This is a genomic window from Actinokineospora alba, assembly GCF_004362515.1.
In the GTDB taxonomy this organism is placed as follows: domain Bacteria; phylum Actinomycetota; class Actinomycetes; order Mycobacteriales; family Pseudonocardiaceae; genus Actinokineospora; species Actinokineospora alba.
Window position 1 is genome coordinate 862949 of record NZ_SNXU01000001.1, and the last position, 54571, is coordinate 917519.

The window sequence follows — 54571 nt, forward strand, 5'->3', positions numbered from 1 at the left end:
GGGCGGCAGCTTCTCCATCCCCGTGCCGGGCGACTGGGTGAAGTTCGTCGAGCAGCGCACGGAGAAGACGCTGACCAACAGCACGCGGGTGCACTGGGTGGCGCCGGATGGGACGTCGGAGTTGGTGGTGGAGCGGTTTCCGAACTTCTATCCCGACCACGTGATCGACCAGTACCTCCGCGTGTTGGCGACGCGTGCGCCCGGATACCGGCTGGTGGGCACGTCTGAGCTGGCGGCGGGTGAGCCTGAGCCGTCGCTGCAGCTGACTTATCGGACGGTGGATGTTGCCGACGACGCGCCTGGGCCGGTGACGGTTGATCTCAACCGGGCGACGTTCGCGAATCTGGTGCCGTCGGGGTCTGATCTTTGGGTGGTGAGTTTGACGGTGCCTATTGAGCAGGAGGACAGCGGGAAGCGGGGGCTGTTCACTCGCACTGTCTCGGAGTTTCGCGCTACTGGTTGATCCGTCGGGGGTACACCGAGGTGGCCCCTCTGGCGGTGACCGCGTCCGGGGGGATCACTCGGGCGGCGGGTCGTCCTGGCGGTAGCGGCTGTGGGATTCGGAGGTTTGGGCCAACTTCCGCAACGCGGCCAAGGCTGAGTCGCCGAGGACGGTGCCGACTACGACGCTTTCCAGGACGCGGTCGATGCCGGTGAAGTTCTCCACGTAGTCCAAGTCGGCCCGCGCGATCTGTACGGACGCCTCCGCGTACTGGCGCATGGCGGCGATGAGTTGTGGGTGGTCGATCTCGCGGGCCGCTGTGTAGACCATCGCGAGCGAGCGGGCCGCCGGGTGTTCTCGGGTGCAGGTCCAGCCCATCTCCTCGATGAGAGCGATGACCTCGTCCAACGCCCCCTCGTCGACCTCCTCGGGTGCCTGCGTCAGCCCCTTCGACACCGTGCCCATCAGCGCGTCGAGGTCGTCGGTTGGGGAGTCGACGGTGGCGAGGATGTCGCGGACCGCCGCGACGGACAGGCCGCCTAGCTCGACCATGGCCCGCACGAGCCGCAGCCTGCGGACGTGGTCGTCGTCGTACTGGGCCTGGTTGGGGCGGGTGCGCTCACCCGGCGGCAGCATGCCTTCGCGCAGGTAGAACTTGATTGTCGGCACGGCCACGCCGCTGCGCCTGCTCAGTTCCGCGATCCGCACCGCATCTCCTTCCGAGATTGTCCTTGCCATCGAGCCAGATAGATAGTGTACTTATCGATAGTAGGAAGTACCGCTATCCATTCAGGGGGATCCCGTGCGCAGCAGACTCGCCCAGGCCATCGACTGGCATCGACCGCTCATGCTCTTCTCCGTCGCCATGGTCGGTGTGGCGGCTCTCTCCCTCGTCGGGGTCATCGTGGACGATCGCATGATCGTCGGAGCGCCCAACTGGCTCAAGTCGTTCAAATTCGCCGTGTCGTTCATCGCCTACAGCGTGACCTGGGCCTGGCTGATGTCGCTACACCCACGCCGCCCGCGCTGGCTGCACAACACCGGCACCCTGCTGGTCGTCGCCGGGACCATCGAGATGGTGGCCATCACCGGCCAGGCGTTTCGCGGCAGGCGCAGCCACTTCAACGCCGAGACACCCTTCGACGCCACCCTGTGGGTCGTCATGGGCGTCACGGTGGCGATCATCTGGACCGCGACCCTGGTCGTCTCGGTCTCGGTCGCCCGGAACGTGACCCTGCCCCGGCCGTTGCGGCTGGCGGTGGTCATCGGCATGGCGACGTCGCTGGCCGGGATGCTCATCGGGCCGCTGATGTCGCAGCGCGACACCGGGGTCAAGGAGATCGCGGGAATGCACTCCATCGGGGTGGTCGACGGCGGGCCGCACATGCCGATCACCGGGTGGAACCTGGTCGGCGGCGACCTGCGGGTCGGGCACTTCATCGGCATCCACGCGCTGCAGGTGCTTCCGCTGGTCGCGATCGTGCTCGCGGCCCTGGTCACCCGGTACGCGATCCTGGCCCACGAAGAGGTGCGCACCCGGCTGGTGTGGACCGCGAGTGGTGTCTACATCGGACTGTTCGGCCTGGTCACCTGGCAGGCGTTCCGCGGGCAGGCCCTGGTCGAGCCGGACGCGGTCACGCTGCTCGCGTTCGCCGGGATCGTCGCGGCGGGCGCTGCCGGGGTCGCGTGGGCGAAGGCCGCGGCGCGGACGTTGGTGTCCGCGTGAACGCCCTGCTGTTCGACCTCGCCTTCTTCGTCACCGTCCCGTTCTGGGCACTGATGATCTTCGCGCCGACCTGGTCGTGGACCCACCGGATCATCTCGTCGCCGTGGATCGTGCTGCCGCCGCTGGGCGTCTGGGCGGTCCTGGGCATACCGCGGCTGCCCGAGCTGTGGGCGCTGTTCACCACGCCGACGGTGGAGAAGCTCACCGAGTTCGCCGCCGACGGCGCGGGGATCACGCTGATCTGGGCGCAGGTGATCGCGTGGGACCTGTTCATCGGGCGGTGGATGTACCTCGAGTCGCGCAGGCTCGGGATCCACCCGCTGATCATGGGACCCCTGCTGGTGCTCGCCATCTTGCTCTCTCCCATCGGATTGCCGGTGTTCCTCGTGCTTCGGGCGCGCACGCGCGCGTAGGCTCACGGGAGTGACCGCAATCGACATCGAGACAGACCCGACGGCCTTCGCGGAGCAGGCGGCGAAAGCGCTTGCCGAACGGACCGGGGTCGACCAGCACGACATGGCCTTCGTCCTCGGCTCCGGCTGGCGACCCGCCGCCGACGAACTCGGCGAGCCGATCGCCGAGGTGCCGATGGACGAGCTGCCCGGCTTCCTCGCGCCGACCGTCCAGGGACACGGCGGCACGATCCGGTCGGTCGACGTCGACGGCAAGAAGGTGCTCGTCGTGCTCGGCCGCACCCACCTCTACGAGGGCCACCCGGTCGCCCGTGTGGTCCACGGAGTTCGCACGGCGGCGGCCGCCGGTGTGCGCGCCGTGGTGCTGACCAACGCGGCGGGCTGCCTGATGGAGGGCGTGCAGGTCGGCCAGCCAGTGCTGATCAGCGACCACCTGAACCTGACCGCGCGCTCCCCGCTGGTGGGCGCCGACTTCGTCGACCTGACCGACCTGTACTCGTCGCGGCTGCGCGCGGTCGCCCGGAGCATCGACCCGACGCTGGTCGACGGCGTCTACGCGGGCCTGCCCGGGCCGCACTTCGAGACCCCGGCGGAGATCCACATGCTGCGGGTCATGGGCGCGGGCCTGGTCGGCATGTCCACGGTCCTCGAAGCCATCGCGGCCCGCGCGGCCGGTGTCGAGGTGCTGGGGCTGTCGCTGGTGACGAACCTGGCGGCGGGCATCACCGGCGAGCCGCTCGACCACCTGGAAGTGCTGGAAGCCGGTCGGGTCGCGGCGAGTTCGATGGGCACGCTGCTGCGCGGGCTGGCCCTGCGCTCGTGACCCGGCTGACCTCGGACCTGCGTGACCGCGCGTTCCGATGGATCGCCGACGACCCCGACCCGGACACCAAGCTGGAGCTGCAGAAGGTCGTCGCGGCCGCCATGGGCGGCGACCCGGCGGCGGTCGACGAGGTGGCCGACCGGATGGCGGGCACGCTGGAGTTCGGCACCGCCGGGCTGCGCGGGCCGGTCCGCGCGGGCTCCAACGGGATGAACCGCGCGGTGGTCATCCGCACGACCGCCGGTCTCGCGCAGTGGCTCAAGGCGCAGGGCCGCGGTTCGGGCATCGTGATCGTCGGCCGGGACGCGCGGCGCGGGTCGGAGGCGTTCTACGCGGACGCCGCCGGAGTGCTCGCCGCGGCCGGGTTCGACGTGCGGGTGCTTCCCCGTCCGCTGCCGACCCCGGTGCTGGCGTTCGCCGTGCGCAAGTTCGGCGCGGTGGCGGGAATCCAGATCACCGCGTCGCACAACCCGCCCGCGGACAACGGGTACAAGCTCTACCTCGACTCGGGTGCGCAGATCGTGCCGCCCGCGGACCGGGAGATCGAGGCCGCCGTCACGGTGAGCCCGCCGGCGGTGTCGGTGCCGCGCTCGGACAGCTGGACCACCCTGGGCGAAGACGTCCTGCAGGCATACCTGGACCGGGTGTCGTCACTGCCGCATGGCACTGCCCGGGAACTGCGGGTGGTGGCGACGGCCCTGCACGGCGTGGGCGCGGGGACTCTGGCGCTGGCGTTGAACCAGGCCGGGTTCGTCGATGTGCGGATGGTCTCGGAGCAGGCCCAGCCGGACCCGGACTTCCCGACCGTGCCGTTTCCGAACCCGGAGGAGCCGGGCGCCACGGATCTGTTGCTGGCCAAGGCAGCCGAGGTCGAGGCGGATGTCGCGATCGCACTGGACCCGGACGCCGACCGGTGCGCCGTGGGCGTCCGCGGCGCTGACGGCGCTTGGCGGATGCTGCTGGGCGACGAGACCGGCGCACTGCTCGGGGTGCACATTCTGTCCACTTTGGACCGGGTGATGCACCCGGACGCGTTGGTGGCCAACACCATCGTGTCGTCTTCACTACTCAAGTCGATCGCCTCGGCTGCGAACGTCCGGTACGACGCCACCCTGACCGGTTTCAAGTGGCTGATGCGGGCGGGCGACGGGAACGGCACCGGACTCGTCTACGCCTATGAGGAAGCCCTCGGCCACTGCGTCGACCCGGACTCGGTGCGGGACAAGGACGGCATCTCGGCTGCCGTGCTGGTGTGCGACCTGGCGGCGACGCTGCGGGCCGCGGGCCGGACCCTGCTGGACGCCTTGGACGACCTCGCCGTCACGCACGGGCTGCACCTGACCCGGCAGGTTTCCTTGCGCGTCACGGATTTGGCGCGGATCGGGAAGCTCATGTCGGACCTTCGGGTAGATCCGCCCGCCGAGCTGGCGGGGGTACCGGTGACCAGCGAGGACCTGCTGCCCGCGGCGGATGTGCTGCGGTTCAGTGGGGAGGGTGTGCGGGTGATCGTGCGTCCATCCGGGACAGAGCCGAAGATCAAGGCATATCTGGAGATCGTGGAACCGGTGGCGAACCGTTCGACGCTGGCCGACGTCCGGGCTCGGGCAACGGGATCGCTGGACGCGTTGGCCGATGAGGTGGCCGGGCTCCTGCGGTAGCTCTTGCGGTACAGCGCTGGGGTGCCTGTTTGGGTGGTTCGCCACTCCCGTTTGTGGCTGGGCTGTCTTTGCTCCGCCAAGAGAACGGCCCGCGAACCAGCCCGCCACCAAGTTCAGCCGCGTTGGCCACACCACAGCCACTACGTTGAAACTGTTGGAAGACATCGACTTCACCGTGTCCCGACCGAGCATGGGACAGGACGTGACGATCTTCGCCGCGGCCAAGGCGGCCGCGGCGAAGATGACCGAGGACGGCCGGATCATCTCGATCGGCACCCTGGTCAACGATCGGGTCGCGTTTCCGAACTACACGCACTACGCCACCACCAAGACCGCGCTGATCGGGCTCACCAAGGGACTGGGGCGCGAACTCGGCCCGCGGGGAATCACGGTGAACCTGGTCAACCCGGGCCCGACCGACACGGAGTTGAACCCGGCGAACGGGCCGTACGCCGACACGATCCGCGGGTTCACCGCGCTCGGCCGATTCGCCGAGCCCTCGGAGGTCGCCGGGGCGGTGGCGTTCCTGGCGGGGCCCGACGGGCGATACGTGACCGGCGCGACGCTCACCATCGACGGCGGGTTCACCAGCTGATCTGGCAGACTCGGGGGCCGTGCCCAGACTTCTGATCGTCCACCACACCCCGTCGCCCGCGTTGCAGGCGATGTTCGAGGCCGTGGTGTCCGGGGCCGGTGATCCCGAGTTGGCCGAGGTCGAAGTCGTCCGCGAGCCCGCCCTCTCGGCGACCGCCGCCGACGTCCTGGCCGCCGACGCCATCGTGCTCGGCACGCCGGCCAACATCGGGTACATGTCGGGTGCGTTGAAGCACTTCTTCGACACCGTCTACTACCCGTGCCTGGACGCCGGGAAGGGCACGCCCTTCGGCTTCTACGTCCACGGCAACCAGGGCACCGAGGGCGCCGTCACCAGCGTCCAGTCCATCGCCAAGGGCATGGGCTGGACGCCGGTGGCCGAGCCCGTGGTCATCCTCGGCCAACCCGAGAAGCCCGACCTCCAGCGCTGCTGGGACCTGGGCGCCACCGTCGCCGCCCACCTCCTCTGACCCGCGAGTCCAACGTTCCCGACAACGAGTCCAACGTTCAGGACTGCCTGAACGTTGGACTCGTTGTTCTGGGGGTTGGACTCGCGGTCAGCGGTTGGTGGTGCTGAGGGACTCGGGGAAGTAGCGGGCGCCCGCGGGGGTGGGGACGGCTGCTTCCAGGGCCTTGAGGTCCTCGGGCGTGAGGGCCAGGTCAGCGGCGGCCAGGTTCTCCGCCAGGTAGGTGCGGCGCTTGGTCCCCGGAATCGGGACGACGTCCTCGCCGCGGCTGTGCACCCACGCCAAGGCGAGCTGGCCCGCCGTGACACCGCGTTCGGCGGCCATGGCGCGCAGGCGTTCGGCGATGGCCACGTTCTCCTCGAAGTTGCCCTCGGCGAAGCGCGGCTGGAACTTGTCGCGCATGTCGCCTTCGGGGAGGTCGGCGCGGGACGTGAAACGGCCGGTGAGGAAACCGCGGCCGAGTGGGGAGTACGCCACGATGCCGATCCCCAACTCCCGCGCGACTGGCAGGACCTCGTCCTCCAGGTCGCGGGTCCACAGTGACCACTCGGTCTGCAGCGCCGTGATCGGGTGGACGGCGTTCGCCCGGCGGATCGTTTCCGCGCCCGCCTCCGACAGGCCGAGGTGGCGGACCTTGCCCGCGGAAACCAGCTCGGCCATCGCGCCGACGGTCTCCTCGATCGGGGTGTCCGGGTCGACCCGGTGCTGGTAGTAGAGGTCGATGTGGTCGACGCCGAGCCGCTTCAGCGACGCTTCGCACGCGGCGCGGATGTAGTCGGCGTCGCCGCGGACGCCGCGGGCCATCGGGTTGGCCGGGTCGCGGACGATGCCGAACTTGGTGGCCAGCACGACCTGGTCGCGGCGGTCGGCGATGGCCTTGCCGACCAGCACCTCGTTGGTGTGCGGGCCGTACATGTCCGCGGTGTCGAGCAGCGTGACGCCGCCGTCGAGGGCGGCGTGGATGGTGGCGACGGACTCCGTGTCGTCGGTCTTGCCGTAGAACTCGCTCATGCCCATGCAGCCGAGGCCCTGGGCGCCGACTCGCAGGTCGCGCAACAAGCGGGTCTTCATGCGGAAGCCTCCTGGGACCGCGCGAGGCGGTCATAGTTGTCGATCTTGTAGTCGAGGACGTCGAGACAGGCCAGCAGCTGCTGGATGCGCGCGGCGACGTCGTCGCGGTGCCGTTCCAGGATTTCCTTGCGCGGGGCCGCGGTGACCGCGCCCTCGCGGCACAGCGCGGCGTACTCGCGCATCAGCTGGATGGGCATGCCGGTGGTGCGCAGCTTGGTCAGGAACTCCAGCCACGCGAGGTCGTCGTCGGAGTAGGCGCGTCTGCCCGCGGAATCACGTGCCGGGGGCGAGATCAGCTCGATGCGCTCGTAGTACCGGAGGGTGTCGATCGACAGCCCACTGCGGTGGGCCGCCTCGGCGATCGCGTATGTCACGCCTCCGACCGTATGACCTGGAGTGCGCTCCAGGTCAACTACAAATCGCTTTCCTTCGGCAAAGCCCACGCTTCCAGGTGTTCGGCGAGCTTCGGGACCTCCAGCGCGCCCCGGCCGACTTCGCGGACCAGGTCGAGGGCGTCGTCGGTCTCGGCGTCGATCCACCAGCCGTTGAGGTCGCAGAAGGTCACCACCGCGACCCAGCCCAGGCGCCAGTTCCCCTCGGCCAGCGGGCGGCTGCGCACGATGGAGTCGAGCAGGGCGGCGGCCTTGAGCCACAGGTTGTCGTAGGCCTCGACACCGAGCACGGTCGCGCGCGGACGGTGCGCGGCGGAGTCGAGCAGGCCAAGATCGCGGACTACCAAGTCGCCCCCGGTCACGGCGGCGGCCAGGACGAGCAGGTCGCTGGCGTCGAGATAAGTCGTCACACCGTGCCGATGCGGTCGAGCAGGCCACGGTAGCGGGGCAGGACGCGGCCGAGGACCTCGCCGAGCTGCTCCTCGCGGTGCAGCCGGGCCCAGCGGTCGGCCAGCGCCAACCGCAGGATCTCCTGCTTGGAGCGCCCTTCCGCGGCCGCGAGTTCGTCGAGGTGGGCGTTCTCCTCGTCGGTCAAGCGCAGTGTCATCGCCATGGGGCCATGGTATCACCACGGTACCAAAAACACTGTTACCAAATTAGCCCGCGCTAGGCTGGGCCGCGTGCCCAGACCGAAGACCCATGACGACGCGCTGCGGGTCCGACTGCTCGACCGGGCCGGTGAGCTGGTCTCCGCCCAGGGCGCGTCCGCGTTGAGCCTGCGCAAACTCGCCTCCGACGTCGACACCTCGACCACGGCGGTCTATTCCCTCTTCGGCGGCAAGCCCGCGTTGGTGCGTGAGCTGTACGTCGAGGCGTTCGACCGGCTCGGCCGCAGGCTGCGCACGGTGACGCCGTCCGACGACCCGAAAGAGGACCTGGTCCGCCTGGGCCTGGCCTACCGGGAGGCCGCCCTGGCCGACCCGCACCTCTACGGCGTGATGTTCGGCGACGTCATCCCCGGGTTCGAGCCCGACGAGGACGCGCACGCCGAGGCCCTGGCCGCGCTGGCGCCGCTGCGGGACCTCATCCACGCGGGCGTCGACGCGGGCGTGTTCGCCGGGCCCACCCAGGACCTGGCGGTGGCCTGCTGGGGCATCGTGCACGGGCTGGTGTCGCTGGAGCTGTCCGGCAACCTGCCACCGGACCTCGACGTCGAGCGCACCTACGAGCGCGCGCTGCGCAACCAGCTCGTCGGCTGGCTGCTCTAGACCGCGCCGTACTGCCGGTCGCCCGCGTCGCCGAGGCCGGGGACGATGAAGCCCGAGTCGTTGAGCCGCTCATCGATGCTGGCGGTGACGAGCCGGACGGGCAGACCGGACTGGCGCAGATGCTCGACGCCTTCCGGTGCGGCCAGCGCGCAGATCGCGGTGACGTCGGTGGCGCCGCGGTCGACCAGCAGCTTGATCGTGTAGACCATCGAGCCGCCGGTGGCGAGCATCGGGTCGAGCACGAACACCGCCCGGTCGGACAGGTCGGCGGGCAGCGACTCCATGTACGGCGTCGGCTGCAGGGTCTCCTCGTCGCGGGCCAGTCCGACGAAGCCCATCTGCGCGTCGGGGATCAGCTTGTGCGCCTGGTCGGCCATGCCCAGCCCGGCCCGCAGGACCGGCACGAGCAGCGGCGGGTTCGCCAGCCAGTGCCCGTCGGTGCGCGCGACCGGGGTGTGGATCCGCTCGACCCGCAGCGGTGCGGCGCGCATCGCCTCGTAGGTGAGCATCACCGTCAGCTCGTGCAGCGCCGCCCGGAAATTCGCGCTGTCGGTGCGCGCGTCGCGCATGACCGTGAGACGGGCTTTGGCGAGCGGGTGATCCACGGTCAAGACGTCCATGGACGCACACGGTAGCGGTTGGGCGACCACTGTGGCTTGGGTGACAAGTTCGGCGTACCGCCGATCGTCGTCGCCCGATAGGGTGACGCGGTCCGCCGAGCTGGAGTGAGCGATGCCCGACTTATCCACCGCCGCCCCGGTGTTCGTCGACCCGACCGGCAAGCGCCGCAAGCACGTGCGCACCACCGCCGTCCTGAGTGTCGCCGCGCTGGTCGCCGTGGGCGGTCTCCTGGTCGCGGCGCTGTTCGGCGCGCCGCTCGGACCCACGGCGTCGCTGCCGATCCCGCCGCCGCCGTCGGCGCCCGCACAGCCCGTGCCGGTCGAGACCACGGCCAAGCCCGCGAACCCCACCTCCCGCCCGAAGACGTCCGCGGCGTCGACCAGCACGACGACGACCAAGGCCGCCAAGGCATCGACGACGACAGCGGCGGGCTCGTCGGCCGCGGTCACCACGACCAAGCCCGGCAACACGCCTCCCGGCCGCCCCAGCGAGTTGCCCCGGCCGACCAAGCCGCCGCGCTAGTGGCCCGGCATCTCCGGGCACGCCAGCCGCGTGCGCACTGGGTTCTGCTCGTCGCCGTACTCGTCGCGGTGGCGGGCCTGCTCACAGTGCAAGCGGTCATGAACGGCGGGCTCGGGGCGGAAGGCGCGTCCCCGAACGGCACGGCGAACAACGTCCCCGCCGCCGCGAGGGAAGGCGGAGCGGTCATCGATCCGCGCGGGGACACCCCGGTCACGGTGGGCCCCAAGGACAAGATGCTCGCCCTGACCTTCGACGACGGCCCGGACCCGGAGTGGACGCCGAAGATCCTGGAGACACTCGCCCGGCACAACGTCCGGGCGACGTTCTTCATCACCGGCGCGAGCGCGGCGAAGCATCCCGGCCTCGTCGAGGAGATCATCCTGCGCGGCCACGAGGTCGGCCACCACACCACCACCCACACGGACCTGCGCACAGCGGGCGAGTCGCGCACGTGGATGGAGCTGCGGGCGACGGACCTGGCCCTGGCGTGGACCGCGAACCGCACCACCGCCCTGGTCCGCCCGCCCTACGCCGCGACGCCGGAGTCCGTCGACGACCTGGCCTGGCAGTCCGCGCGCAGGCTTGGGGCCGACGGCAGGCTGGTGGTGCTCTCCGACCTGGACTCGCAGGACTGGCGCAAGCCCGGGGTCGACGCGATCGTCGCCAACTCCACGCCGCGCGACGACCGGGGCGCGATCCTGCTCATGCACGACGCGGGCGGCGACCGGAGCGAGACGGTGGCCGCGCTCGACCGGCTCATCCCCGACCTGCACGCTCGTGGCTGGACCATCGGGACGGTGTCGACGACGACCGGGCTGCAGGACTCGGGCGCCGTGCCGGGGCTGCTGGCCCAGCTGGGCGGGCTGCTGCTCGTGGGCATCGTGCAGCTCGCCGAGTTCGTCGCGGGATCGCTTGAGGTGGTGCTGATCGCCGCGACCGCGGTGGCCGCGCTGCGCACTCTGCTGGTGCTCCTGACAACCGGCATGCACGTGCGCCGGGTCCGGGGAAAGCGTTTGCGTCCCGTCCGCTACCCGGTCACGGTCCTGGTGCCCGCCTACAACGAGGCGAAGGGCATCGAGGCGACCCTGCGGTCGATCCTGCGCTCACGGCACCCGCTGGAGGTCATCGTCATCGACGACGGCTCCACCGACGCCACCGCGCGCGTCGTGCGGGACCTGGCCCTGCCCAGGGTCCGGCTGATCCGGCAGGCCAACGCGGGCAAGGCGGCGGCGCTGAACACCGGCGTCGCGGCCGCGCGGACCGAGCTGATCGTCATGGTCGACGGCGACACCGTGCTGGAGGAGGACGCGGTGGCGACGCTGGCCGCGCACTTCGCCGACCCGACGATCGGGGCGGTGTCGGGCAACGCGAAGGTCGGCAACCGCGGTGGCGTCCTCGGCCGCTGGCAGCACATCGAGTACGTGATCGGCTTCAACCTCGACCGCCGCATGTACGACGTGCTGCAGTGCATGCCGACCGTGCCCGGCGCCATCGGCGCGTTCCGGCGGTCCGCGGTGCTCGAGGTGGGCGGCGTCGGCGAGGACACACTCGCCGAGGACACCGACCTCACCATGGCCCTGGAGCGCGACGGCTGGCGGGTGATCTACGCGGAGGGCGCGGTCGCGTGGACCGAGGCCCCGGCGACGCTCGGGCAGCTGTGGAAGCAGCGATACCGTTGGTGCTACGGCACTTTGCAGGCCGTGTGGAAGCACCGGCGGGCGGTCATCGAGCCCGGGCAGTCGGGCAAGCTCGGCAGGCGCGGGCTGCCGTACCTGCTGCTGTTCCAGGTGTTGCTGCCGGTGCTCGCGCCGATCGTGGACGTCGCCGCCGTGTTCGGCCTGCTCGCGGGCGACGCCAAGACGACGGTGCTGACGTGGCTCGGTTTCCTCCTTATGCAGGCGATTCCGGCGGTCATCGCGTTCCGGCTCGACGGGGAGCGGCTGGGCCCGCTGTGGGCGTTGCCGCTGCAGCAGTTCGTGTACCGGCAGCTGATGTACCTGGTGGTGATCCAGTCGCTGGCCACGGCCGTCTCCGGGGTTCGGCTGCCCTGGCACAAACTGGAGCGGCGCGGTCAGCACCTAGCCTTTGTGGGCCAGGACAGCGAACATCGTCACTGACATGTGGAAGTCGCCGGACTGCGCGCCCGCGGCCAGGTCGGCGAGGAACTTGTCGGCCTGCTCCTGGGTGATGGCGCCGCGACCGACTCCGGTGGCGGCCAGCATGCGCACGAGCGAGCCGTCGGCGGCGGTGTTGTCCTGGATCAGCGCCTGCGAGCCGATGTCGGTCACCTTCAGGCCCGCGGCCGTGAGCTGCCCGGCGAGCCTGCGCCCGCTGTAGGGGTTGGGCGTGGTGGCGAGCATGGCGGTGGTGAGGGCGTCGAGGACGGACGGGTCGCCCGGGTGCAGGATCGCGGTCGCCCAGTCGGAGTCGATCACCACCGCGCGCCCGCCCGGCCGCAGCACCCGCGCGATCTCGGCGGCAGCGCGCTCGGGCTCGGCGAGGTGCTGGAAGACCCGTTCACAGCGGACGGCGTCGAAAGTGTTGTCCCCAAAGGGAAGCGCGTAGGCGTCACCGTCGACGAACCGGGCCACGGAAGCCTTCTCCCGGGCGCGTTCCTCGGCGACGGCACGCATCCCGGCGTTCGGCTCGACCCCGACAGCGTCCCCCGCGGACCCGACCGCGGCGGCGAAGGCCTGCACATCCTCACCCGTCCCGGCGCCGACGTCGAGCGCCTTCTCGCCGGGGTGGAGGTCGAGGGCGAGCAGTGCCCACTGGCGCAGGCGCTGGATGCCGGGCAGGGCGGCCTGCAGGTCGAGGAGCCCGACCAGGCGGTCGAGGTCGGCCGGATTTATCCGCTCGGTGCGGAACGACGGTTCGCTTTCGGGCATGGGTTCACGGTAACCGGATCGGATCGACTCGACTGCTGGTCATGACGTCACCCGATCGCGCTACGCTGCGTCGCGTGAGCGAGCAGCCAGGAATCCCAGGTCCGCACGAGATGCGCGCGTCCAACGCCGACCGGGAGCGCTTCTCGAAGATCCTGCACGACGCCATGTCCGAGGGCAGGCTCACCGTGGGGGAACTCGAGGAGCGTTTGGACCAGGTCTACGCCGCGAAGACCTACGGGGACCTGATCCCGGTGGTCCGCGACCTGCCCGGCCACCAGGTGGTCCCCCGACTCCAGCAGCCCCTCGCGACACCGGCGCCGAACCGCGTCGGTGGTCGCGGCACGTCGTCCAGCGCCATCGCGATCATGTCGGGCTCCGACCGCAGGGGGCCGTGGGTGGTCCCGCCGACGTTCAACGCCATCGCGATCATGGGCGGGGTCGAAATCGACCTGACCCAGGCCACGTTCGAGGCGGCGGAGACGGTGATCCAGGCGTACGCCCTGATGGGCGGGGTCGAGATCCGGGTGCCGGAGGGCATCACGGTGGTGGTCGACGGCATCGGCTTCATGGGCGGCTTCGCCAACTCGGTCCGCACCCAGGGCCCTCCCGGCTCGCCGGTCGTCCGCATCACCGGTTTCGCGATGTGGGGCGGGGTGGACGTGAAGCCGCCGCGGCGGCGCAAGGGCAGGCACGGGCACCAGGAGATCGAGGACTGAGAAAGTCGTACGTTCGGAGCCACCGATGGTGGCCCATCACGATGGCCCGTCCGCCACCAGGCGATCAATGCCCCCGCAGATCCTCCGCACGACCACCGTGGGCAGTGCTTGATCATTGACGGAAACGGTCCACGTCGAACTGTCGAACGCTTCCACGGCCACTAGACACTGCTCGTAGTCATCGGCCATAACCCGGTCTAGGGCGACGCCATCCCAGGTGTGAACCGCTACGACCAAGCACCAAATGGTCTGCCCCAGATCCGCCGCGAACGCGGTCAGAGCGGGCCAATCGAATGGGTAGCCACCGTCGCGGACCGAGCTCACGAACTGCTCGTACGGCTGTCCGCCCGGCGCCCTCCCCTCGCCTTCGTAATCCAGCATTGACCACTGCCACGTATTGGCCGGAATCGTGGCCAACACCTGGCACAACCGGATGATGCCGCCGGGATCCTCGTGCATCGAGAATTCGCGGGTGATCATTCGCGCTCGATGAATTCGCGGAACCCGACAAGCGCACGTCTTCGAGCGACAGTGGATTGTCGAGTGTGCCAATCTTGACACCGAACTCGTGTTCCCATTCCTCATCGCATTGAGCTTCGTACCAGTGCCCCAGGAAGCGCAACGCGCTCTCAGGCATGTGCCGTGCCTCCGCCCTCGGCGAGTGAAGCGGCGATGCGGTGGAGGTTGTCGCGCCACTGGGTGGTGGGGATCGGCGGTAGGACGTCGTCCCACATCGTCAGGAAAGAGCCGCGGAACTGGAGCATGCCCTCGGGGCGGCCGAAGAACCACAGGTGCAGGTGCTCCGCGCCGTCGCCCCACTTGTTCTGGTGGACGCGGGCGATGCCGCCCAGCGACAAGTAGGCGCGCTCGACCCGCTGGATCATCGGGCCGTACGACGTGGCCAGTGCGGGCGGCAGGTCGGCCAGGTCGTAGTGCTCGCGCGGGAACAGGAACAGCACCGCGGGCAAGCCGCTCGGCTCGGGGGTGGAGCCGACTCGCCAGTGGTCGTCGCTCCAGAGGAAGTCCTCGTCCGGCTTGTCGCAGGCCTCACAGTCGACGCCGCCCGCACCGTCGCGCGGGGGTTCCGGGAGCACGGGGGTCTCGAACGGCTTGACCCGCAGGTCGCCGGTGAACGGGAAGGTCTCCCACTCGGCGAACGGGGGCAGGGTGCCGGTCTCGCCGAACGGCACGGCCGCCAGGTGCTCACTCATGCGGCCACATTAACGCCGGTCAAGATCACCCACCCCTGATTTCGCCCGCCGCCGAACGCACCCGGACGGAGACGGCGGACGGGCCGGGACGCGGCCTAGACTCGCGGGTATGGCCGCATCCACGACGACGACGTCCGGGTCACCCCCCGAGTTCGCCGACGCCACCCGCGACGAGACCTCGTTGCGCAGGTTCCTGCACGGGCTTCCCGGGGTGGACCAGGTGGGCGTCGAGCAGCGCGCTGCCGGGTTGGCGACGCGCAGTATCAAGAAGGCCAGCAAGATGTGGGCCATCGACATGGCGATCTCCATGGTCGACCTGACCACCCTGGAAGGGGCGGACACGGCGGGCAAGGTGCGGACGCTGTGCGCGAAGGCGCGCAGGCCCGAGCCGGAGCGGCCGGAGGTGCCGCACGTCGCCGCGGTCTGTGTGTATCCGGACATGGTGGAGACGGCCGTCGCCGAGGTCGAGGGCACTGGGGTCGGGGTCGCCAGCGTGGCCACCGCGTTCCCCTCCGGCCGGTCGAGCCTCCGAATCAAGATCGCCGACACGGAATACGCCGTCGAGGCGGGTGCGACCGAGATCGACATGGTGATCGACCGGGGCGCGTTCCTGTCCGGCAGGTACGGGCAGGTCTTCGACGAGATCCGCACGATCAAGCACGCCTGCGGGGACGCCCACCTCAAGGTCATCCTGGAGACCGGCGAACTGGCCACCTACGACAACGTGCGCCGCGCGTCCTGGCTGGCGCTGCTCGCGGGCGGCGACTTCATCAAGACCTCCACCGGCAAGGTCTCCCCCGCGGCCACGCTGCCGGTGACCCACGTGATGCTGCAGGCCGTGCACGACTGGCACGCCGTGACCGGCGAGCTGCGCGGGGTCAAGCCCGCGGGCGGCATCCGCACCACGAAGGACGCCATCCGCTACCTCGTGGCGGTCCAGGAAGTGGCCGGGCCGCAGTGGCTCGACCCGCACCTGTTCCGCTTCGGTGCCTCCAGCCTGCTCAACGACCTGCTGATGCAGCGCCGGACGCAGCTCGACGGCTTCTACAGCGGCCCCGACTATGTGACGGTGGACTGAGATGACCTGGGACTACGCGCCCGCGCCGGAGTCGCGGGCGATCGCGAACCTCAAGCCGAGCTACCGGATGTTCCTCGACGGCGAGTTCGTCGAGGGCTCCGGCGAGCCGCTCAAGACGATCAACCCGGCGACGGAGGAAGTCCTCGCCGAGGTGAGCACCGCCAGTGCGTCCGATGTGGACCGTGCGGTGAAAGCCGCGAAACGCGCGCAGGACAAGGTGTGGGGGCCGATGTCGGGCGCCGAGCGCGCCAAGTACATCTTCCGCATCGCGCGGATGATGGCCGAGCGCTCGCGTGAGCTGGCGGTGCTGGAAAGCCTCGACAACGGCAAGCCCATCAAGGAATCCCGCGACGTCGATGTGCCCACGGCCGCCGCGCACTTCTTCTACCACGCCGGTTGGGCCGACAAGCTGGACTACGCGGGCTACGGCCCGAACCCGCGCCCGCTGGGTGTCGCGGGCCAGGTCATCCCGTGGAACTTCCCGCTGCTGATGGCCGCGTGGAAGATCGCACCGGCGCTGGCCTGCGGAAACACCGTGGTGCTCAAGCCCGCGGAGACAACACCGCTGACCGCGCTGGTGCTCGCCGAGATCATCCAGCAGGCCGAGCTGCCGCCGGGCGTGGTGAACATCCTGCCCGGCGCCGGAGACGTCGGCGCGGAGCTGGTGAACCACCCGGGTGTCAACAAGATCGCCTTCACCGGGTCCACCGAGGTCGGCAAGATCATCCAGAAGTCGCTGGCGGGCACCGGGAAGAAGGTCACGCTCGAACTCGGCGGCAAGGCGGCCAACATCGTCTTCGACGACGCGCCGCTCGACCAGGCCGTCGAGGGGATCGTCAACGGGATCTTCTTCAACCAGGGCCATGTCTGCTGCGCGGGCTCCCGGCTGCTGGTGCAGGAGTCGATCGCCGAGGAACTGCTGGAGAAGCTGCACAAGCGCGTCTCCACGCTGCGCATCGGCGACCCGCTGGACAAGAACACCGACGTCGGCGCGATCAACTCGCGCGACCAGCTCACCAAGATCCAGGACCTGGTGGCGACCGGCGAGGCCGAGGGCGCGGTGCGCTGGACGTCGGCGTGTCCGTTGCCGGACAAGGGTTTCTTCTTCGCCCCCACTGTGTTCGCCGGGGTCAGCCAGGCCATGCGGATCGCCCGTGAGGAGATCTTCGGGCCGGTCCTGTCGGTCCTGACCTTCCGCACGCCGGACGAGGCCATCGCCAAGGCGAACAACACGCCCTACGGGCTGTCGGCCGGAATCTGGACCGAGAAGGGCTCCCGAATCCTGTGGGCGGCGAACCAGCTGCGCGCGGGTGTGGTGTGGGCCAACACGTTCAACCGCTTCGACCCGACCGCGCCGTTCGGCGGGTACCAGGAGTCGGGCTTCGGCCGCGAGGGCGGCCGCACGGGTCTGGAGGCGTACTTCGATGTCTGAGCGACTCAGCGTTGCCAAGACGTACAAGCTGTACCTGGGCGGCGCTTTCCCGCGCTCGGAGTCGGGCCGCACGTACCCGGTGACGGACTCGCGCGGCAAGTTCCTGGCGAACGCGGCGCAGGCGTCCCGAAAGGACGTTCGCGAAGCGGTTGTGGCCGCCCGCAAGGCTTTCGGCAAGTGGTCCGGCGCGACCGCCTACAACCGGGGCCAGGTGCTGTACCGGGTGGCGGAGCTGCTGGAGGGGCGCCGCGAGCAGTTCATCGCCGAGGTGTCTTCAAGCGAGGGCATTCAAGCGAAGAAGGCGCAGTCCATTGTGGACGCGGCCATCGACCGCTGGGTCTGGTACGCGGGATGGACCGACAAGATCGCCACGGTCCTGGGCGCGTCGAACCCGGTCGCCGGGCCGTACTTCTCGTTCTCGGTGCCGGAGCCGACCGGGGTGGTCGGGGTGCTGGCGCCGCAGAAGTCGTCGCTGCTGGGGCTGATCAGCGTGATCGCCCCGGTGATCGCGACCGGGTGCACGGCGGTCGTGGTGACGAGCCAGGACCGGCCACTGCCCGCGATCACCCTCTCGGAGGTCCTGGCGACCTCGGACGTGCCGGGCGGCGTGGTGAACCTGCTGACCGGCCACACCGCCGAGTTGGCTCCCTGGCTGGCCTCGCACGCCGACGTCAATGCCCTGGACCTGACCGGAGCGCCGGACGAACTGCGTGCGGACCTTGAGGCGTCGGCCTCGGGGACGGTCAAGCGGGTGCTGCGAGCAGCTGAGGAGGACTGGGCGAAGCAGCCCGACATCCGCAGGCTGCGCGCGGTCCTGGAGACCAAGACCGTGTGGCACCCGATGGGTGTCTAGTACCAGCGCAGGACGGTGTCGAACAGGTCGGTGAGTGGGCGCAGGTCGCCCACCATGCCCGCTTTGCAGCCCTCGATGTAGCGCTCGCCCGTGACCCGCGAGATGTCCATGTCCCAGCCGACGTGGGCGGCCAGGTGGCGGAAGAACGCCCGCTGGGTGCGGCCGTTGCCCTCGCGGAACGGGTGGATGACGTTGACCTCGACGAAGTAGAAGGTGAACCGGTCGAGGAAGTCGGCGCGGTCGAGGTCGGCGAGCAGCTTCTCCTTGCGGAGCGCGGCGAGCAGGCTGGTCAGGGACTGCTCGATGTAGCGCCAGTGGGCGAACGGCGACACGTCGCGGGCGATGTCGACGTGCCTTGGGGTGCCTGCCCACGCGTAGATGTCGCCGAAGAGGTGGCGGTGGTAGTCGCACAGGTGGGCGAAGTCGAAGCTGCCGGGCGGGGGCCGTCTGCGCAAGCTCTGGTCGCGCAGGAAGGCGAGGTCGCGTTCGACCTCGATCAGGGTGGGGCGGTCCGCGATGCCGAGCAGGTTGAGCAGGACACCGGTCGCTGGATCGGTGTACGGGTCGTCTTGGGTCACTGCTTGGTGAACTGCCGAATCCGCCTGCGTACGGCCTCGTCGGTGGTCAGTTCGCCCCGGTCGACCGCGCGGGCGTCGGCGATGGCGTCGGCGGAGACCGTCAGGCCCTCCAGGCGGGCGTTGGCCACGGCCTGGGTGATCGCTGTCTCCGAGTCGCAGATCAGTCTGCCGAAGTACTCCGCCATCACCTTCCGCGACAGCGGCTCGGTGCTGGGCTCGTCGTCGGCAAGACCGTGCCTGGCGGCGCGCCAGGGTTCCTCGTCGTGGGTCATGGCGCTGAGCTGGTGGCGGTCGAACCCGGCGTAGCGCTCGACCACCCAGCGCACGGTCGCCCGGTCGCTGTCGCCGAGCCGCTTCGGGTCGCCCTCGTCCCACGCGGCGACCGCACGCTTGCCCTCGTGGTGTCGGTACACCTCGGGGACCACCGGACCGGCCCGCCAGGCCTCGATCCGATCGGGGAACACCGGCTCGCCGGTCATCGCGAGATGCCAGCCCTGCACGTAGTAGAGAAGCTTCTGCAGGCGCATCGGGGAGTCCGGACCGGTCTCCGCCAGGATCGCGGCTGCGACGTCGTGCACGTCGGCCACACTGGCCTCCAGTCCGTTCGGCGTTGCTTCCTTGTCAAAGAATACCGGTTCTACCAGCGAATGTCCCCCGTTCAGGGTGCGCTGTGGACAACTTGCGCGCAATCACACATGCCAGTCGGCACCTTGTCATAACCTGATTCGGGATCGAGGGAGCGAACTGGGCGGGACGTGCGTCCCACTGTCGATACAAGGGGGCGACATGACCGAGTCGGACGTCGGGGGCTACCGCGGCGAAGAGGACGCGTTCGCGAGTTACACGGCGGGGGTGAACCCGCTCGCCGAGCAGCTCAGGAGCGTCGCGGGCAATCTGGCGCCGCAGGGGGAGTTCGGCGACGACGCGTTCTCCATCATCGGCGGCGAGGTGGGCCTCAGCCAGGCCATCCGCGACGCCACGCAACGGCAGCTCAGGCGCGTGAACGGGCTGGCCGACAGCATGGGCGGCACGGCCGAGGCCGTCCGCAACACGTGGACCAACCTGCAGGGCACCGAGGACGACGCGGCCGCCAGGCTGCGCCGCGCGGCGGGTGACATCGCATGACCGCCCCCGTGCGCGACCTGCTGGAGCCGATGATCCAGCCCGCCGCGACCGCCCAGCGCCACCTGGCCACCAACGACGCCGCGATCGACCAGATCGGCGGCGCCCACGCGACCCTGAGCGGATCCCTCGACACCGTCGGCTACGACGCCTCCCGCCAGGCCACGACGCTGCGCGAGGGCTGGACCGGCCAGGCCAGCCTGCGCCACGAGTCCGACGCCGCCACGCAGGCCAACACCGGCGCCGAGCTGAGCTCCTACAGCGCCGAGGTGCAGACCGCGGTCCGCGAGGCCAGCGACATCCTCAAGGTCGGCCAGAAGCTCAACCAGGACCAGATCGACGACTTCAACCGCAAGGCCGCCGAGCTGCTGCAGGCCGCCGCGGCGCTGCGCCAGGCAGGCGACCCGGCGGGCGCGCAGCAGAAGCTCACCGAGCTGGCCCGGTACGCCGCCCAGCTGACCGGTGACACCTCGACGAATCTCGACGCCGTGATGACCCAGCTGACCGGCGTCGTCACCAAGCTGACCGGCGGCGCGGGCAGCACCAGCGCCGCGAGCGCGGAGACCCCGACCGCCTACAACGACCGCCAAGGCGGCGGTGGGGGCGGAGGCGGCGGCGGTGGAGGAGACGGCGGCGGAGGCGGTGGTGGCGGTGTCGCGACCAAGCGCAGGCTGCCGATGGCCATCCCGCCGCAGCCGGGCACGGGCGTGCAGGTCAACCTGCCCGACGGCAGCTCGGTCATGGCCCCCAACGAGACCGCCGCGAAGGCCGTGCGGGCCGCGCTGAGCCAGCTCGGCGTCCCGTACGTCTGGGGCGGCACCTCCCCGGGCTCGGGCCTCGACTGCAGCGGCCTGACCCAGTACGCCTATGGCGAGGGCGGCCTGGAGATCCCCCGGACCTCGCGTGAACAGGACATCGGCGCCGAGGTCCCGTCGGCCGACCAGCTGCTCCCGGGCGACTTGGTCTGCTGGGAAGGCCACGTCGCGATGTACATCGGCAACGGGCAGATCTGCGAGGCGGGCGACCCGGTCCAGGTCGGGCCGCTGCGCACGACCAACTCCGGGATGCCGTTCGTCGGGTTCTACAGGCCTACGGGCTGATATTCGGGTTAAAACAGACTGACGCTCTAGGATTGGAAGAGTGGAGATCGACATCGATCATGAACTCGACACGGTGGTCCGCCGCGTCGAGCAGACCGAGCAGCGCGCGCAGCGGATCGGCCCGGTCACCGGGCAGGCCGCCAGCGGCGACGGCGCGATCACCGTGGAGGTCCGGCCGGGCGGCCTGCTGTCCGAGGTCAAGCTGACGCCCGCGGCACTGTCGAGCGGGTCGGACGCCCTGGCCGCGCAGATCATGGCCCTGGCCGAGCGGGCGACCCGGCGCGCGGGCGCGAACATGCACGCCGCGCTCGCCCCGGTGCTGGGCCCCGAGGGTGAGAAACACCTGACGTCCCTGGGCTACGAGCCCGACGACGAGGACGACGACGAGGCCTTCGACACCCCGCTCGGGCACCAGCAGCGGCGGCGGGTCCGATGACCGAGCGGGAGCCGATCCGGCGCAGCACCAAGCAGCTGATCGAGGACGGGCGCGCCCGCCAGGAGGCGATGGCGAACATCGACACCGTCCTGGCGGGGGTCCGCGGCACCGCGTACGACAACCACCAGAGCGTCCGGGTCACCGTCGACGGCCGCGGCAAGCTGCTGGAGCTGTGGCTGCGCCAGGACGCCGTGCGCTGGGGCGCCGACCAGCTCGGCAGGCTGATCGTGATGGTCGCGCAGGCCGCGATGGACCAGGCGACCCAGGCCGGCTACAACAAGCTGGGCCCCATTCTGGGCGACAACATGACCTACGCCATCGAGTTGATCTCCGGCCGCTCCGCGCCCGCGCGAAACCCGCAGGCCAGGGGCATCACCGCCGAGGAATTCCAACGCAGGCGCGACGAACGGATGGCCAACGGCCCCACGAAGGCCGAACCGGTGGAGGACGACGGGTTCGACCCGGACGACCCGCTGTCCTTCGACCTGTCATCCCTACGTTCGGATCGTTGATCCGACCCCGTAGGCTGCCCGACGCACCCCGAACGTACGCCGATGGCTGCGCGACCAGGAGGACCTCCAATGGCCCAGGACATCGTCCCGATCGAGCTCGGGCTGCCGCAGGGTGACGTCGTCACGCTGTGGGCGCCGCGCTGGCGGGAAGACGGTGAGGAGTGGGAGGCGTTCCTCGGGCACGAGGACGACCTCTACGGCTTCCCCGACGCCGCCCACCTCGCGGCCTTCGTCCGCACCACCGAAGAGCACGACCTGTCCGACCACCCGGCCTGGCACCTGGTGCCCGCGCTGTCGGTGGCCGAGCTGATGCCCGACGACGCGCACCAGTACGACCTGGTGGGCGTGCCGGAGCTGGTCGCCGACGAGCCCGACACGTGGGTGATCAGCGAGCTCGCCGACATCGTCGCGATCGTGCGCTCGCTCGCCGACGTGTGCGAGCTCGACGAGGTGCACGAGGTCCTCAACTCCGCCGACGGGTTCTCGGTGCTCGACCAGGGCACCTTCCCGTTCACCGGCCGCGACGGCGAGCGCCTCTGGACCGACCTGGCCGAGACGATCGCCGAGCGCTGGGACGAGGTCCTCGACGCGCTCGACTCGGTCGTCACCGCGCCGGAGGTCGACGAGACCGCGCTGGAGAAGAGCGCCGAGGAACTGGTCGCGTTCCACGCCGAGGCCGCTGAGGCCGCCGCCGAGGACGACGACCTCGAGCCGGTCGACGCCGAAGCCGACGATGACGCTGTCGAGGCCGCCGAGGAAGAGGCTCCCCCGACGTTCTGGTCCGAGGTCGGCATCGACCCGATCAAGATCATCACCGACGGGTCCGAGTACTACACGCTGCGCTGCTACCTCGACGACGAGCCGATCTTCCTGGGCTCCGACGGCAAGATCGACGTGGCGACGTCGGCGCGCGGGCTGGCCAAGTTCCTGGCGAACGGCGACCACTCGGAGAACGACATCGCCGAGGTGTCCACGTGGGACGCGGTGGCCGCGAAGGCGACCGACGGCAGCCTCGACCTGGAGGTCGAGACCGACAACACCTACGTGCTGCAGGGCCTGGGCGACGACCTCGCCGAGGGCGTCGACGCGGTCGACCCGGTCCAGCTCGACCTCGCGGTGGAGCTGCTCACCGACACCGCCGACTGGGCGGGCGACGAGTCGGTCGGCGAGGCGCTCAACCAGTCCGAGAGCCTCGGCTGGCTGGTCAGCTTCATCCTGGCCCCGGACCCGACCCGGATGGCGCCGAGCGCGCCGTTCGACAAGGAGTCGGCGACCTGGAACAAGCTGGTCCAGGACTTCGAGGACCGCCTGCGTACGCACTAAGCACTGACCTGACGATGGCCCCGGCTCCCTGTGAGCCGGGGCCATCTTCGTCTCAGTGCCCCATGAGCTTCGCGTAACCGGGCTTGATCACGTCGTTGATGATGGCCAGCCGCTCCTCGAACCCGATGAACGCGGACTTCATCGCGTTGATGGTGAACCACTGCAGGTCGGACCAGCCGTAGTCGAACGCCTCGACCAGGGCCGCCATCTCGCTCGACATCGAGCAGCCACTCATCAGCCTGTTGTCTGTATTGACCGTGACGCGGAAGCGAAGCGAGGTCAGCAGGCCGATCGGGTGCTCGCCGATGGAGGTCGCCGCACCGGTCTGCAGGTTGGACGACGGGCACATCTCCAGCGGGATCCGGCGATCGCGCACATAGGACGCCAGCCGTCCAAGGTGGACGGACCCGTCGGCGGAGACCTTGATGTCGTCGACGATCCGCACGCCGTGCCCGAGCCGCTCGGCGCCGCAGTGCTGGATGGCCTCCCAAATGGACGGAAGGCCGAACGCCTCACCGGCGTGGATGGTGAAGTGCGCGTTCTGCTGGCGCAGGTACTCGAAGGCGTCGAGGTTTCGGGTGGGCGGGAAGCCCGCCTCCGGGCCGGCGATATCGAACCCGACGACACCGGCGTCGCGGTAGCGCACGGCCAGTTCGGCGATCTCCAGCGAGCGCGCGTTCTGCCGCATCGCGCACAGCAGCGTCCCGATGCGGATCGTGCGGCCCGCGGCGGCGGCCCGGCGCTCGCCCTCGCGGAACCCCGCCTGCACGGCCTCCACGATCGCGTCGAGTTCCATGCCGCGCTCGGTGAACAACTCCGGGGCGTAACGGACTTCGGCGTAGACGACGCCGTCGGCGGCGAGGTCCTCCGCACATTCGGCTGCCACCCGGACGAGTGCCGCTTCGTCCTGCATGACACCGCACGTGTGCGCGAACGTCTCCAGGTAGCGGACGAGCGATCCGGAGTCGGCCGCGTCGCGGAACCAGGTGCCGAGTGCGTCGACGTCGGTGGCCGGAAGATCGGAATAGCCGTTGGCCTCGGCAAGATCAATAACCGTGCCCGGCCGCAGGCCGCCGTCGAGGTGGTCGTGCAGCAGGACCTTGGGGGCGGTGACTATGGCCTCCGGGGTCACCGGAGTTTCGACATGCTTCGACATGCAGACACGGTACTCACAATGTGGGCTCACCCGATCGGGTAGCCACGCGGTCACGTATGGTTCGGCCCGGTCGCGAATCAAGCAACGCGGCTGTACGCCGAACGGTCCAATCGTCCGTGTCTGGACCGACGAACTAGCAACGGGTGGTGTATGGACGCCTTTTGGGACTGGCTAGGCTCCCCACAGTCGTCTGCATCTCCCCTCCCCAGGACGAAGGTCACCTCCGTGAACGAGAGCACGAACCCCACGGTGTCGTTCGACCGGATGCGCAACATGCTCACGCGCGCGGCCGAGATCCGTGAGAGCGAACAGCAGCAGATCTTCGACGCCCTGGATGAGATCCATGCCAGGCTGTCGCCGCTGGAATCCATCGGGTCGGTGCGCAAGCGCCTGTCCGAGATGCCGGACCGCACCGAGGTCGCGGTGCTGGCCGACCGGCTGGACGCGGCGATGTCGAAGCTGGAGTCTCAGGACAACGCGATCGCGGCCATCGCCCGCGCGGTCGACAGCATCGTCGACAAGCTCGCCACCCCGTTCGCGCAGCTCGACGGCCGTCTCGACGGCATGTCCGGGCGGTTCGAGGGTGTCGCGGGCCGGATGGATGGGCTGGAGGACAAGCTCTCCAACATCCACCGCCGCATCGACGAACTCGACCACCACCTGGACAAGCAGGACGGCAAGATCGACCAGGTCCCGTCCCTGGCGAGCACCCCGGTCCGCGAGCGCATCGAGCTCATGGAGACCGCGCTGCGCGGCCGCCTCGACGAGGTCGACGAGGGCGTGCACGAGCACCTCGACGGCACCAAGGACATCCTCGCGCGGACCGTCGCCGAGACGTCCGACGTGGTGCAGACGAAGATCACCGCTTCGACCGACGCGGTCCAGGGCAAGCTCGCGGAGACCGCGACGGCGCTGACCGGCAAGGTCACCGAAACCTCCCAGTCGCTGCACGGCAAGCTGGCGGACGCCTCCTCGTCGCTGCACGGGAAGTTGGCCGAGGCTTCCACCTCGATTCAGGGCAAGGTCACCGAGTCGACCGACGCCGTCCAGGGCAAGCTGGCCGAGTCCACCGACTCGCTGCAGACCGCGCTGCTGGAGACGTCCTCGTCGCTCGAGGGCAAGCTGGTCGAGACGTCGGCGTCGCTGCAGGCGCAGCTCGCCGAGACGTCCACCTCGCTGCACGACAAGGTCACCGAGTCCTCTTCGTCGGTGATCGGCAAGGTCGCGGAGAGCTCGGCGTCGGTCGAGGGCAAGGTCGCGGAGTCGGCGCAGGCCATCGAAGGCAAGGTCACGGAGACCTCTTCGTCGGTGATCGACAAGGTCGCGGAGTCCGCGACCGCGCTGCAGGGCAAGCTGGCGGCGTCCACCGAGGCGCTGCACGGCCGCTTCACCGAGACCTCGGACTCGCTGCACGGCAAGCTCGACACCAGCGTCCAGCAGCTCGACAACACCCGCCTCGAACTGGGCACCTCCCTCGGCGAGTCCCGCGACGCGGTCGCGCTCAAGCTTGAGGAGGCCACCGTGGCCCTGCAGGAAGCGCTGCGGGAGACCAAGGAGACCGTGGACGCCAGCGACCGCCTGGAGGCGCTCGCGCAGCGCCTGGAGAAGGCCTTGGCGAACCTCGACGACATGGCGACCCGCCTGGACACCGTCGAGGACGGCTTCACGGCCCGCCTCAACGAGCTGCGTGGGTCGATCCAGCAGAGCCTGACCAAGGTCGAGGGCACGCTGTCGAACCAGCCGGACAACACGTCGGTCGAGTCGATGATGAAGAAGACCAACGAGGAGTCGGTCCGCCGCATCGGCGGCCACCTGGACGAGGCCATGGCCACGTTCGCCGAGCTGATGATGGGCGGCGGCACCCCCAGCCCGCCCCCGCCCACCGCGCTGCCGCGCCAGGGAAACCGCCGCCGTACCAACGGCAAGGGCCCGAAGTCGGCCGACAAGGTGCGTGACGACAACTCGGAGGACACCGACATCGCCGCGGGCGCCTAGGTTCCTACACACGACAAGGCCCACCTCGTGAGAGGTGGGCCTTGTTCGTTTCACACCGCGCTCAGGTCACCAGTCGCACAACCCTTATGCCCGCTTCGCGGCACCTGGAACGCGCGTAAGCGTGGAAAGGCCGAGGGGTAGTGCCGGGCAGGCGGTTGCTCACGTCCCATCGGGCGATGGCCGCCGAAGCGGGCGCCGACGCAACTCCGCTGGCGGGGAGCAGCCCATGATGGGCTCCCATTGCACGTCCGCACCGGGACCCCCGAATGACCCCCGGTCGCCGGGACCGGGGGCGCACGAGTCAGGCTGCGACCGGTTCCGCCTTCTTCGCCGGTGCGGGCACGTGCCGCAGCGTGCGGTAGGCGAAGGCGGCGGTCAGGGCGACCACCACGGCACCGAACATCGCCGTGATCGTGAAGCCCTCGGTGAAGGCGATGCGGGCCGCCGTGATCACCGTCGGATCGCCCGACGCGACCGCTCCGCCGAGGGTTTCCTGGGCGATCCGGGCGAGGTCCGCGGGCAGCGAGCCCACCCGCCCGGCCATGTCGGCGTGATAGATCGCCGCGCCGACGCTGCCGAGGATGGCCATGCCGAGGGCGGCGCCGAGTTCGCTGCCGGTTTCCGATACCGCCGATGCGGCACCGGCTTGTTCGGCGGGGGCCGCGGTGAGGATCAGGTCGGCCAGCAGGGACACCGTCATCAGGACGCCGCCCGCGACCAGGCCTGAGCCGACCAAGACGAGCCACAGCGGTGAGTCCGCCCGGACCTGGGTGAGCACTACGAACGCCGAGGCGAGCACGACGAGGCCGGAGGTGACCAGCTTCGACACGTGCACCTTGTTGGCGAGCATCCCGGAGATGGTCATGCACACCATCACCCCGGGCATCACCGCGAGCGACCACAGCGCCGCCTTGATCGGGCTCATGCCGAGCACCAGCTGCAGGTACTGGTTGGTGAACAAGGTGATCCCGATGAAGCAGAACATGCTCACCACGCTGACCGTGACCGCCGCGCTGAAGGTCCGGTTCGCGAACAGGGCCAGGTCGACCAGCGGGTTCGCCGTGGTGCGCTGCCGGTGGATGAACACGGCGCCGAGTGCCAAGCCGAGGATGAGCGCCGCGACCGAGTCGAGAGCGAGGCCGTCGACGGCGAGCTGCTTGATCCCGTAGATCACCGCGATCATCGCCACGAGGGACATGCCCGCGCCCGCCAGGTCGAAGCGACCGGACTCCGGGGCGCGGAACTCCGGGAGCAGCAGCGGGCCCACGACCAGCAGCAGCGCCATCGCCGGGACGTTGATCAGGAACGCCGAGCCCCACCAGAAGTGGTCGAGCAGGAAGCCGCCGACGATGGGGCCGATGGTCGCGCCCAGGGTCAGGCCTGCGGTCCAGACCGCGATCGCGGTCTTGCGCTGCGCGGCGTCATGGAACATGTTGCGGATCAGGGCCAGGGTGGACGGCATGAGCGTCGCGCCCGCCAGGCCGAGGAGGCCGCGGGTGAGGATCAGCAGTTCCGCGGAGTTCGAGTAGGCCGCCGCCACCGACGCCACGCCGAAGGCCGCCGCGCCGATCAGCAGGAGTTTGCGGCGGCCGATCCGGTCACCGACCGCGCCCATGGTGATCAGCAGGCCGGCGAGGACGAAGCCGTAGGCGTCCATGATCCAGAGCTGCTGGGTGGCCGTCGGTCCGAGGTCGGCGCTGATGAAGGGCAGGGCGAAGAACAGGACGCTGACGTCCATCGAGACCAGCAGGCACGGCAGGACGAGCACCGCGAGCCCGATCCATTCCTTGCGTCCGGCGACGAGATTGTCGTTCATTGGGCATCCCCCTCTAACTGCGTATGTCATACGCGCTTCTGCGTAAGTTATACGCAGAACTAGGATGTGGAGTCAACCCGGACCGGAAAGCGGAGGACATGGCGGAGCAGACGAGCACCGGCTTGCCCCGGAGCATCGAGGCGGCATGGGGGCTGGGCGAGCGGCCCAGCCGCGGCCCCAAGCCCGGCCTGACCCTGGGCCGCATCGTCGCGGCGGCGATCACGGTCGCGGACACCGAGGGCCTAGACGCGCTGTCGATGAGCCGGGTCGCGAAAGAGCTCGGCTCCAGCGCGATGTCGCTGTACCGCTACGTGACGGCGAAGGACGAGCTGCTGACCCTGATGGTCGACGCGGGCTACGGCCCCCCGCCCGAACCGTCGCCCGACGACTGGCGCGCGGGATTGACGAACTGGGCGCGGGCGGAGTTCCTGGCGCTGATCACCCGCCCCTGGCTGGTCCAGGTGCCGATCGCCGGCCCGCCCGTGACGCCGAACCAGCTCGGCTGGCTGGAGAGCGGGCTGAAGTCACTGTCCCGCACCGGGTTGGACGCGGCCGAGAAGATGTCGGCGATCCTGCTGGTGACCGGCTACTCCCGCAACGCCGCGACGCTCGCGATCCAGGTCGTCGCGCCGCCCGGCGAGCAGATCATGCCCGACTACGCCGCCGTCATCCGCAAACTGATCGACCCGAACACCTTCCCCGAGCTGACCGCTGTCGTGGACTCAGGCATCTTCGACGCCGACGACGACCACTCCGCCGAGTTCGACTTCGGGCTCGACCGCATCCTCGACGGCGTCGCCGCGCTGCTCCCTAAGGGCGCAGCGTCTCGAGAATGAGCGGCCCGATCTCCGGGGCGGTGTCGCCGATCTCGTACGAACCCACCAAAGTGGACAGTGCGGCGTCGACGGCCTCCGGCGTGTCGGTTCGCAGTTCCAGCACCGGATCCCCGGCACGCACCGACTCGCCCGGCTTGGCGTGGCAGAGGATTCCCGCCGCGGCCTGCACCGGGTCCTCCTTGCGGGCCCGGCCCGCGCCCAGCCGCCAGGCGGCGACACCCACTGCGTAGGCGTCGAGCTTGGTGACGACTCCATCGCGGTCGGCCTTGATCACGTGCACGTGCTTCGGCTCGGGCAGCGGCGCCTCCGGGTCACCGCCCTGGGCCCGGATCATCCGCGCCCACGTCTCGTATGCCTCGCCGGACGCCAGCATCCGCCCGGGGTCCACATCGGACAGACCGGCGAGGTCGAGCATCTCGCGCGCCAGCGCCAGAGTCAGCTCGACGACATCCGCCGGACCATCACCCCGCAGGACCTCGATCGACTCGGCTACCTCCACGGCGTTGCCCACCGCGCGACCAAGCGGAATGGACATGTCGGTGATCAGCGCCGAGATCTTCAAGCCCCGCGACACCCCGATGCCCACCAACGCCTTCGCCAGCGCGCGGGCGTCGTCGGCGGTCTTCATGAAGGCCCCGGAGCCGAACTTGACGTCGAGGACCAGCGCGTCGGCGCCCTCGGCGATCTTCTTGCTCATGATCGAGCTGGCGATCAGCGGGATCGACTCCACCGTGCCGGTGACGTCGCGCAGGGCGTAGAGCTTGCGGTCGGCGGGGGCGAGGCCCTCGGTGGCCGCGCAGACCACGGCGCCGACGTCGCGGAGCTGGGCGAGGATCTCCTCGGTGGTGAGGCGCGCGCGCCAGCCGGGGATGGATTCGAGCTTGTCGAGGGTGCCGCCGGTGTGGCCGAGGCCGCGGCCGGACAGCTGCGGGACGGCCGCCCCGCAGGCCGCGACCAGCGGCGCCAGCGGGAGCGTGATCTTGTCGCCGACCCCGCCGGTGGAGTGCTTGTCGACGGTCGGGCGGTCGCTGTGCAGGGTCAGCGTCTCCCCCGAGTCGACCATCGCCGCGGTCCAGCGGGCGGTCTCGTCGGTGTCCATGCCGTTGAGGAAAACGGCCATGGCCAGGGCGGACATCTGCTCGTCGGCGACCGCGCCACGGGTGTAGGCGTCGATCACCCAGTCGATCTGGTCGTCGCTGAGCCGGGCGCCGTCGCGCTTGGCCCGGATGACGTCGACCGCACTGAACCGTTCCACCGACATGCCTCCACAGTCTCGATACTTCGTCAACCGTATCCTCGGCCACACTCTCCGGTCTCGATGGAAGGGAACCGCCGGGGAGCGGGGTCGACGAAATCCGTCGGCCCGGTCGACCTGGTTCCCGCTCCCACACCCTGCATGGAGATCATCAAGATGAAGAACAACCGGATGGCCCTGGCCACGGCGCTGGTGTGCCTCGGTCTCGCGACCGCCGCCTGCAGCGGGGAAACCCCCGCGGAGCAGGCCCCGTCGAGCTCGAACTCCACCGAGGCGGCTCCCGCCAGCGGCGCGCCCCAGTCGGGTTCCGTGGCGACGGTGGCCACCGGGGCCCCCGCGCCATCGTCGGTGCCCGCCGCCGAGCCCGAGCCGCCGCTGAGCTACCCCGCGCTGCCCAAGGGCGCACCGAAGGACTTCCCGGTCCCCAGCGGCGCAAAGGTGTCGGCGGTCGGCGCGGACGGCTCGTTCTCGGTGACCGGGGAGGGCGCGGAGAAGGTCCTGGCCTTCTACCGCAAGGCCCTGCCCGACGCCGGATACAAGATCACCAGCGATGAGCCGACCGCGGTGGGCTTCGAGGGCGCCGCGGGCAAGGGCAAGGTCGCGGTGGACGGCGACCACGTCACCGTCACGATCAGCAAGTGACCTCCGGCCGTGGGCGGGCTCGGCCCGCCCACGGCCGCTGACCGTTCCCGAGGACGTGCGCGCGGTTCCTGACCCGCGTGCCGATGTCGCACGGAAGGACCTTCCATGTCACGAGCCCTCGTCGCCGCCGTCGTGGCGGTGATCGGACTCAGCGGCTGCTCCGGCGCCCAGGAGGCGCCGCCCGCGGCAGGCACTTCGGACACGACGACCACGGCGGCAGGCACCTCGTCCCCCGCTGTCACCGGTTCCGGAACCGAGACGCCACCGCCACCACCGCCGAATGGCACGCCGGTCACGACCACCTCGGTCGCGGCCGTGCCACCACCGGGCATGCCCCAGGACTTCCCGGTTCCACCCGGCGGCAAAGTCACCGACGCGAGCCGCGACGGACAGCTGTCGATGCTGGTCAGCGGCGTGCTGCCGGAGAAGGCACTCGGCTACTACCGGACTTCCCTGCCGCCGGCCGGGTATCAGGTCGTCCGGGAGAACACCTCGCAGCTCAGCGGCGACGAGGTCGTCAGCATCGACTTCGCGGGCAAGGGCTACACCGTCACGGTGGCGATCGACCAAGGGCAGGTCGACGTCGTCGTGGTCACGATGAAGAAGGCCTAAGGCAGCTGGTCCGGCCCGAACGCGTCGGGCAGTACCGCCGACATCGGCGCCGGACCGGCCGGGGTGTCCACCAGGCAGTCCGGTCCGCCGAGTTCGAAGATGACCTGCCTGCACCGGCCGCACGGCATGAGCAGCTCGCCCGTGCCGCTGCGGCAGGCGACGGCGACCAGCTTGCCGCCGCCGGTCATCAGCAGTTGCCCGGCCATCGTGCACTCCGCGCACAGGCCGACGCCGTAGGCCGCGTTCTCGACGTTGCAGCCGGTGACGATCCGCCCGTCGTCGACCACCGCCGCCGCGCCGACCCGCAACCCCGAATAGGGGCAGTAGGCCGACGCGGCGGCGCGGACGGCTTCGGCCCGAAGCGCGTCCCAATCGATCATTTGCCCTCGCCCCTGCGGTAGACCTCGCCGATGGCGCGCGGGACCCGCAGCCGTTGCGACGCCAGACCCAGGACCAGCAGGGTCACCACGTACGGCGCCGCGCCGACCAGTTCCGCCGGGACCTGGTCGCTGACGAAGTACCACCAGCCGAACAGCACGCCCAGGGCAGCGGCCACACCGGAGAGCACGCTGTGGCCCGCCCGGAACTGGATCACGGCGACGAACATCAGGGCGATTCCCAGCAGCAGCAACAGGGCGTGGACCGCCGTGGAACCGCGCAGCGCGAGGGCGTCGGTGTAGCCGAACAGGCCCGCGCCGGTGGCGAGCCCGCCGGGCCGCCAGTTGCCGAAGATCATCGCCGCGAGGCCGATGAAGCCGCGGCCACCGGTCTGCCCGTCACGGAACTGACCGGAGCTGACCGCGAGGAACGCGCCGCCCAGACCGGCGAACGCGCCGGAGGCGACGACCGCGTAGTACTTGTACTTGTAGACGTTGACACCGAGCGATTCCGCCGCGGTCGGGGCCTCGCCGCAGGAGCGCAGCCGCAGGCCGAACGGCGTGCGCCACAGGACGTAGACGGTGCCGACGATCAGCGCGACCGCCAGCACCGACAGCAGCGAGACCTCGGTGAGCAGTCCGCGCAGGATTCCGGCGAGGTCGGAGATGAAGAACCATCCCTTTTCCTCGACCCGGCCCAGCGGGTCCGCGATGCCCGGCACCGATACCTTGGCGGCGTCCTCGACTCGGGGTGACTGCTTCTGCCCGCCACCCGGCGCTTTGGCGAAGTACAGCTTCGACAGGAACAGCGCCGCGGCAGGCGCCAGCAGGTTGACCGCGACACCGGAGATGATGTGGTCGACACCGAAGGTCACCGTGGCGATCGCGTGCAGCAGACCGCCGATGGCGCCGAGGAGCAGGCCGAACGCGACACCTGCCCAAGGGCCCCACTGGTAGCCCGCGTACCCGGCGCCGAACGTGCCGAGCACCATCATGCCTTCGAGGCCGATGTTGATCACGCCCGCGCGCTCGGACCACAGTCCGGCGAGACCGGCCATGGCCAGGGGCACGGCCGCGGTGATCGCGGCCTGCACGGTGCCCGCCGAGGTCAGGTCGCGCGCGTCGGCGAGCAGCCGGACCAGCGACAGCAACAGGACCGCACCCACCGCGATGAGGACGTACACCATGGGCGACAAGCGCTTCGAACGCTTGGCGGCCGGTGCGATCTCCATCCCGACCGTCAACCCGCCGGCGCTCATGACGACACCTCTTCAAGAGTCTTGGTCCGACCCAGGGCACGGCCGACTTCATGTTGTTCGGCTCGGACCCGGTAGCGCCGGATGAGTTCGTAGGCCACCACGACGGAGAGCACGATGACGCCCTGCATGATCAGGACGATCTCGCGCGGGACGCCTGCGACGTCGAGCGAGTTCGCGGTGTTGTCGAGGAAACCCCACAGCAGTGCGGCGACGGCCATGCCGACCGGGTGGTTGCGGCCCAGCAGCGCCACCGCGATGCCGGTGAACCCGATACCGGCGGGGAAGTCGAGTGCGTAGGAGTACGAAGCACCGAGCAGCTGTGGCATCCCGACCAGGCCGGCGACCGCGCCCGAGATGAGCATCGAGTAGACGACCATCTTCTTGACGCTGACCCCGCTGGCGACCGCCGCCGACTCCGACAGGCCCGTGGTCTTGAGTTCGAAGCCGAAGCGGGTGCGCGTCAACACGAACCAGTAGAGGAATCCGACCGCGACGGCCAGGAACACCAGGGCGAAGATCTTCGACGTCGACCCGGTGACCACGAGACCGTCGACGCGTCCGCCCTCGGTGATCGGGCGGGTGCTGATGTTGTTGCTGCCCGGCACGTTCTGCGCCAGGCGCGCCGGGTTGAGCAGGTAGGACACCAGGTAGGTGGCGATCGCGTTCAGCATGATCGTCGAGATGACCTCGCTGACCCCGCGGGTCACCTTGAGCAGCGCGGCGAGGCCCGACCACGCGGCGCCGACCAGCATGGCGGCGAGGATCGTCATCGTGATCCGCAGGAACGACGGCAGGCTGTCCATGAAGGCCGCGCCCGCGAGGGTCGCCGACAGCATCGCGGCGAGCCGGTACTGCCCGTCGACGCCGATGTTGAACAGCTTCATCTTGAAGCCGACCGCGACCGCGACCGCGGCGAGGTAGTACGTGGTCGCGGTGTTGAGCGAGTTGACCAGCGTCCGCGGCCGCTGCGCGGCGGCCGACATGGCGTCGACCGTCTCGATCGGCGAGTGGTCGGTGACCATGAGGATGAACGCACAGATCAGCGCGGAAAAGACCAGTGCGCCCAGTGGCGCGGCCAGTCCCAGCACGATCGCGCGGGCGGAGAACCTGCCCATCAGCCTTCCCTCCCAGCGCCGGTCATCGCGGAGCCGAGTTCCTCCGGCGTGACGGTGGCCGGGTCGTAGTGGGCGACGATCGCGCCGCGAAGGATCACCGCCAGGGTGTCGGACATGCCGATCAGCTCGTCGAGGTCGGCGGAGATCAGCAGCACAGCGAGTTGCTCGGCGCGGGCCCTGCGGACGTGGTCCCAGATCGCGGCCTGCGCTCCGACGTCGACACCGCGGGTCGGGTGCGAGGCGATCAGGACGTCCGGCTTACTGCTCATCTCACGGCCGACGATGAGTTTCTGCTGGTTTCCGCCGGACAGCGCCGAGGCGTTCACGTCGATGCTCGGCGTGCGGACGTCGTACTCCTCGACGATCCGCTGGGTGTCGGCGCGCGCGCCGCGCCGGTCGAGCAGGAGACCACGCGCGTTGGGCTTGCGGGTCTGGTGGCCGAGGATGCGGTTCTCCCACAGGGTCGCCTCCAACAGCACCCCCTGTCGATGGCGGTCCTCCGGGATGTAGCCCATCCCGGACTCGCGGCGGTGCTTGGTGGACATGCGGGTGATGTCCTTGCCCGCGAGGTGCACGGTGCCGGAGGCGGGCTCGCGGATGCCCATCAGCGTCTCGACCAGCTCGGCCTGCCCGTTGCCCTCGACGCCGGCGATGCCCAGGACCTCACCGGCGTGGATGGTGAAGGAGACGTTGTCGAGCAGCTTGCGGCCGTCGGCGCTGGTCACGGTGAGTCCGCGGGCCTCCAGCACCGGCCGGTCGGTCACAGTGGACTCGCGCAGCTCCGGGACGGGCAGCGCGCTGCCGACCATCAGCTCGGCGAGCTTGCGGGCGGTGACGTCCTTGGGCAGCACGCTGGCCACGGTGGTGCCGCGGCGCATGACGGTGATCTCGTCGGCGACGGAGAGCACCTCGTCGAGCTTGTGCGAGATGAACAGGATCGTCAGGCCCTCGGCCTTGAGCTCGCGCAGGTTGCCGAACAGCTCGTCGACCTCCTGCGGGACCAGCACGGCCGTCGGCTCGTCGAGGATCAGGGTGCGGGCGCCGCGGTAGAGGACCTTGAGGATCTCGACCCGCTGACGGGCGCCGACACCGAGGTCGTCGACCAGGTCGTCGGGGTCGATGTTGAGCCCGTAGTTGTCGGAGATCTCGCGGATGCGGCGGCGGGCGGTGTCGAAGTCCAACCCGGGCCCGGAGCGCGGCTCGTTGCCGAGGACCACGTTCTCCAGCACGGTGAGGTTGTCGGCCAGCATGAAGTGCTGGTGCACCATGCCGATGCCCGCCTTGATGGCGTCCGCCGGAGAGGTGAAGGCGACCGGCTGTCCGCCCACGAAGATTGTGCCCTCATCGGGGCGTTGCATCCCGTAGAGGATCTTCATCAGGGTGGATTTCCCGGCGCCGTTCTCGCCGACGAGGGCGTGCACGGTGCCCGGCTGGACGGCGATGTTCACGTCCGAGTTGGCGATCACGCCGGGGAAGCGCTTGGTGATTCCGGTCAGCTCAACGGCGGGGTGTCCGCCTGGCTCGCCGGTGTCCTGTGTGGCCACGGTCGATTCCTTGTCGATCGAGGTGATTCACGTGGAGTGCCGACGGGCCCGGAAGCCGCGTGTGTCGCGGTCTCCCGGGCCCGTGGCACGGCCCTTTCCGGCTTACTTGGTCGCCGGAACCTTGATCTCGCCCGAGATGATCTTCTGCTTGTACTCGTCGAGCTTGGCCTTGATGTCATCGACCTTGCCACCGCTGGTGGAGTAGTCGATGCCACCGGCCTTCAGGTCGTAGACCTTCTTGCCCGACTTGAACGCGTTGTCGTTGACCGACTTGACGAAGTCGAACACCGCGACGTCGACCTGCTTGACCATCGAGGTGATGATCACGTCCTTGACGTCGGCGAGCGACGGCAGGTTGTACTGGTCGGAGTCGACACCGATGCCCAGCTTGCCCTTGGCCTTGGCGGCCTTGAACGCGCCGTTGCCGGAGCCGCCCGCGGCGGCGTAGACCACGTCGACACCGGCGTCGAACATGCCGTTGGCGGCGGTCTCACCCTTGGCGGGGTCGTTGAAGCCGGTGAAGTCCGGCGGCTGGGTCAGGTACTTGGCGTCCACAGTGGCGTCCGGCTTGACGGCCTTGACGCCCGCGGTGAAGCCCGCCTCGAACTTCTGGATCAGCGGGACGTTGACGCCGCCGATGAAGCCGACCTTGCCGGTCGTGCTCTTCATGGCCGCGGCCGCGCCGACGAGGAACGAGCCCTCGTGCTCGGCGAACACCAGGTTCGCCACGTTGGCGGCCTCAGGGGCCTCGCTGTCGATGATGGCGAACTTGACCTCGGGGAAAGTCGGCGCGACCTTCTTCACAGCGCCCTCGTAGGCGAAGCCGATGGCCAGGATGGTGTTGTAGCCACCCTCGGCGAGCTGGATCAGCCGGTCTTCCTTCTGCGCGTCGGTCTCGCCCGCGGCGGCTTCGAGTTCCTTGACCTCGATGCCGAGTTCGGCCTTGGCCTTGTCCAGGCCACGCGCCGCCGAGTCGTTGAACGACTGGTCACCGCGGCCACCGATGTCGTAGGCCAGTCCGACCTTGACGTTCGAGGCCTTCGGGGCGGTGCCACTGGTGGTATCACCGCCGGTGCCTGGCGTTGTCTCCGAGCCGCACGCGGCCAGGCCCAGGCCCAGCGCGAGCAGCCCCGCGGCGAGACGAATTCCTCGCATTCGACGCAAGGCTTTCTCCTTCCCAGACGGTCGCGCCCGGGATGGCCGGATCGCGATGACTATTCGCAGGACCGTACTCCGCGGTAAGGCGCTCGCGACCCAAGCGCGCTCGCCGTGACCCAATCGTTTGTCTTAACTGTGAACGATCACGCACAGTGATAGGGGTTCCACACTGCGCGTGCGGATACGGGCTCCCTCACGACACCCGGGCGGCCCTTGTGCGTTCCGGCGGCCGTGTCTCGTCTGTCACAGAGAGCGTTCGCGGGTTGGGTGTGCTCCGCGATCCGGGTCTAGCATCCGGTTAGTCAAGGCCCGTTCGGTGTGGACTTCCAGCGAACGGAGTCCCATCAGCGACGCTGGAGGCCGTCAACCGTGTCCGACTCGGCCAGCGCCACCGCAACGGTGGCTGCGCGCGGATCCCGGCGCACCGGGACGCTCTACCGGGGAGACCCGGGGATGTGGTCTTGGGTCGCACACCGGATCACCGGGGTGCTCACCTTCTTCTTCCTCTTCGCGCACGTGCTCGACACCGCCCTCGTGCGGGTGTCGCCCAACGCGTACGACGAGATCATCGAGACGTACAAGACCCCGATCGTCAACCTCATCGAGGTCGGCCTCGTGGGCGCGGTGCTCTACCACGCGCTCAACGGCATCCGGGTCATGCTCGTCGACTTCTGGGAGAAGGGCGCCCGCTACCAGAAGCAGATGCTGTGGACGATCCTCGGCGTCTGGGTGCTCGTGATGATTCCCGGGACGTACTTCATGTTGGTGCGCACGGTGACCGAGATGTTCGGGGGGCACTAGCCATGACGCTCGCACTGGACAAGCCCCGGTCGCCGCGGCGCCCGGCCGCCCGTCGCAGCAACTTCGAGATGATCAGCTGGCTGTTCATGCGGATCTCCGGCATGGCGCTGGTGGTCCTGGTGCTCGGCCACCTGTTCATCATGAACATCCTCGACGACGGCGTGCACCGCATCAACTTCGCCTTCGTCGCAGGCCGCTGGTCGAGCCCCTTCTGGCAGTTCTGGGACCTGTCGATGCTGTGGCTCGCCGAGATCCACGGCGGCAACGGCCTGCGCACGGTCATCAACGACTACGCGCGCAAGGACAGCACCCGTTTCTGGCTGAAGATGATGCTCTACGTGTCGATGGTGCTGATCCTGGCGCTGGGCTCGTACGTGATCTTCACCTTCGACCCGGACATCAGCGCCAACTAGAACTGGACTTCTTCATGCAGTTCCACAAGTACGACGTCATCATCGTCGGCGCGGGCGGCGCGGGCATGCGTGCCGCGATCGAGGCCGGCCAGCGTTCACGCACGGCGGTGCTCACCAAGCTGTACCCGACCAGGTCCCACACGGGCGCGGCCCAGGGCGGCATGTGCGCCGCGCTGGCCAACGTCGAAGAGGACAACTGGGAGTGGCACACCTTCGACACGATCAAGGGCGGCGACTACCTGGTCGACCAGGACGCCGCCGAGATCATGGCGAAGGAGGCCATCGACGCGGTCCTCGACCTGGAGAAGATGGGCCTGCCGTTCAACCGCACGCCCGAGGGCAAGATCGACCAGCGGCGTTTCGGCGGGCACACCCGCAACCACGGTGAGGCCGCGGTCCGCCGCGCCTGCTACGCCGCCGACCGCACGGGTCACATGATCCTGCAGACGCTGTACCAGAACTGCGTGAAGCACGGGATCGAGTTCTACAACGAGTTCTACGTGCTCGACATCTGTCTCACCGAGACGGAGAACGGGCCCGTCTGCACCGGCGCGATCGCCTACGAGCTCGCGACCGGCGAGATCCACGTGTTCTCCGCGAAGGCCGTCGTCTTCGCGACCGGCGGCTTCGGCAAGGTCTTCAAGACCACCTCGAACGCGCACACCCTGACCGGCGACGGCATGGGCATCGTGTACCGCAAGGGCCTGCCGCTGGAGGACATGGAGTTCTACCAGTTCCACCCGACAGGCCTGGCGGGCCTGGGCATCCTGCTCACGGAGGGTGCCCGAGGCGAGGGCGCGATCCTGCGCAACGCCTCCGGCGAGCGGTTCATGGAGCGCTACGCCCCCACCATCAAGGACCTCGCGCCGCGCGACATCGTCGCCCGGTCGATGGCCCTGGAGGTGCTGGAGGGCCGGGGCGCGGGTCCGAACAAGGACTACGTGCTGCTCGACTGCACGCACCTGGGCGCGGAGGTCCTGGAGACCAAGCTGCCCGACATCACCGAGTTCGCCCGCACGTACCTCGCGGTCGACCCGGTGACCGAGCCGGTCCCGGTGTACCCGACGGCGCACTACGCGATGGGCGGCATCCCGACCAACGTCCACGGCGAAGTGCTGCGGGACAACGACAACGTGGTCCCCGGCCTGTACGCCGCGGGCGAGTGCGCGTGCGTCTCGGTGCATGGCGCGAACCGGCTGGGCACGAACTCGCTGCTCGACATCAACGTCTTCGGGCGTCGGGCGGGTCTGGCCGCGGCTGAGTACGCGAACAACCACGAGCACGTCGAGCTGCCGGAGAACCCCGCTGCGGCCGTCGAGGCCCAGGTCGCACTGGTGCTGTCGGAGCACGGCAAGGAGCGGGTGGCCGACATCCGCACCGAGCTGCAGGCCACGATGGACGCCAACGCTTCGGTGTACCGCACCGAGGAGACCTTGAAGCAGGCCCTGCACGACGTGCAGGCGCTCAAGGACCGGTACGCGCACATCACCGTGCAGGACAAGGGCAAGCGGTTCAACACCGACCTGCTGGAGGCCGTGGAACTGGGCTTCCTGCTGGAGCTGGCCGAGGTCCTGGTCGTCGGCGCACTGGCCCGCAAGGAATCGCGCGGCGGCCACGCCCGCGAGGACTACCCGCACCGCGACGACACGAACTTCATGCGTCACAGCATGTTCTACAAGCAGGGCGACGGTCTGAAGTCGGACATCCGGCTGGACTACAAGCCCGTCACCTTCACCCGGTACAAGCCGATGGAGCGCAAGTACTGATGACCGCCGCAACTGTTGCTGAATCGGCAGGCGCCCGGGGCGACCAGCCGCCGGTGCCCGAGGGTGCCGTCACCATCACGGTGAAGATCCTGCGCTTCAACCCGGAGATCGATTCCGAGCCGCGCTGGGAGACCTTCGGCGTCCCCGCGCTGCCCACCGACCGGGTGCTGAACCTGCTGCACTACATCAAGTGGTACTTCGACGGGACCCTCACGTTCCGCCGGTCCTGCGCCCACGGCATCTGCGGCTCCGACGCCATGCAGATCAACGGCGTCAACCGGTTGGCGTGCAAGGTGCTGGTCAAGGACCTGATGGCGGCCAAGGGGAAGCAGACCACCATCACGGTGGCCCCGATCAAGGGCCTCCCGGTCCACAAGGACCTGCTCGTCGACATGGAACCGTTCATGGAGGCGTTCAAGGCGGTCAAGCCGTTCCTGATCACCTACGGGAACGAGCCGACCCGCGAGCGCATCCAGTCGGCCGCGGACCGCGAGCGCTTCGACGACACCACCAAGTGCATCCTGTGTGCTTGCTGCACGACGTCGTGCCCGGTGTTCTGGAACGAGGGCTCGTACTTCGGCCCGGCGGCGATCGTCAACGCCCACCGCTTCATCTTCGACTCACGTGACGAGGGTGCCCAGGAGCGCCTGGACATCCTGAACGACGCGGAGGGCGTGTGGCGTTGCCGCACGACCTTCAACTGCACGGACGCGTGCCCGCGTGGCATCCAGGTCACCAAGGCGATCCAGGAAGTCAAGCGGGCGCTGCTGTTCCGGCGCTGATTGCGCGACGTTGATGAGGGGCCGCCGATTTTCGGCGGCCCCTCATCGCGTATTTAGAGGGTCGGGTCCCGGTGGTTTCTTACGTCAGCGCGTGCTTTCGCGACTTCCTCGTCCACTCAAACGCGTACGACGTCATCGAGTACGAAGTGGAGCATCAAAGGGTGTTAGATCAGTTGACGAGCTAGTCGACGTCGGCGAGTGGCGCTCGCCATGACATGAAACCGACCCAGGCCAATGCCCTCGCGCTGTTGCGGACGGCTGGGGCCCAGCCGTCGGTCCATATCTCCTGGGCGTTGCGGACGCAGATCTTCAGGGTGAACCGGCACAAACGCGTCAATGCACATCGCAATCGACCCTAGGGGGCGGGCTTCCAGGGGCGTCCGTTGCGATCACGGCGAGCTTCTCCGCATCGAACTAAGCGAGCCACCTGGCGGGGCCGCTGCAGGTTTGGTCCGCAGCTTCTTCGACCCGTCGAAGTCACCACATCGGAATCCGCCGATCGCGACACGCCGAACGGATGATCGTTGCAACGAGTGGAGCTTGCGCAGCGATGTGACATGAGATGCGCCAACTTGAGGAGGATGCATGGAGCCTGTTGATTCTGCCTTCTCTCGGTTCGAGGAATTGCGGACCGAAATCGCCGACTACGGAACCTCGATCATCACAGAAGCTGATACCAGGCTCAAGGTAATCGACCGGATCTTCACCGAAGTTTTGGGATGGCCGCATGGCTCGATCCTAACCGAAGACACCTCATCCGCCGGTTTTCTCGACTACAACTTTCAAGTGGAGAATCGGTCGCGACTTATCGTTGAGGCGAAAAAAGATGAAAGGCCGCTGGGCGTTTCCAACAAGCCCGCTAAGCGTGGCTTTCTAATCAAGGGGCCTGTATTCGCCGAGCAAGCCGCCCGAGAGGGCATCGCACAGGCTATACGATATTGTGGTGCAAAAAACGCGGAACTAGCGTGCGTAACAAACGGTGCCGAATGGATTGTATTCCGTGGAACTCGACTCGGAGATGGACTCGACACGGATCAAGGGTGCGCCTTTATCTTCGGTTCTCTATCTCAAATTTCGAATAACTTCGCACTGTTTTTTGACCTTCTTTCGCGCGATTCTGTAAGGACCTTCAATTTTCGACCACACTTCCAAGAGGTGGAAGGAATTCGGATTCGAGCGTCTGAATTCAGTCGCTCGTTAATCCAACCAGGCGTGACCCGACGAATCCCGGTAGGCGACTTGGCGGCGGACGTCGACAGAGTAATGGCAACATTTTTTGACCGGTTGACTGGCGCCCAGGACCCAGAGCTCATAGTCGAATGCTTTGTTGAAACCGCTGAAAGTCGAGCGGCCGACTCGCAATTAGCCAAAGTTTCCGAGGACTTGATCGGCAAGATTCGGAGCTTGGACACTGGAGAGGGCGGGGCACTCAGTCGCGTAATTGAAAGGGCCACACAGGTCAAGCGACACGAATTTGTGGTCATTGTAGGCCACAAAGGTTCCGGAAAGAGCACCTTCATTACTAGGTTTTTCCAAAAAGTCCTTCGCCGTGAGATTGCGCGAGAATGCATATCACTAAGAGTAAACCTAGCCGATAGCACTGGGGATGGGGCGTCAATAGTCGAGTGGCTCGATCGCCACTTCCTGACCGAGTTGGAGCGGGCCCTTTTTGGAGTTGACGCACCTGAGTTCGACGAACTTCAGGGAATTTTCTTCGACGAGTACAAGCGCCTGATTGCTGGACCATATGCGGCGCTGTACCGAAAAGACAAGAATGAATTCAAGATCGAGTTCGGAAGGTGGCTGGAAGCTCTCCGAACCGCAAATCCTAACGAATACATCGTCGGTTTGGTTCGTCACGCGGTCAACAGTCGAAAAAAACTCCCTGTCATCGTTCTCGACAATGCCGACCATTTTGACGTGGATTTTCAGCAACGAGTTTACCAGTATGCGCGGTCAATATACGAGCGCGAAGTCTGTCTCGTCATAATGCCCATTACAGACCGTACTAGTTGGCAGCTATCAAAGCATGGCGCGTTCCAATCATTCGAGCATGAGACCTTATTTCTACCGACGCCACTAACGCAGCACGTCTTGAACAAACGGGTGCAATATCTTCACGAAAAGATTGAGAACGGTCGCCAGAAGCCTAGCGACCGCTACTTTGTCAAGAATGGGATCAGTCTCAGCCTTAAAGACCTTGTCGCGTTCTCTAAATCCTTGACGGCAATATTCCTAGAGACTGCTGAAACCTCCCACTGGATCGGCTGTCTAGCGAATCGAGACGTGCGGCGAGCATTGGAAATTGCGAGATCTCTCGTGACATCAGCCAACCTCCGAGTCGAGGACTTGCTCAAGGCGTACTTGACAGGGACGGCGGCGCCGGTAAGTCGGAACCGCGTTGCGGCAGCACTAATCCGTGGTAACTATCGGAACTACCCTGCAGGAAATCATAAATTCGTTCAAAATGTATTCACACTGTCTGCTGATTCCGACGCCTCGCCGTTGCTTGGACTGCGCATCCTGCAACTTTTGAAAGACCGCGCTTCCGCAGCTGTGGACGATGATGATTACCAGATCGGGATCGAAGAGATAATCCAATACATGGCCCTGATGGGGATCGACTCTCGGGCTACTACTTCCTGCCTCGATCTCATGCTCAAAAGTGGCCTAGTCTTGCCTAATGACCCCACTATCGATGCCGTCGCAGATGTTCGACAAGTCGAAATCAGCCCCTCTGGCGAGCAACATCATTTTTGGGCCATAGGAAACTTTGAATACTTGTCAGCAATGGCTGACGTGACTCCAATTCTAGACGAAGAGACGTATGTACATATGGAAACTTCTTTGGGTCCAACGAAAAAATGGTGGAAAGAAAAGACGTCCATCTTCGTTGGGTACCTATTATCCGAGGATGCAATCTCGTGTACGGTTTTCGATCACGTCTCATACGAGGGCCAACGAAGGATAGCCGCGCACCTCGGGCGGACTAAGAATCGACTCGAAGATGGAGGCAATCCGCCGTTAGTAAATACTCACAATTAAAAGCGCTTCAGTGCGCACCATCCGCAGCCAGGCAGGCCACAGATCGCCACTGCGATCGGCGGAGGGGTTGTCCTCCTCCTTGGACAACCCCTTCGTTGTGCCGTACTCACTTCGCCTTGAGGACCGCCATCCACTGGAGTCCGGCGAACACGGCGACGGTCCCCGCCTGCATGACCGTCCACACCACGCCGATCGTGTTGGCGCCGAACGGGTTGAAAGCGGCCACGGCCAGGCTGGCGACGACCCAGGCGAGATTGAACTCGATGACGAAGCCCGCACCCCGAAGCGGGTTTCGGCTCATCGCGATCGCGCCCACGGCCAGGCCGAACACGACCAGGGCGATGCCGATGGGCACCAACGCCCCCGTTGAGACGCCGAGCAGGTCACCGATCCACACCGGGGCGATGACGTAGGCCAGGCCGTTTCCGCCCGAGACGAGGGCGTCCAGGGTGAGGAAGCGGCGGAGGAGGGTGGCGGGCTGGGTGGCGGTGAGGCTGGCGGTGGTCATTGCTTCTCCCTTGGTTGCGCTTGTCACCAGCGTCGCGCGTCACCTGCGGGAAAGCGATTACCTCGCAGGTAAAGCGCTACCCTCAGCCCGTGCGAGACATCGTTGCGTTCAGCGGTAGTGCCCATCCCGATCTGGCCCGTGAGATCTGTGCCCAGCTGAAAGTCGAGCTGAGCCCGGTCCGCGTCCAGCGGTTCGCCAACGACTGTCTCGAGGTGCAGCTGCAGGCCAACTGCCGCGAGCGGGACGTGTTCCTGATCCAGCCGCTGGTGAAGCCCGTCCAGGAGCACCTCGTCGAGTTGCTCCTCATGTTGGACGCGGCCCGTGGGGCTTCGGCGGCGCGGATCACGGTCGTCATGCCGCACTACGCCTACGCGCGGTCGGACAAGAAGGACGCGCCGCGGATTTCCATCGGTGGGCGGTTGGTGGCCGACCTGATGGTCGCCGCGGGCGCCCACCGGGTGCTGGCGATGACGCTGCACTCGCCGCAGGTGCACGGGTTCTTCAGCGTCCCGGTGGACCACCTGCACGCCCTGCGCGAACTCGCCGGCCACTTCCGCCAGTACGACCTGAGCAACACCACCGTCGTCTCCCCCGACCTCGGCAACGCCAAGGAGGCGGCCCACTTCGCCCGCCTGCTCGACGTCAAGGTCGCGGCCGGGGCCAAGCAGCGGTTCGCCGACGACGACGTGCGGATCAGCTCCATCATCGGTGACGTCACCGACCGCGACATCATTGTGCTCGACGACGAGATCGCCAAGGGCAGCACGGTGATCGAACTGCTCGCCCGGCTGCGCGAACTCGGCGCCCGGTCGATCCGGGTGGCCTGCACGCACGGGCTGTTCGCGCAGGGCGCACTGTCGCGGATCGGGGACCAGCCGGACGTGCTGGAGATCGTCTGCACCAACACCGTGCCCATCCCGGATGAGGAGCGGACGCCGAAGCTGAAGGTCCTGTCCATCGCCCCCGCCCTGGCCGAGGCGATGCAGCGGATCCACGACGGCGAGTCGGTCAGCGCACTTTTCGACGCGCCCTGATCTCCAGTGGCGTAGATCACCAGTTTTCGCCTGACCCTGAATTGGTTAGTTATTACCGTCCTGAACCATGATGAAGAAGCTTTCAGCCACTGTCGGTTCCATCGCGCTCGCCGGTGCGCTGCTCGTCGGCGGCGCGGGAACCGCGCAGGCCGACATGGTCTGCTACAACAACTGGACCGCGTCCGACGGCCACAGCGCCGGGATCACGTGCAACTACGTGAACGACCGCCCCTACTACTACTTCACGATGAAGGCCTGCAGCTCCGGCGGATGCACCACGGTGGGCTCGAAGACCGTGCCGGTGGGCCAGCCCTCGACCCTGTCCACCGCCGGCTACGTGGCAGGCGACAAGACCATCATCGCTGTCTGGTAATCGTCGGATCTGGGGTGACGTAGGAGTCTCCGCCGCCATGATCATCCGATTGGGTGATCATGGCGGGTTTCCGCTCACGTTCTCGATCTCCTCGACGACTCCCTACTGCCGCTGGTGATCAGCGGTGACGAGGGGGACACGAGTGGGGCAAAGCCGAAACGACGACGGCACATTCGGGGAATCGGACGGCGAGGGCAACGGCAAAGGCAAAGCCGCGGCAGGTCTCGTTGCCCTCGGAACAGCCGGCGCCATCGCGATGAGTGCCGTCGGCGGCGGTGCCGCCGCCAGCGGCGGCGCGGGTGCGGGTGGGGTCGCGGCGGAGTCCGCAGGACTGCCGGGAAATTTCGCCACGCGGGTGAGCAAGGGCAAGAAGTCGGCGCGCAAAGGGAAAGCCGACGATGCCTGGCGGGACCTGAACGTGAGCAAGCTCAAGGACCCGGCGAAGAAGGCCCTCGATTGCGCGGTCAACTCCTATGGGCAGGTTAGGAACTTCTTCCTCCGCAATCCCTGTAAGACGCTTGACCGGCAGCTCTTCACGTTGGCGGACACGGCCGGAAACAACTTTGTGGTCTCGGTGTCGTGGGTGCGCATGCGGGACCGTGGCGATGTCAGCGAGCTCAAGACGCTGATCGACACCGATGGCACCGGAAGTGTTGCGCCGCTTGGGTTCGCGGTGTTGAAGAGCCAGGGTGTCCGGTTCACTGGGGTGCCGTTCAAATCGGACCCGAAGGGGAACGTGTTGGTCGTGGCCGAAGCCGCGGTGGCGTCGGGCAAGCCTGACCCCGCGCTGATGGAGGCGGCGGTGGAAATCGCGGTGGAGTTGCCCGGCTAGCCGCGTTACGGTCGCGCACGTGCCCGAACTCGTCCGTCTCCACCTTGATCACGCACCGGCCGTTCTCGCGTTCGAACGGGAGAACCGGACGTACTTCGCGGCGTCGGTCCCCGATCGCGGCGACGACTATTTCGCAAATTTCGACGAGCGGCACCGTGCCCTGCTCGAAGAGCAGGACGCCGGGGTGTGCCGGTTCCACCTCCTCATGGACGACGGTGAGGTGCTCGGGCGGGTCAACCTGTTCGACCTCGCGGACGGCTGCGCCGAACTCGGGTTCCGGATCGCGGAGAAGGCGGCGGGCCGGGGTCTTGCCACGAAGGCGGTCGCCGAGGTCTGCGCGCTGGCTGTCGAGGCATACGGGCTGAGCAGCCTGCGGGCCGCGGCGACTCTCACCAACGCCGGATCGCGTGCCGTGTTGACCAAGGCAGGGTTCACCGAGACCGGTGAGACTGTGCTGAGTGGACAGCCGGGACTCGCGTACGCGCTGAGCCTGCGCTAGGGCTCCAAGATGGCTTCCCTGCGGCAAAGCGTGGCCGCGGTGTCGAGGAGCGCGGCCAGGTCGGCCCACGGGCAGTTGGTGGGGCCTTCCGTGGTCGCGCGGACGACCAGTTCGCTGATCTTGTTGCGCAGCAGGACCAAGGCGTAGACGAGGTCGGTCTGTTCGAGCGAGAGATGCTCAGGCACGGTGGCGGCCCCGGGCCCAGATGTCGGCGAGGTGGCTCAGCAGGTGGTTGTCGGACCAGTCGCCGTGGGCGGCGGGGATGAAATCGACCAGGGGCTGGGCGCCTTCGAGGACCGGCCTGGGGAGGCTGTCCTTGATGATCAGGTAGCGCTTCTGCTCGATGCAGTTGCCGCGCATGACGGCGATGTAGCGGTCGCCTTTGGCCCAGCGGAAGGTGAAGCCGTGGGCGAAGAGGCGGGAGCAGGCGGTGGCTCCGGTGTAGGGGTGGGTCAGGCCCTGGACGCTCATAGGGGAAACGGTGCCGGAGCGCGAGATGTATCCAAAGGGGGAACGGTTCGGACGATCATGCGGTGGCTGATTACCGTTCCCCCTGGTGAGATCACCTCATGCACAAGCACGGCGGCGCCCGGACGCGCGGACTCGCGGCAGAGTTGAAGGAGTTGCGCGCCCGCTCTGGAATGACCACTCGGGAAGTGGCTAAGCGGACGGGTTTCTCCATCGCGACGGTGAATCGGATGGAGAACGGACGACGGCGGATCACCCCGGAGGATGCCGCTTCCCTACTCGCGGTCTACGGCGTAACGGGGGCGGCGCGGGCCAGAATCCTTGTTCTGGCAAGGGATTCCGACCTCTCGGGATGGTGGGAGACCGATGATGGGGACCTCCCGGTCCACCTGCCCGCCCTCGGTTGCTTCGAGGCGGATGCCAGCCGGATCGTTCACGTGGCGATGCTGCGCATCCCAGGACTCCTCCAGACCGCCGACTACATCCGCACCGCGCTGATCGCGGTGGATTTCCCCGCAGAGAAGCGGAAGTCGATGGCCGCCGCCCGCTTGCAGCGGCAGAAGGTGCTGCTTAGCCGCACCGCGCCGAACTACCTGGCGATCATCGACGAAGCTGCGCTTCGTCGACCGACTGGCAGCCGGGAACTGATGGCGGCGCAGTGCCACCACTTGGTGGCGATGGCCGAGCGCCCGCGCATCGATATACGGATCATCCCGTTCGATCGCGGGTCGCATGCCGGCCTCGACGGCAGCTACGTGCAGATGGAGTTCGCCAAGGCCAGCCCGATCATCTACCTGGAGCTGGTGCAGTCATCGATGTTCCGCGATGCCGAACGCGAGGTCCGACCGTATCTGGATACGACAGATAAGCTGATGAAGGTCGCACTCAGTTCAGCCGAATCGGTGAAGTTTCTGCGGCGCTTGGCAGGCGAATACGGCCGGGAGTGAAACAAAATGGATCTTGATCACGCACGGTGGCGAACTTCCACCCGAAGCGGTGGCGGCGAGTGTGTCGAGGTTGCGTTCGTGCCTGGGGAGGCAGCCGTGCGGGATTCCAAGAACCCTTGCGGGGGCACACTTCTGCTCCCCGAAAGCGCTTGGCGTTCCCTCCTCAGCTCTCCAGGACGCTGAACACGATCCCGGCCGCCACCAGCCGCTTGGTCAGGGCGTCGCCCATCGCCACGGCCGTCGTCACCTGGCCTGAGGTCTCCGGCAGCTCGTCGAACGCCAGGCACAGGGCCGACTCGGACAGCATCTTCGCCGTCTCGTCGTAGCCCGGGTCGCCGCCCGCGACCTCCGTGACGATCCGCTTGCCGCCGCCCTCGCCCACGAACGTGACCTTGAACCACGACCGGGCGCGCTTCTCCGCTGTCGGGCCGTCGCCGGGCTTCTTGCGGTTCAGCAGCCAGTTCCGCGCCGGCGGGACCTGCGCGAGGGCGAACAACGCCGCCACGCCGCCGACCAAGCCCACGGCCATGGGGAGCTTCTTGACGGCGATGTAGTGGCCGTAGGAGAACTCCGGGCCGTAGCGCTCCAGGGCGCGGGCACTGCGCAGGACGACCTGCGGGTCGATCGTGGGCGCGGGGAGGACCCACGCGCGGGCGTCCTTCTCGAAGTGGGGCTTGCCCGTCAGCCCGCGCACCTTGCGGCCCTTGGGCTTGCCCTCGGCCTTGCGGCGCTCGCTCGCGATCTTCGCGCTGGCGCGCAGCCTGGAGAACGCCGTGATCGCGGAGTGGAACGTGCCGCCGGAGAACTCGGCGGACGCGCGCACGTAGCCGTTGACGGTCACCGGGACGCCCGCCGGGAGCTGGTCGACGGTGAAGAGCACGCCCAGGTCGTACGGGATCGAGTCGAAGCCGCAGCAGTGGACGAGCCGGGCGCCGGTCTCGACGGCGCGGGCGTGGTGGCGCAGGTAGGTGCTGTCGACGAACTCGGGCTCGCCGGTCAGGTCGACATAGTCGGTGCCGGCCTCGGCGCAGGCGGCGACCAAGGCGTCGCCGAAGTTGACGTAGGGGCCGACCGTGGTGATGACGACGCGGGAAGCCTCGGCTACCGCCTTGAGCGACTCCGGGTCGCCGATGTCGGCGGTGAGCAGGTCCATCTCGGCCAGGGCGGGGTCGATCGCGGCGAGCTTGGCCCGCACGGTCTCCAGCTTCGCCTTGTTGCGGCCGGCGAGTGCCCACCGCAGCTTGGCCGGGGAGTTGCGCGCGATGTAGTGCGCGGTCAGCTCGCCGGTGAAGCCGGTGGCGCCGAACAGGACGATGTCGTATGTGCGGCCGGTAGGCATGCCAGCGATATTACTCATCGGTAACTGATAGCCAAGCCCCAGTTTGATCCAGAACGACAACTCACCCGGTCGTGACGCGTGACACGCACCGTGACACGCCGTGCGACCAGCGGAACCAACTGAGCGCCACCACCGGGTGACAGGCCGGATCGTGGCCTGATCGTTGCAGGCCCTAATCTGAGCTTGTGCGCTTCGCAGCTCGCCAAACCGTGCCCGCCCTCCTCGTGTCGTTGTGCGCAGTAATCCTCGCGGCTTTCGGTGCCACACCGATCGCCGCCGCGCAGCCGACCACGACAGAGGGGCAGAAGCCCGCGCCGAACAGCGCCCAGTGCCAGAACCACGACCGCCCGCCGCCGCCGATCGACACCTCCGAGCAGCCCAAGCCGGGCGAGCCGAGCCCCGCGCCGCTGCCCGTGCCCGATGAGCCGGTCGGTGGCACCCGGATGGGTGAGTGCGGACTCGTCCAGCCGGCGAACGCCGCACCGCAGGTCCCGGACATCGCGTCGGCGTCGTGGGTGATCGCCGACCTCGACAACGGCGACGTGCTGGCGGCGAAGGACCCGCACGCCCGTGAGCGGCCCGCTTCGCTGATCAAGGTGCTCCTCGCGATCGTGGTGATCCGCGAGCTGCGGCTCGAGCAGGTCGTCGAGGGCACCGCGGAGGACGCCGCGCAGGAGGGCACCAAGGTCGGTGTCGGCCCTGGCGGGAAGTACACCGTCCGGCAGCTGCTGTTCGCCCTGGTCATGCGCTCGGGCAACGACGCCGCGTTCGCGCTGGCGCGGGAGCTGGGCGGGCTGAAGGTGGCGCTGGCGAAGATGAACACGCTGGCCAAGGAACTGGGCGCGCTCGACACCCGCGCGGCCACGCCGTCCGGGCTCGACGGGCCGGGGATGAGCACGTCGGCGTACGACCTGAGCCTGCTGGTGCGGGCGGCCATGAAGCACAAGGAGTTCGCCGAGGCCGTGTCCACGAAGTCGATCGACTTCCCCGGCTACGGCACCAAGCCCGGTTACAAGGTCAACAACGACAACCGCCTGCTCGGCAAGTACCCGGGCTTCCTCGGCGGCAAAACCGGCTTCACCGACGACGCCCGCCACACGTACCTGGGCACCGCGAAGCAGGGCACCCGACGCCTGTCGGTGGTCCTCCTGCGCGGCGAGCCGACCCCGGCGCCGCTGGGCGACCAGGCGGCGAAGCTGCTCGACTACGGGTTCGCGCTGGCGAAGGCGAAGACCGAGCCGGTCGGCCAGCTGGTCGACAAGGCCCCGGAGGCCCAGCGCAAACACGACACGGCCAATGGGGCGCCTTCGGCTGAAGGATCGTCCTCATCGTCTGAGGCAGCGGCTTTGAGCCCGGACGCGAACCGGTCGGCCTTCGGCACCTTCGGCGCGCCCCTGGTGGCCCTCGCGGGCGTGGCCATCCTGATCTCGTTCGCCCTGTGGATCCGCCGCAAGCGCGCCCGCGCCGCCCGCGCCGCCTGACCCTCGACCACGCCGATCCAGATTGGCTCAATGCGCTTCAGGCTGCCGCCGGGCCACCCGCCGCCTAGCTCTCAGCCTCCGAGGTCAGCGATCGCGGAGGCGTCGAACGCACCACGCCGGTCAGATTCGCGCCAGTCAGGTCCGCGCCGTCCAGGTTCGCGCCCTCCAGGTACGCGCCAGCCAGGTTCGCGTCAGCCAGGTCCGCGCCGTCCAGGTCCGCGCCCTCCAGGTTCGCGCCCTCCAGACATGCGCCGATCAGGTTCGCGCCCTCCAGGTACGCGCCAGCCAGGTTCGCGCCGGACAGGTTCGCGCGAGTCAGGTCCGCACCGGACAGGTCCGCGCCGGACAGGTTCGCGCCGCGCAGGTTCGCGACCTCCAGGTACGCGGCAGTCAGGTTCGCGCGAGTCAGGTCCGCACCGGACAGGTCCGCACCCGACAGGTCCGCGCGGACCAGGTACGCGCCGGACAGATGTGCGTCGGACAGGTCAGCGCCGGACAGGTCCGCACCACTCAGGTCCGCGTCATCCAGGTTAGCGCCCATCAAATTCGCAAAAGTCAGGTGCGCGCCGCTCAAATTCGCTCGTTGCAGCCTGATGCCAAGCGCAGCCCAGTGCGATTTCGCACGGAGGCGCGGGTCGTTGTGGCGGCTGAGGATGTCCAGGGCGGTCTGGCGGGTCTCGCGTTCCTGGACGCGCTCGTCGCGGCGATCGCGCGCCTCTTGATCGGCGTCTTCGGGAAGGTCCTTTGGTGGGTGGTAAACCATCCGCAGGTAGCCGCAGATCAGCGCCCCGATCGCCTCCTGCTGACCTGGATTGTTGTTGGCGAGTCGTTCCAGGGCGTGCAGGCCCGCTAGGCGAACCACGGCCTTGTCGGAGCCCAGCTGATCAGCGGCCTTGGTGTACAGGTCGGTGATCCGGCGCTCCACGGCATCAGCCTCGGTGGCAGTGGCCACCCGCTCCTGGTGCGCCTTCGTGTCGGTCGACACCTGCCGCTGATGGGCCAGCGCCCGTTCTCTGTTGTCCAGGTCAGCCTCGGCCGACCGCTGCCGCCGCCACGCCAGGTACAGCGCGAATCCACCGCCCCCACCCAGACCCACGGTGAGCCCGATCCGCACCGCGTCGAGCTGCGCGGCCGCGTTCCCGCCGCGGCTCAACAACAGCAACGCCCCCACCGCCGCCGCAGTGACCAGCACGATTGCCACGGCCACCGCGAGCAGGAAACGCCCGGTCAACGGCTTCGACAACCCGGGCCCGGCTTGCGGCGGGGACACCTGCCCTACTTCCAGGGTGCGCTCGTCTACGGCGCTGGAGCGTTGATCACCTTTCACCACGCCACGATCCCAGGCTCGGCCCGTGCACGATCACCGGATCGACAAGATTTACCCGGGAAGCTCAGCGGCGCCTGCGAAAGGCTAGGGCGAGCACGGCGCCGACGCCCATCAGGCCCGCGGCCTCGCTGACCTTCGGGGTGCGGGCGACCTGAACGGTCGGGCGGATGACGGCGGGCGGAGGCGGCTCGACCGGTTCCTTGATCATGTTCTCCTTCGCCGTCGCCGTCCACGCGGTGATGAACAGCAGGAACCGGGAGACCAAGTTCGCGAACACCAGCAGACCGACGATCGGGCCGACGATTGAGCCGAGAGGGCCGCCGATCACCGTGTTCAGGTAGATCGTTCCAACGATCTTCAGCAGCTCGAACCCGACCGCGGCGGCCAAAGCCCCGCGCATCGCGCTACGGGCCGTCACCGCCGTTCGGGGCAGGCGCGAGATCACCCACAGGAACACCAGCCAGTTGGCCCCGATGCCGAGCAGCGTGGTGATCAGGAACAGCAGCACCTTGGCCCAGCCGTAGCCGCCCAGGCCCACCCAGTTGAGCAAGGTGTCCGCCAGGCCGGCGCCGAGCGCGCTGAGGCCGAACGAGATCGCCATCGCCGCGCCCAGGCCCAGCAGCGCCAGCAGGTCCACGCCGAGGCCACGCAGGAACGGCTGCTGGACCGGCTTCTGCCCCCACTGCGCGGTCAGCGCGTCCCGCAGGTTCGTCATCCAGCCGAGCCCGGTGTAAACAGCCGCGACCAGACCGATGATGCCGACCTTGCTGCGTTCCCTGACGGCGGTGTCGACCAGGTCGGTCAACAGGTCTCGCAGGTTGCCGGGCGCGGCCGAGGTGATCGACGCGCGCAGTTCCTGCAGCACGTCCGGCTGCCCGGCCAAGACGAAACCGAGGACGGCGAAGCCGATCAGGAGCAGCGGGAACAGGGACAGGACGCTGAAGTACGTGATCGACGCGGCGAAGTGTTCGCCGTACCGCTCGGTGAAGGCGTCGTATGCCCTGATCAGGTGATCTATGCCCGGCCTGCGCCTGCGCAGCCGGGCGATCTTCGATTCCGGCTTATCCACACTCTCCGTCACCATTGAAAACTATTGGCCGGAAAGCGGGGCCGCAACGCGAACACGATCGTGGGACGGGACCTCAGCCGCGTCCGGCGAGGAAGCCGAGCTTGTCGTAGACCCGCGCCAGCGTGCCCGCCGCGACCTCGCGGGCCCGTTCGGCGCCGCGCGCGAGGACCTTGTCCAGCTCCGCCGGATCGTCCATATAGGACTTGACCTGGTCGCGGACCGGGGTGACGAAGTCGGCGACGATCTCGCCGAGGTCCTTCTTCAGGTCGCCGTAGCCCTTGCCCTCGTACGCCGTCTGCAGCTCGTCGATCTCGCGACCCGTGAGCGCCGAGTAGATGCTGAGCAGGTTGCTGACGCCGGGCTTGTTCTCCTGGTCGAACACGACCTCGCGACCCGTGTCGGTGACCGCCGAGCGGATCTTCTTGGCCGACACCTTCGGGTCGTCGAGCAGCTCGATGATGCCGCCGGGGCTCGACGCCGACTTGCTCATCTTCGCCGAGGGCTCCTGCAGGTCGTAGATCTTCGCCGTGCCCTTGAGGATGTAGGCCTCCGGCGGCTGGAACGCCTTGCCGTAGCGGGTGTTGAACCGGTGCGCGAGGTCGCGGGTCAGCTCCAGGTGCTGGCGCTGGTCCTCGCCGACCGGGACGTACTGCGGCCGGTAGAGCAGGATGTCGGCGGCCTGCAGGACCGGGTACGCGAAGAGGCCCACGGTCACCCGGTCGACGCTCTGCTTGGCCGACTTGTCCTTGAACTGCGTCATCCGGCTGGCCTCACCGAAGCCCGCGAGACACTGCATCACCCAGCCGAGTTCGGCGTGCTCCGGGATCTGGCTCTGCACGAACAGCGTCGCGCGGTCCGGGTCGAGCCCCAGCGCGA

The 54571-nt window shown here is 68.3% G+C and carries 60 protein-coding genes and 2 pseudogenes (2 of these 62 cut by a window edge); 35 read left to right on the plus strand and 27 right to left on the minus strand.

Features of this window, described 5'->3' with window-relative positions:
• A protein-coding gene (locus tag C8E96_RS03930; RefSeq protein ID WP_166658214.1) for a serine/threonine-protein kinase crosses the window boundary here: on the plus strand, positions 1-463 show its end. It extends 1175 nt beyond the left edge of the window; 463 of the gene's 1638 nt are visible here — the last part of the coding sequence; its start codon lies beyond the left edge, outside the window; its stop codon occupies positions 461-463.
• Between the two features lie 54 nt (positions 464-517).
• Here C8E96_RS03930 and C8E96_RS03935 read toward each other — a convergent pair whose 3' ends face one another.
• Positions 518-1150 carry a MerR family transcriptional regulator gene (locus C8E96_RS03935; RefSeq protein ID WP_091383960.1) on the minus strand — a complete coding sequence of 211 codons (633 nt, stop codon included), beginning with the start codon at positions 1148-1150 and terminating at the stop codon, positions 518-520.
• Between the two features lie 94 nt (positions 1151-1244).
• On the opposite strand from C8E96_RS03935, the gene C8E96_RS03940 reads away from it, so the two are divergent.
• The 6 genes from C8E96_RS03940 (at position 1245) to C8E96_RS03965 (ending at position 6126) form a co-directional block, all read left to right on the plus strand.
• Positions 1245-2168, plus strand: a complete 924-nt coding sequence (locus tag C8E96_RS03940) for a hypothetical protein (protein WP_133794156.1) — start codon at positions 1245-1247, stop codon at positions 2166-2168.
• On the plus strand, positions 2165-2581 hold the full coding sequence (locus tag C8E96_RS03945) for an ABA4-like family protein (protein WP_091384033.1): 417 nt from the start codon (positions 2165-2167) through the stop codon (positions 2579-2581). The genes C8E96_RS03940 and C8E96_RS03945 overlap by 4 nt, the downstream gene beginning before the upstream one ends.
• 10 nt (positions 2582-2591) lie before the next feature.
• Positions 2592-3404, plus strand: a complete 813-nt coding sequence (locus C8E96_RS03950; protein WP_176926861.1) for a purine-nucleoside phosphorylase — start codon at positions 2592-2594, stop codon at positions 3402-3404.
• Positions 3401-5062 carry a phospho-sugar mutase gene (locus C8E96_RS03955; protein ID WP_091383961.1) on the plus strand — a complete coding sequence of 554 codons (1662 nt, stop codon included), beginning with the start codon at positions 3401-3403 and terminating at the stop codon, positions 5060-5062. Before C8E96_RS03950 ends, C8E96_RS03955 begins: the two co-directional genes overlap by 4 nt.
• 154 nt (positions 5063-5216) lie before the next feature.
• A complete protein-coding gene (locus tag C8E96_RS03960) occupies positions 5217-5657 on the plus strand; it encodes an SDR family oxidoreductase (RefSeq protein ID WP_228770349.1) in 441 nt (146 codons plus the stop codon).
• A gap of 19 nt (positions 5658-5676) precedes the next feature.
• Positions 5677-6126: a flavodoxin family protein gene (locus C8E96_RS03965; RefSeq protein WP_091383963.1), complete on the plus strand. Its 450-nt coding sequence runs from the start codon at positions 5677-5679 to the stop codon at positions 6124-6126.
• A gap of 87 nt (positions 6127-6213) precedes the next feature.
• Here C8E96_RS03965 and C8E96_RS03970 read toward each other — a convergent pair whose 3' ends face one another.
• From C8E96_RS03970 to C8E96_RS03985, 4 genes are read right to left on the minus strand one after another with little or no spacing between them, the layout of a single operon-like run.
• Positions 6214-7194 (minus strand): aldo/keto reductase, encoded by a 981-nt coding sequence (locus tag C8E96_RS03970; RefSeq protein ID WP_091383964.1) that lies wholly within the window; start codon positions 7192-7194, stop codon positions 6214-6216.
• Positions 7191-7568: a MerR family transcriptional regulator gene (locus C8E96_RS03975; protein WP_091383965.1), complete on the minus strand. Its 378-nt coding sequence runs from the start codon at positions 7566-7568 to the stop codon at positions 7191-7193. The genes C8E96_RS03970 and C8E96_RS03975 overlap by 4 nt, the downstream gene beginning before the upstream one ends.
• Positions 7569-7606: 38 nt before the next feature.
• Positions 7607-7996, minus strand: coding sequence for a type II toxin-antitoxin system death-on-curing family toxin (locus tag C8E96_RS03980; RefSeq protein WP_091383966.1), 390 nt, complete (start codon positions 7994-7996; stop codon positions 7607-7609).
• Positions 7993-8199 carry a ribbon-helix-helix protein, CopG family gene (locus tag C8E96_RS03985; RefSeq protein ID WP_091383967.1) on the minus strand — a complete coding sequence of 69 codons (207 nt, stop codon included), beginning with the start codon at positions 8197-8199 and terminating at the stop codon, positions 7993-7995. Before C8E96_RS03985 ends, C8E96_RS03980 begins: the two co-directional genes overlap by 4 nt.
• Before the next feature lie 67 nt (positions 8200-8266).
• Here C8E96_RS03985 and C8E96_RS03990 point away from each other — a divergent pair, with 67 nt between their 5' ends.
• Positions 8267-8854, plus strand: a complete 588-nt coding sequence (locus tag C8E96_RS03990; protein WP_091383968.1) for a TetR/AcrR family transcriptional regulator — start codon at positions 8267-8269, stop codon at positions 8852-8854.
• Here the strand turns inward: C8E96_RS03990 and upp are convergent.
• Entirely contained in the window at positions 8851-9474 is a 624-nt protein-coding gene (gene upp, locus C8E96_RS03995; RefSeq protein WP_091383969.1) for a uracil phosphoribosyltransferase, read from the minus strand. The two genes, C8E96_RS03990 and upp, sit on opposite strands and share 4 nt — an antisense overlap.
• A gap of 112 nt (positions 9475-9586) precedes the next feature.
• Between upp and C8E96_RS04000 the strand changes: the two genes are divergently transcribed.
• Both C8E96_RS04000 and C8E96_RS04005 read left to right on the plus strand, forming a co-directional pair.
• Positions 9587-9997, plus strand: a complete 411-nt coding sequence (locus C8E96_RS04000) for a hypothetical protein (protein WP_091383970.1) — start codon at positions 9587-9589, stop codon at positions 9995-9997.
• A complete protein-coding gene (locus tag C8E96_RS04005; RefSeq protein WP_228770350.1) occupies positions 9997-12114 on the plus strand; it encodes a bifunctional polysaccharide deacetylase/glycosyltransferase family 2 protein in 2118 nt (705 codons plus the stop codon). Before C8E96_RS04000 ends, C8E96_RS04005 begins: the two co-directional genes overlap by 1 nt.
• Here the strand turns inward: C8E96_RS04005 and C8E96_RS04010 are convergent.
• Complete coding sequence (locus C8E96_RS04010) at positions 12076-12885, minus strand: methyltransferase domain-containing protein (RefSeq protein ID WP_091383971.1); 810 nt, start codon at positions 12883-12885, stop codon at positions 12076-12078. The genes C8E96_RS04005 and C8E96_RS04010 overlap by 39 nt on opposite strands.
• A 74-nt stretch (positions 12886-12959) precedes the next feature.
• On the opposite strand from C8E96_RS04010, the gene C8E96_RS04015 reads away from it, so the two are divergent.
• Positions 12960-13601, plus strand: a complete 642-nt coding sequence (locus C8E96_RS04015) for a DUF1707 SHOCT-like domain-containing protein (RefSeq protein ID WP_091383972.1) — start codon at positions 12960-12962, stop codon at positions 13599-13601.
• A gap of 36 nt (positions 13602-13637) precedes the next feature.
• Here C8E96_RS04015 and C8E96_RS04020 read toward each other — a convergent pair whose 3' ends face one another.
• From C8E96_RS04020 to C8E96_RS04025, 3 genes and pseudogenes are all read right to left on the minus strand, one after another.
• Positions 13638-14081 (minus strand): hypothetical protein, encoded by a 444-nt coding sequence (locus C8E96_RS04020; protein ID WP_228770351.1) that lies wholly within the window; start codon positions 14079-14081, stop codon positions 13638-13640.
• Positions 14082-14145: 64 nt separating this feature from the next.
• Positions 14146-14238 (minus strand): annotated as a pseudogene (locus tag C8E96_RS34570) (Imm53 family immunity protein); the annotation flags it as partial.
• Positions 14231-14812: a hypothetical protein gene (locus C8E96_RS04025; protein ID WP_091383974.1), complete on the minus strand. Its 582-nt coding sequence runs from the start codon at positions 14810-14812 to the stop codon at positions 14231-14233. The pseudogene C8E96_RS34570 and the gene C8E96_RS04025, both read right to left, overlap by 8 nt.
• A 109-nt stretch (positions 14813-14921) precedes the next feature.
• Here C8E96_RS04025 and deoC point away from each other — a divergent pair, with 109 nt between their 5' ends.
• The 3 genes from deoC to C8E96_RS04040 are packed head-to-tail and all read left to right on the plus strand — an operon-like array spanning position 14922 to position 18175.
• Positions 14922-15890, plus strand: a complete 969-nt coding sequence (gene deoC, locus C8E96_RS04030) for a deoxyribose-phosphate aldolase (protein ID WP_091383975.1) — start codon at positions 14922-14924, stop codon at positions 15888-15890.
• 1 nt (position 15891) lies between these two features.
• Positions 15892-17322, plus strand: coding sequence for an aldehyde dehydrogenase family protein (locus C8E96_RS04035; RefSeq protein WP_091383976.1), 1431 nt, complete (start codon positions 15892-15894; stop codon positions 17320-17322).
• On the plus strand, positions 17315-18175 hold the full coding sequence (locus C8E96_RS04040) for an aldehyde dehydrogenase family protein (RefSeq protein ID WP_091383977.1): 861 nt from the start codon (positions 17315-17317) through the stop codon (positions 18173-18175). The genes C8E96_RS04035 and C8E96_RS04040 overlap by 8 nt, the downstream gene beginning before the upstream one ends.
• Here the strand turns inward: C8E96_RS04040 and C8E96_RS04045 are convergent.
• Both C8E96_RS04045 and C8E96_RS04050 read right to left on the minus strand, forming a co-directional pair.
• The gene (locus tag C8E96_RS04045; protein ID WP_091383978.1) at positions 18172-18753 is read right to left on the minus strand and encodes a Fic/DOC family protein; all 582 of its coding nucleotides are present in this window, start codon (positions 18751-18753) and stop codon (positions 18172-18174) included. The two genes, C8E96_RS04040 and C8E96_RS04045, sit on opposite strands and share 4 nt — an antisense overlap.
• Complete coding sequence (locus tag C8E96_RS04050; RefSeq protein ID WP_091383979.1) at positions 18750-19340, minus strand: type II toxin-antitoxin system antitoxin SocA domain-containing protein; 591 nt, start codon at positions 19338-19340, stop codon at positions 18750-18752. Before C8E96_RS04050 ends, C8E96_RS04045 begins: the two co-directional genes overlap by 4 nt.
• Before the next feature lie 199 nt (positions 19341-19539).
• Between C8E96_RS04050 and C8E96_RS04055 the strand changes: the two genes are divergently transcribed.
• From C8E96_RS04055 to C8E96_RS04075, 5 genes are all read left to right on the plus strand, one after another.
• The gene (locus C8E96_RS04055) at positions 19540-19878 is read left to right on the plus strand and encodes a hypothetical protein (RefSeq protein WP_091383980.1); all 339 of its coding nucleotides are present in this window, start codon (positions 19540-19542) and stop codon (positions 19876-19878) included.
• Positions 19875-20975, plus strand: a complete 1101-nt coding sequence (locus C8E96_RS34380; protein ID WP_267463806.1) for a C40 family peptidase — start codon at positions 19875-19877, stop codon at positions 20973-20975. The genes C8E96_RS04055 and C8E96_RS34380 overlap by 4 nt, the downstream gene beginning before the upstream one ends.
• A gap of 40 nt (positions 20976-21015) precedes the next feature.
• Entirely contained in the window at positions 21016-21411 is a 396-nt protein-coding gene (locus C8E96_RS04065) for a YbaB/EbfC family nucleoid-associated protein (protein ID WP_091383981.1), read from the plus strand.
• Positions 21408-21923, plus strand: a complete 516-nt coding sequence (locus C8E96_RS04070) for a YbaB/EbfC family nucleoid-associated protein (RefSeq protein ID WP_091383982.1) — start codon at positions 21408-21410, stop codon at positions 21921-21923. The genes C8E96_RS04065 and C8E96_RS04070 overlap by 4 nt, the downstream gene beginning before the upstream one ends.
• 69 nt (positions 21924-21992) lie before the next feature.
• The gene (locus tag C8E96_RS04075; RefSeq protein ID WP_091383983.1) at positions 21993-23246 is read left to right on the plus strand and encodes a primosomal protein; all 1254 of its coding nucleotides are present in this window, start codon (positions 21993-21995) and stop codon (positions 23244-23246) included.
• 52 nt (positions 23247-23298) lie between these two features.
• On the opposite strand, the gene C8E96_RS04080 is transcribed toward C8E96_RS04075, so the two are convergent.
• Positions 23299-24402, minus strand: coding sequence for an adenosine deaminase (locus tag C8E96_RS04080; protein WP_091383984.1), 1104 nt, complete (start codon positions 24400-24402; stop codon positions 23299-23301).
• Between the two features lie 264 nt (positions 24403-24666).
• On the opposite strand from C8E96_RS04080, the pseudogene C8E96_RS34575 reads away from it, so the two are divergent.
• Positions 24667-25296, plus strand: a pseudogene (locus tag C8E96_RS34575) (hypothetical protein); the annotation flags it as partial.
• A 1402-nt stretch (positions 25297-26698) separates the two neighbouring features.
• On the opposite strand, the gene C8E96_RS04090 reads toward C8E96_RS34575, so the two are convergent.
• The gene (locus C8E96_RS04090; RefSeq protein ID WP_091383985.1) at positions 26699-28213 is read right to left on the minus strand and encodes an MFS transporter; all 1515 of its coding nucleotides are present in this window, start codon (positions 28211-28213) and stop codon (positions 26699-26701) included.
• A 98-nt stretch (positions 28214-28311) separates the two neighbouring features.
• On the opposite strand from C8E96_RS04090, the gene C8E96_RS04095 reads away from it, so the two are divergent.
• Positions 28312-29049 carry a TetR/AcrR family transcriptional regulator gene (locus tag C8E96_RS04095; protein WP_091383986.1) on the plus strand — a complete coding sequence of 246 codons (738 nt, stop codon included), beginning with the start codon at positions 28312-28314 and terminating at the stop codon, positions 29047-29049.
• Here the strand turns inward: C8E96_RS04095 and C8E96_RS04100 are convergent.
• Positions 29024-30304, minus strand: coding sequence for a thymidine phosphorylase (locus tag C8E96_RS04100; RefSeq protein WP_091384041.1), 1281 nt, complete (start codon positions 30302-30304; stop codon positions 29024-29026). The genes C8E96_RS04095 and C8E96_RS04100 overlap by 26 nt on opposite strands.
• A 141-nt stretch (positions 30305-30445) precedes the next feature.
• Between C8E96_RS04100 and C8E96_RS04105 the strand changes: the two genes are divergently transcribed.
• Together C8E96_RS04105 and C8E96_RS04110 are read left to right on the plus strand one after the other, a co-directional pair.
• Positions 30446-30946: a hypothetical protein gene (locus C8E96_RS04105; protein ID WP_091383987.1), complete on the plus strand. Its 501-nt coding sequence runs from the start codon at positions 30446-30448 to the stop codon at positions 30944-30946.
• Between the two features lie 105 nt (positions 30947-31051).
• Positions 31052-31558: a hypothetical protein gene (locus tag C8E96_RS04110; protein WP_091383988.1), complete on the plus strand. Its 507-nt coding sequence runs from the start codon at positions 31052-31054 to the stop codon at positions 31556-31558.
• Here C8E96_RS04110 and C8E96_RS04115 read toward each other — a convergent pair.
• The 5 genes from C8E96_RS04115 to C8E96_RS04135 all read right to left on the minus strand — a co-directional run bounded on the left by C8E96_RS04115 (position 31555) and on the right by C8E96_RS04135 (position 37008).
• Positions 31555-31938 carry a cytidine deaminase gene (locus tag C8E96_RS04115; RefSeq protein ID WP_091383989.1) on the minus strand — a complete coding sequence of 128 codons (384 nt, stop codon included), beginning with the start codon at positions 31936-31938 and terminating at the stop codon, positions 31555-31557. The two genes, C8E96_RS04110 and C8E96_RS04115, sit on opposite strands and share 4 nt — an antisense overlap.
• Positions 31935-33194, minus strand: coding sequence for an ABC transporter permease (locus tag C8E96_RS04120; protein ID WP_091383990.1), 1260 nt, complete (start codon positions 33192-33194; stop codon positions 31935-31937). Before C8E96_RS04120 ends, C8E96_RS04115 begins: the two co-directional genes overlap by 4 nt.
• Positions 33191-34309 (minus strand): ABC transporter permease, encoded by a 1119-nt coding sequence (locus tag C8E96_RS04125; RefSeq protein ID WP_091383991.1) that lies wholly within the window; start codon positions 34307-34309, stop codon positions 33191-33193. The genes C8E96_RS04120 and C8E96_RS04125 overlap by 4 nt, the downstream gene beginning before the upstream one ends.
• Positions 34309-35853 carry an ABC transporter ATP-binding protein gene (locus C8E96_RS04130; RefSeq protein WP_091383992.1) on the minus strand — a complete coding sequence of 515 codons (1545 nt, stop codon included), beginning with the start codon at positions 35851-35853 and terminating at the stop codon, positions 34309-34311. The genes C8E96_RS04125 and C8E96_RS04130 overlap by 1 nt, the downstream gene beginning before the upstream one ends.
• Positions 35854-35955: 102 nt before the next feature.
• Positions 35956-37008, minus strand: a complete 1053-nt coding sequence (locus C8E96_RS04135; protein ID WP_091383993.1) for a BMP family lipoprotein — start codon at positions 37006-37008, stop codon at positions 35956-35958.
• A 372-nt stretch (positions 37009-37380) separates the two neighbouring features.
• Between C8E96_RS04135 and sdhC the strand changes: the two genes are divergently transcribed.
• From sdhC to C8E96_RS04160, 5 genes are all read left to right on the plus strand, one after another.
• On the plus strand, positions 37381-37812 hold the full coding sequence (gene sdhC / locus C8E96_RS04140) for a succinate dehydrogenase, cytochrome b556 subunit (protein WP_176926862.1): 432 nt from the start codon (positions 37381-37383) through the stop codon (positions 37810-37812).
• A 2-nt stretch (positions 37813-37814) separates the two neighbouring features.
• On the plus strand, positions 37815-38225 hold the full coding sequence (locus tag C8E96_RS04145) for a succinate dehydrogenase hydrophobic membrane anchor subunit (RefSeq protein WP_091383995.1): 411 nt from the start codon (positions 37815-37817) through the stop codon (positions 38223-38225).
• 14 nt (positions 38226-38239) lie between these two features.
• Positions 38240-39991, plus strand: coding sequence for a succinate dehydrogenase flavoprotein subunit (gene sdhA, locus C8E96_RS04150; RefSeq protein WP_091383996.1), 1752 nt, complete (start codon positions 38240-38242; stop codon positions 39989-39991).
• Entirely contained in the window at positions 39991-40773 is a 783-nt protein-coding gene (locus tag C8E96_RS04155; RefSeq protein ID WP_091383997.1) for a succinate dehydrogenase iron-sulfur subunit, read from the plus strand. Before sdhA ends, C8E96_RS04155 begins: the two co-directional genes overlap by 1 nt.
• Positions 40774-41358: 585 nt before the next feature.
• Positions 41359-43818, plus strand: a complete 2460-nt coding sequence (locus C8E96_RS04160) for an ATP-binding protein (RefSeq protein ID WP_091383998.1) — start codon at positions 41359-41361, stop codon at positions 43816-43818.
• A 106-nt stretch (positions 43819-43924) separates the two neighbouring features.
• On the opposite strand, the gene C8E96_RS04165 is transcribed toward C8E96_RS04160, so the two are convergent.
• On the minus strand, positions 43925-44326 hold the full coding sequence (locus C8E96_RS04165) for a hypothetical protein (protein ID WP_091384002.1): 402 nt from the start codon (positions 44324-44326) through the stop codon (positions 43925-43927).
• 89 nt (positions 44327-44415) lie between these two features.
• Here C8E96_RS04165 and C8E96_RS04170 point away from each other — a divergent pair, with 89 nt between their 5' ends.
• From C8E96_RS04170 to C8E96_RS04185, 4 genes are all read left to right on the plus strand, one after another.
• Positions 44416-45360, plus strand: coding sequence for a ribose-phosphate diphosphokinase (locus C8E96_RS04170; RefSeq protein ID WP_091384003.1), 945 nt, complete (start codon positions 44416-44418; stop codon positions 45358-45360).
• A gap of 70 nt (positions 45361-45430) precedes the next feature.
• Positions 45431-45733, plus strand: coding sequence for a hypothetical protein (locus C8E96_RS04175; protein WP_133794159.1), 303 nt, complete (start codon positions 45431-45433; stop codon positions 45731-45733).
• 142 nt (positions 45734-45875) lie between these two features.
• Positions 45876-46565 carry a hypothetical protein gene (locus C8E96_RS04180; RefSeq protein WP_091384005.1) on the plus strand — a complete coding sequence of 230 codons (690 nt, stop codon included), beginning with the start codon at positions 45876-45878 and terminating at the stop codon, positions 46563-46565.
• Between the two features lie 19 nt (positions 46566-46584).
• Positions 46585-47064, plus strand: coding sequence for a GNAT family N-acetyltransferase (locus tag C8E96_RS04185; protein ID WP_091384006.1), 480 nt, complete (start codon positions 46585-46587; stop codon positions 47062-47064).
• Here C8E96_RS04185 and C8E96_RS04190 read toward each other — a convergent pair.
• Together C8E96_RS04190 and C8E96_RS04195 are read right to left on the minus strand one after the other, a co-directional pair.
• Positions 47061-47249 (minus strand): hypothetical protein, encoded by a 189-nt coding sequence (locus tag C8E96_RS04190; protein ID WP_091384007.1) that lies wholly within the window; start codon positions 47247-47249, stop codon positions 47061-47063. The two genes, C8E96_RS04185 and C8E96_RS04190, sit on opposite strands and share 4 nt — an antisense overlap.
• Positions 47242-47535 (minus strand): hypothetical protein, encoded by a 294-nt coding sequence (locus C8E96_RS04195; RefSeq protein ID WP_091384008.1) that lies wholly within the window; start codon positions 47533-47535, stop codon positions 47242-47244. The genes C8E96_RS04190 and C8E96_RS04195 overlap by 8 nt, the downstream gene beginning before the upstream one ends.
• A 98-nt stretch (positions 47536-47633) precedes the next feature.
• Here C8E96_RS04195 and C8E96_RS04200 point away from each other — a divergent pair, with 98 nt between their 5' ends.
• Both C8E96_RS04200 and C8E96_RS04205 read left to right on the plus strand, forming a co-directional pair.
• Positions 47634-48479, plus strand: a complete 846-nt coding sequence (locus tag C8E96_RS04200; RefSeq protein WP_091384009.1) for a helix-turn-helix domain-containing protein — start codon at positions 47634-47636, stop codon at positions 48477-48479.
• Positions 48480-48485: 6 nt separating this feature from the next.
• Positions 48486-48662: a DUF397 domain-containing protein gene (locus C8E96_RS04205; protein WP_091384010.1), complete on the plus strand. Its 177-nt coding sequence runs from the start codon at positions 48486-48488 to the stop codon at positions 48660-48662.
• Here C8E96_RS04205 and C8E96_RS04210 read toward each other — a convergent pair.
• Positions 48643-49818: a saccharopine dehydrogenase family protein gene (locus C8E96_RS04210; RefSeq protein WP_091384011.1), complete on the minus strand. Its 1176-nt coding sequence runs from the start codon at positions 49816-49818 to the stop codon at positions 48643-48645. The two genes, C8E96_RS04205 and C8E96_RS04210, sit on opposite strands and share 20 nt — an antisense overlap.
• Before the next feature lie 185 nt (positions 49819-50003).
• Here C8E96_RS04210 and C8E96_RS04215 point away from each other — a divergent pair, with 185 nt between their 5' ends.
• Positions 50004-51299, plus strand: coding sequence for a D-alanyl-D-alanine carboxypeptidase family protein (locus C8E96_RS04215; protein ID WP_228770354.1), 1296 nt, complete (start codon positions 50004-50006; stop codon positions 51297-51299).
• Between the two features lie 64 nt (positions 51300-51363).
• Here the strand turns inward: C8E96_RS04215 and C8E96_RS33845 are convergent, their stop codons facing one another.
• The 3 genes from C8E96_RS33845 to trpS form a co-directional block, all read right to left on the minus strand.
• The gene (locus C8E96_RS33845; RefSeq protein WP_228770355.1) at positions 51364-52542 is read right to left on the minus strand and encodes a pentapeptide repeat-containing protein; all 1179 of its coding nucleotides are present in this window, start codon (positions 52540-52542) and stop codon (positions 51364-51366) included.
• Positions 52543-52690: 148 nt separating this feature from the next.
• Positions 52691-53710 carry a YhjD/YihY/BrkB family envelope integrity protein gene (locus C8E96_RS04225; protein ID WP_091384015.1) on the minus strand — a complete coding sequence of 340 codons (1020 nt, stop codon included), beginning with the start codon at positions 53708-53710 and terminating at the stop codon, positions 52691-52693.
• A 58-nt stretch (positions 53711-53768) separates the two neighbouring features.
• On the minus strand, positions 53769-54571 hold the 3' portion of the coding sequence (gene trpS / locus C8E96_RS04230; protein WP_228770356.1) for a tryptophan--tRNA ligase. The gene runs 232 nt beyond the window's last position; only the last 803 of its 1035 coding nucleotides appear in the window; the start codon falls outside the window, past its right edge; the stop codon is at positions 53769-53771.

Excerpts from the sequence above, each read along its gene's own strand:
- C8E96_RS34380 (WP_267463806.1), top strand. The coding sequence starts at position 19,875 with ATGACCGCCCCCGTGCGCGACCTGCTGGAGCCGATGATCCAGCCCGCC.
- C8E96_RS04160 (WP_091383998.1), top strand. The coding sequence starts at position 41,359 with ATGGAGCCTGTTGATTCTGCCTTCTCTCGGTTCGAGGAATTGCGGACC.
- C8E96_RS04090 (WP_091383985.1), bottom strand. The coding sequence starts at position 28,213 with ATGAACGACAATCTCGTCGCCGGACGCAAGGAATGGATCGGGCTCGCG.
- C8E96_RS03985 (WP_091383967.1), bottom strand. The coding sequence starts at position 8,199 with ATGGCGATGACACTGCGCTTGACCGACGAGGAGAACGCCCACCTCGAC.
- C8E96_RS04195 (WP_091384008.1), bottom strand. The coding sequence starts at position 47,535 with ATGAGCGTCCAGGGCCTGACCCACCCCTACACCGGAGCCACCGCCTGC.
- C8E96_RS04135 (WP_091383993.1), bottom strand. The coding sequence starts at position 37,008 with ATGCGAGGAATTCGTCTCGCCGCGGGGCTGCTCGCGCTGGGCCTGGGC.
- C8E96_RS04000 (WP_091383970.1), top strand. The coding sequence starts at position 9,587 with ATGCCCGACTTATCCACCGCCGCCCCGGTGTTCGTCGACCCGACCGGC.
- C8E96_RS04080 (WP_091383984.1), bottom strand. The coding sequence starts at position 24,402 with ATGTCGAAGCATGTCGAAACTCCGGTGACCCCGGAGGCCATAGTCACC.
- C8E96_RS04110 (WP_091383988.1), top strand. The coding sequence starts at position 31,052 with ATGTCACGAGCCCTCGTCGCCGCCGTCGTGGCGGTGATCGGACTCAGC.
- C8E96_RS04055 (WP_091383980.1), top strand. The coding sequence starts at position 19,540 with ATGACCGAGTCGGACGTCGGGGGCTACCGCGGCGAAGAGGACGCGTTC.
- C8E96_RS04075 (WP_091383983.1), top strand. The coding sequence starts at position 21,993 with ATGGCCCAGGACATCGTCCCGATCGAGCTCGGGCTGCCGCAGGGTGAC.
- C8E96_RS04070 (WP_091383982.1), top strand. The coding sequence starts at position 21,408 with ATGACCGAGCGGGAGCCGATCCGGCGCAGCACCAAGCAGCTGATCGAG.
- C8E96_RS04125 (WP_091383991.1), bottom strand. The coding sequence starts at position 34,309 with ATGGGCAGGTTCTCCGCCCGCGCGATCGTGCTGGGACTGGCCGCGCCA.
- C8E96_RS04010 (WP_091383971.1), bottom strand. The coding sequence starts at position 12,885 with ATGCCCGAAAGCGAACCGTCGTTCCGCACCGAGCGGATAAATCCGGCC.
- C8E96_RS04175 (WP_133794159.1), top strand. The coding sequence starts at position 45,431 with ATGAAGAAGCTTTCAGCCACTGTCGGTTCCATCGCGCTCGCCGGTGCG.
- C8E96_RS04020 (WP_228770351.1), bottom strand. The coding sequence starts at position 14,081 with ATGATCACCCGCGAATTCTCGATGCACGAGGATCCCGGCGGCATCATC.
- C8E96_RS04205 (WP_091384010.1), top strand. The coding sequence starts at position 48,486 with ATGGATCTTGATCACGCACGGTGGCGAACTTCCACCCGAAGCGGTGGC.
- C8E96_RS04155 (WP_091383997.1), top strand. The coding sequence starts at position 39,991 with ATGACCGCCGCAACTGTTGCTGAATCGGCAGGCGCCCGGGGCGACCAG.
- sdhA (WP_091383996.1), top strand. The coding sequence starts at position 38,240 with ATGCAGTTCCACAAGTACGACGTCATCATCGTCGGCGCGGGCGGCGCG.
- C8E96_RS04200 (WP_091384009.1), top strand. The coding sequence starts at position 47,634 with ATGCACAAGCACGGCGGCGCCCGGACGCGCGGACTCGCGGCAGAGTTG.
- upp (WP_091383969.1), bottom strand. The coding sequence starts at position 9,474 with ATGGACGTCTTGACCGTGGATCACCCGCTCGCCAAAGCCCGTCTCACG.
- C8E96_RS04025 (WP_091383974.1), bottom strand. The coding sequence starts at position 14,812 with ATGAGTGAGCACCTGGCGGCCGTGCCGTTCGGCGAGACCGGCACCCTG.
- C8E96_RS04145 (WP_091383995.1), top strand. The coding sequence starts at position 37,815 with ATGACGCTCGCACTGGACAAGCCCCGGTCGCCGCGGCGCCCGGCCGCC.
- C8E96_RS04225 (WP_091384015.1), bottom strand. The coding sequence starts at position 53,710 with ATGGTGACGGAGAGTGTGGATAAGCCGGAATCGAAGATCGCCCGGCTG.
- C8E96_RS04040 (WP_091383977.1), top strand. The coding sequence starts at position 17,315 with ATGTCTGAGCGACTCAGCGTTGCCAAGACGTACAAGCTGTACCTGGGC.
- C8E96_RS04095 (WP_091383986.1), top strand. The coding sequence starts at position 28,312 with ATGGCGGAGCAGACGAGCACCGGCTTGCCCCGGAGCATCGAGGCGGCA.
- C8E96_RS04210 (WP_091384011.1), bottom strand. The coding sequence starts at position 49,818 with ATGCCTACCGGCCGCACATACGACATCGTCCTGTTCGGCGCCACCGGC.
- C8E96_RS04165 (WP_091384002.1), bottom strand. The coding sequence starts at position 44,326 with ATGACCACCGCCAGCCTCACCGCCACCCAGCCCGCCACCCTCCTCCGC.
- C8E96_RS03970 (WP_091383964.1), bottom strand. The coding sequence starts at position 7,194 with ATGAAGACCCGCTTGTTGCGCGACCTGCGAGTCGGCGCCCAGGGCCTC.
- C8E96_RS04115 (WP_091383989.1), bottom strand. The coding sequence starts at position 31,938 with ATGATCGATTGGGACGCGCTTCGGGCCGAAGCCGTCCGCGCCGCCGCG.
- C8E96_RS04105 (WP_091383987.1), top strand. The coding sequence starts at position 30,446 with ATGGAGATCATCAAGATGAAGAACAACCGGATGGCCCTGGCCACGGCG.
- C8E96_RS04035 (WP_091383976.1), top strand. The coding sequence starts at position 15,892 with ATGACCTGGGACTACGCGCCCGCGCCGGAGTCGCGGGCGATCGCGAAC.
- deoC (WP_091383975.1), top strand. The coding sequence starts at position 14,922 with ATGGCCGCATCCACGACGACGACGTCCGGGTCACCCCCCGAGTTCGCC.
- C8E96_RS04120 (WP_091383990.1), bottom strand. The coding sequence starts at position 33,194 with ATGAGCGCCGGCGGGTTGACGGTCGGGATGGAGATCGCACCGGCCGCC.